This window comes from Pseudomonas fluorescens (assembly GCF_902497745.1).
Taxonomy (GTDB): Bacteria; Pseudomonadota; Gammaproteobacteria; order Pseudomonadales; family Pseudomonadaceae; genus Aquipseudomonas; species Aquipseudomonas fluorescens_BM.
This window is the reverse complement of the sequence record NZ_CABVHJ010000014.1, coordinates 67,933-108,350: the sequence shown is the minus strand read 5'-3', so window position 1 is coordinate 108,350 and position 40,418 is coordinate 67,933. Positions and strand designations below refer to the sequence as shown.

The 40,418-nt window shown below is 59.9% G+C and carries 35 protein-coding genes (1 of these 35 running past the window's edge); 15 read left to right on the top strand and 20 right to left on the bottom strand.

Features of this window, described 5'->3' with window-relative positions; genetic code table 11:
• Window positions 1-295: 295 nt before the first annotated feature.
• On the bottom strand, window positions 296-1,120 hold the full coding sequence (locus F8N44_RS21280) for an SDR family oxidoreductase (protein WP_150651693.1): 825 nt from the start codon (window positions 1,118-1,120) through the stop codon (window positions 296-298).
• 234 nt (window positions 1,121-1,354) lie between these two features.
• A complete protein-coding gene (locus tag F8N44_RS21275; protein ID WP_038363178.1) occupies window positions 1,355-2,395 on the bottom strand; it encodes a low specificity L-threonine aldolase in 1,041 nt (346 codons plus the stop codon).
• A gap of 126 nt (window positions 2,396-2,521) precedes the next feature.
• On the opposite strand from F8N44_RS21275, the gene F8N44_RS21270 reads away from it, so the two are divergent.
• The 8 genes from F8N44_RS21270 (at window position 2,522) to fdhA (ending at window position 12,597) form a co-directional block, all read left to right on the top strand.
• Window positions 2,522-3,232, top strand: coding sequence for a TraX family protein (locus tag F8N44_RS21270; RefSeq protein ID WP_150651692.1), 711 nt, complete (start codon window positions 2,522-2,524; stop codon window positions 3,230-3,232).
• Window positions 3,233-3,506: 274 nt separating this feature from the next.
• Window positions 3,507-4,760, top strand: a complete 1,254-nt coding sequence (locus F8N44_RS21260) for a serine hydroxymethyltransferase (RefSeq protein ID WP_007913117.1) — start codon at window positions 3,507-3,509, stop codon at window positions 4,758-4,760.
• Between the two features lie 20 nt (window positions 4,761-4,780).
• Window positions 4,781-6,031: a sarcosine oxidase subunit beta gene (locus F8N44_RS21255; protein WP_003206307.1), complete on the top strand. Its 1,251-nt coding sequence runs from the start codon at window positions 4,781-4,783 to the stop codon at window positions 6,029-6,031.
• A 14-nt stretch (window positions 6,032-6,045) separates the two neighbouring features.
• On the top strand, window positions 6,046-6,375 hold the full coding sequence (locus F8N44_RS21250; protein WP_090286971.1) for a sarcosine oxidase subunit delta: 330 nt from the start codon (window positions 6,046-6,048) through the stop codon (window positions 6,373-6,375).
• Window positions 6,372-9,389 carry a sarcosine oxidase subunit alpha gene (locus F8N44_RS21245; protein WP_150651690.1) on the top strand — a complete coding sequence of 1,006 codons (3,018 nt, stop codon included), beginning with the start codon at window positions 6,372-6,374 and terminating at the stop codon, window positions 9,387-9,389. The genes F8N44_RS21250 and F8N44_RS21245 overlap by 4 nt, the downstream gene beginning before the upstream one ends.
• A gap of 143 nt (window positions 9,390-9,532) precedes the next feature.
• A complete protein-coding gene (locus tag F8N44_RS21240; RefSeq protein ID WP_034155013.1) occupies window positions 9,533-10,165 on the top strand; it encodes a sarcosine oxidase subunit gamma in 633 nt (210 codons plus the stop codon).
• A 221-nt stretch (window positions 10,166-10,386) separates the two neighbouring features.
• Window positions 10,387-11,244: a formyltetrahydrofolate deformylase gene (purU, locus tag F8N44_RS21235; protein ID WP_008086918.1), complete on the top strand. Its 858-nt coding sequence runs from the start codon at window positions 10,387-10,389 to the stop codon at window positions 11,242-11,244.
• A 153-nt stretch (window positions 11,245-11,397) separates the two neighbouring features.
• Window positions 11,398-12,597 carry a formaldehyde dehydrogenase, glutathione-independent gene (gene fdhA / locus F8N44_RS21230; RefSeq protein WP_034155015.1) on the top strand — a complete coding sequence of 400 codons (1,200 nt, stop codon included), beginning with the start codon at window positions 11,398-11,400 and terminating at the stop codon, window positions 12,595-12,597.
• 91 nt (window positions 12,598-12,688) lie between these two features.
• On the opposite strand, the gene F8N44_RS21225 is transcribed toward fdhA, so the two are convergent.
• From F8N44_RS21225 to F8N44_RS21210, 4 genes are all read right to left on the bottom strand, one after another.
• Window positions 12,689-13,072, bottom strand: a complete 384-nt coding sequence (locus F8N44_RS21225) for a DUF3757 domain-containing protein (protein WP_150651689.1) — start codon at window positions 13,070-13,072, stop codon at window positions 12,689-12,691.
• A gap of 445 nt (window positions 13,073-13,517) precedes the next feature.
• On the bottom strand, window positions 13,518-13,838 hold the full coding sequence (locus tag F8N44_RS21220) for a hypothetical protein (protein WP_150651688.1): 321 nt from the start codon (window positions 13,836-13,838) through the stop codon (window positions 13,518-13,520).
• A gap of 399 nt (window positions 13,839-14,237) precedes the next feature.
• Window positions 14,238-14,912: an anti-sigma factor domain-containing protein gene (locus F8N44_RS21215; RefSeq protein ID WP_150651687.1), complete on the bottom strand. Its 675-nt coding sequence runs from the start codon at window positions 14,910-14,912 to the stop codon at window positions 14,238-14,240.
• A complete protein-coding gene (locus F8N44_RS21210; RefSeq protein WP_150651686.1) occupies window positions 14,909-15,544 on the bottom strand; it encodes an RNA polymerase sigma factor in 636 nt (211 codons plus the stop codon). The genes F8N44_RS21215 and F8N44_RS21210 overlap by 4 nt, the downstream gene beginning before the upstream one ends.
• A gap of 150 nt (window positions 15,545-15,694) precedes the next feature.
• On the opposite strand from F8N44_RS21210, the gene F8N44_RS21205 reads away from it, so the two are divergent.
• Window positions 15,695-16,252 (top strand): DUF2780 domain-containing protein, encoded by a 558-nt coding sequence (locus tag F8N44_RS21205; protein ID WP_095112740.1) that lies wholly within the window; start codon window positions 15,695-15,697, stop codon window positions 16,250-16,252.
• Window position 16,253: 1 nt separating this feature from the next.
• On the opposite strand, the gene F8N44_RS21200 is transcribed toward F8N44_RS21205, so the two are convergent.
• Window positions 16,254-17,141 carry an acyltransferase gene (locus tag F8N44_RS21200; RefSeq protein ID WP_150651685.1) on the bottom strand — a complete coding sequence of 296 codons (888 nt, stop codon included), beginning with the start codon at window positions 17,139-17,141 and terminating at the stop codon, window positions 16,254-16,256.
• A gap of 306 nt (window positions 17,142-17,447) precedes the next feature.
• Between F8N44_RS21200 and F8N44_RS21195 the strand changes: the two genes are divergently transcribed.
• From F8N44_RS21195 to creD, 4 genes are all read left to right on the top strand, one after another.
• A complete protein-coding gene (locus F8N44_RS21195; protein ID WP_007909997.1) occupies window positions 17,448-17,951 on the top strand; it encodes an ATP-dependent zinc protease in 504 nt (167 codons plus the stop codon).
• A gap of 73 nt (window positions 17,952-18,024) precedes the next feature.
• A complete protein-coding gene (gene creB / locus F8N44_RS21190) occupies window positions 18,025-18,705 on the top strand; it encodes a two-component system response regulator CreB (protein WP_150651684.1) in 681 nt (226 codons plus the stop codon).
• Entirely contained in the window at window positions 18,705-20,123 is a 1,419-nt protein-coding gene (gene creC / locus F8N44_RS21185) for a two-component system sensor histidine kinase CreC (protein WP_150651683.1), read from the top strand. Before creB ends, creC begins: the two co-directional genes overlap by 1 nt.
• A gap of 200 nt (window positions 20,124-20,323) precedes the next feature.
• Window positions 20,324-21,694, top strand: coding sequence for a cell envelope integrity protein CreD (gene creD, locus F8N44_RS21180; RefSeq protein WP_150651682.1), 1,371 nt, complete (start codon window positions 20,324-20,326; stop codon window positions 21,692-21,694).
• Window positions 21,695-21,902: 208 nt separating this feature from the next.
• On the opposite strand, the gene F8N44_RS21170 is transcribed toward creD, so the two are convergent.
• The 8 genes from F8N44_RS21170 to F8N44_RS21135 all read right to left on the bottom strand — a co-directional run bounded on the left by F8N44_RS21170 (window position 21,903) and on the right by F8N44_RS21135 (window position 31,243).
• Complete coding sequence (locus F8N44_RS21170; RefSeq protein WP_150651680.1) at window positions 21,903-22,532, bottom strand: glutathione S-transferase; 630 nt, start codon at window positions 22,530-22,532, stop codon at window positions 21,903-21,905.
• Between the two features lie 210 nt (window positions 22,533-22,742).
• Window positions 22,743-22,922, bottom strand: coding sequence for a DUF4175 domain-containing protein (locus tag F8N44_RS21165; protein WP_150651679.1), 180 nt, complete (start codon window positions 22,920-22,922; stop codon window positions 22,743-22,745).
• Complete coding sequence (locus F8N44_RS21160; RefSeq protein ID WP_150651678.1) at window positions 22,919-24,049, bottom strand: PepSY-associated TM helix domain-containing protein; 1,131 nt, start codon at window positions 24,047-24,049, stop codon at window positions 22,919-22,921. Before F8N44_RS21160 ends, F8N44_RS21165 begins: the two co-directional genes overlap by 4 nt.
• Window positions 24,050-24,123: 74 nt before the next feature.
• Window positions 24,124-26,559, bottom strand: a complete 2,436-nt coding sequence (locus tag F8N44_RS21155; protein ID WP_150651677.1) for a TonB-dependent siderophore receptor — start codon at window positions 26,557-26,559, stop codon at window positions 24,124-24,126.
• 242 nt (window positions 26,560-26,801) lie between these two features.
• Complete coding sequence (locus F8N44_RS21150; protein ID WP_150651676.1) at window positions 26,802-27,776, bottom strand: FecR domain-containing protein; 975 nt, start codon at window positions 27,774-27,776, stop codon at window positions 26,802-26,804.
• Window positions 27,773-28,249, bottom strand: a complete 477-nt coding sequence (locus F8N44_RS21145; protein ID WP_263597111.1) for an RNA polymerase sigma factor — start codon at window positions 28,247-28,249, stop codon at window positions 27,773-27,775. Before F8N44_RS21145 ends, F8N44_RS21150 begins: the two co-directional genes overlap by 4 nt.
• Window positions 28,250-28,604: 355 nt before the next feature.
• On the bottom strand, window positions 28,605-29,312 hold the full coding sequence (locus F8N44_RS21140; RefSeq protein WP_150651674.1) for a PolC-type DNA polymerase III: 708 nt from the start codon (window positions 29,310-29,312) through the stop codon (window positions 28,605-28,607).
• Entirely contained in the window at window positions 29,309-31,243 is a 1,935-nt protein-coding gene (locus F8N44_RS21135) for a DUF294 nucleotidyltransferase-like domain-containing protein (protein ID WP_318182837.1), read from the bottom strand. Before F8N44_RS21135 ends, F8N44_RS21140 begins: the two co-directional genes overlap by 4 nt.
• A 258-nt stretch (window positions 31,244-31,501) precedes the next feature.
• Between F8N44_RS21135 and F8N44_RS21130 the strand changes: the two genes are divergently transcribed.
• The gene (locus F8N44_RS21130; protein WP_077574803.1) at window positions 31,502-31,948 is read left to right on the top strand and encodes a response regulator; all 447 of its coding nucleotides are present in this window, start codon (window positions 31,502-31,504) and stop codon (window positions 31,946-31,948) included.
• Between the two features lie 392 nt (window positions 31,949-32,340).
• Here the strand turns inward: F8N44_RS21130 and F8N44_RS21125 are convergent, their stop codons facing one another.
• Window positions 32,341-34,518: a malate synthase G gene (locus F8N44_RS21125; RefSeq protein ID WP_150651672.1), complete on the bottom strand. Its 2,178-nt coding sequence runs from the start codon at window positions 34,516-34,518 to the stop codon at window positions 32,341-32,343.
• Window positions 34,519-34,971: 453 nt separating this feature from the next.
• Here F8N44_RS21125 and F8N44_RS21120 point away from each other — a divergent pair, with 453 nt between their 5' ends.
• On the top strand, window positions 34,972-35,490 hold the full coding sequence (locus F8N44_RS21120; protein ID WP_007910018.1) for a glycine cleavage system protein R: 519 nt from the start codon (window positions 34,972-34,974) through the stop codon (window positions 35,488-35,490).
• 223 nt (window positions 35,491-35,713) lie between these two features.
• On the opposite strand, the gene rarD is transcribed toward F8N44_RS21120, so the two are convergent.
• The 4 genes from rarD to F8N44_RS21100 form a co-directional block, all read right to left on the bottom strand.
• Window positions 35,714-36,601: an EamA family transporter RarD gene (gene rarD / locus F8N44_RS21115; protein WP_150651671.1), complete on the bottom strand. Its 888-nt coding sequence runs from the start codon at window positions 36,599-36,601 to the stop codon at window positions 35,714-35,716.
• 205 nt (window positions 36,602-36,806) lie between these two features.
• Window positions 36,807-37,781: a serine/threonine protein kinase gene (locus tag F8N44_RS21110; protein WP_016983182.1), complete on the bottom strand. Its 975-nt coding sequence runs from the start codon at window positions 37,779-37,781 to the stop codon at window positions 36,807-36,809.
• 166 nt (window positions 37,782-37,947) lie between these two features.
• On the bottom strand, window positions 37,948-39,849 hold the full coding sequence (locus F8N44_RS21105; protein WP_093429938.1) for a PhoX family protein: 1,902 nt from the start codon (window positions 39,847-39,849) through the stop codon (window positions 37,948-37,950).
• A gap of 70 nt (window positions 39,850-39,919) precedes the next feature.
• A protein-coding gene (locus F8N44_RS21100) for a TOBE domain-containing protein (RefSeq protein ID WP_150651670.1) crosses the window boundary here: on the bottom strand, window positions 39,920-40,418 show its 3' portion. Its footprint extends 266 nt past the window's final position; only the last 499 of its 765 coding nucleotides appear in the window; its start codon lies off the right edge, out of view; it ends in the stop codon at window positions 39,920-39,922.

The following is a 40,418-nucleotide window of genomic DNA, read 5'->3' as shown; positions in this document are numbered from 1 at the left end:
CCCAGAGGGAGAGGGGGCCGACCGAGTTGTCTAGGGTTGTACATCGACCTGAACGACCTTATCGATTATGGATTCGGCAAAGCAGTTTCAGGTCGGCGTACTCCTTGAGCATCCCCCAATCAGTCCCTTCTCCCTGTTGGAGAGGGGACTGACCGAGTTGTTCTCACGCGGTGCACCGACTTGAGATATCGAGTCGACTATGGATTCGGTACAGCAGTTTCACGTCGGCGTAATTCTCAAATATCCCCCAATCAGTCCCCTCTCCCTCCGGGAGAGGGCTAGGGTGAGGGGCTTTTCAGTCAACGAACAAATCCGGCATTAGTGCCGCGTCGCTTTCTCGATCAAAGCGATATTGATCGAACTCAGTCACGCCGCTCTCCCGCAGAATCTCCTCATCAATCAACAGCCGCCCGGTAATCTGCCGTCCGCGGCTATCCAGAATCACATGCGCCGCATCCGCCATGATCGAAGGCAGACGCGCCTGCTTGAACGACTCCCGATTACCCAGCTGAAATTCAATCGCCGCCGTGGCAATCATCGTTTGCGGCCACAGTGAGTTGACGCTGATCCCGTAACCGGCAAATTCCTCACTCATCCCCAGCGTCAGCATGCTCATGCCGTACTTGGTCACCGTGTACGGGCTGAATTGCGCAAACCACTTGCTCGCCAGATTCAGCGGCGGTGACAGATTGAGAATGTGCCCGGCGGACTTCTTCAAATACGGCAGGGCAGCCTGACTGCACAGCAGCACCGCACGGGTATTGATCTGGTGCATCAGGTCGAAACGCTTGAGTTCGATGTGTTGCACACCCGTGAGCTTGATCGCCCCGGCGTTGTTCACCAGTGCATCGATCGCGCCGAAATGTTCATTGGCCTGCGCGAGCGCTTTGCGCACAGCCTCTTCATCACGCACATCCACTTGCAGGGCCAGAGCCTTTCCGCCCGCCGCCTCGACTTCCGCCGCGACGCTGTGGATGGTGCCGGGCAATTTGGCGTGGGGTTCGGCGCTCTTGGCTGCGATGACGATGTTGGCCCCATCCCTCGCGGCACGCAGCGCAATCTCACGACCAATGCCACGGCTGGCGCCGGTGATGAACAGGGTTTTGCCTTGTAACGACATGCCGATGCTCCTGCTTATTGTTATGTGAGCGGAGGGCTCGACAGACAATGTAGACCAAGCAGATCAGCAACACTGTCTCCACCATTGATCGTTCCCACGCTCTGCATGGGAATGCAGCCGTCGACGCTCCGCGTCATAGCGGTGTTAAGCATGTCGACAGTGGTGAGGCTGGAACGCGGAGCGTCCCGGGAGGCATTCCCACGCGGAGCGTGGGAACGATCAGTGCAGGGGGGGTCAGGCTGACATGACTTCGCGGATGTCGCGGGCCAGTTCGCGGACGCGTTCTTCTTCGGTGTCCCAGGAGCACATGAAGCGTGCGCCGCCCTTGCCGATGAAGGTGTAGAAGCGCCAGTTCTTCGCGGTCAGCGCGGCGATGGCCGGTTCCGACAGTTGCAGGAACACGCCGTTGGCCTGGACCGGGAACATCAGTTCGACGCCGGGAATGTCGCTGACCAGTTCGGCCAGCAGTTGCGCGCAGTGGTTGGCGTGGCGGGCGTATTTGAGCCAGGCGTCGTTTTCGAGGATGCCGACCCACGGCGCCGACAGGAAACGCATTTTCGACGCCAGTTGCCCGGCCTGTTTGCAGCGGTAATCGAAGTCTTCGGCCAGTTTGTGGTTGAAGAACAGGATCGCTTCACCCACGGCCATGCCGTTCTTGGTGCCGCCAAAGCACAGCACATCAACACCGGCCTTCCAGGTCAGATCGGCTGGTGAGCAGCCGAGGAATGCGCAGGCGTTGGAGAAGCGCGCGCCGTCCATGTGCAGGTGCAGGCCCAGCTCTTTGCAAGTGGCGCTGATGGCGCGGACTTCTTCCGGGGTGTAGACGCTGCCGACTTCTGTGGCTTGGGTCAGAGTTACGACGCGCGGTTTCGGGTAGTGGATGTCCTGGCGCTTGAGCGCGACTTCGCGGATCGACTGCGGGGTGATCTTGCCGTTTTCAGTGCCGGCGATCAGCAGTTTCGAGCCGTTGGAGAAGAATTCCGGGGCGCCGCATTCGTCGGTTTCGACGTGGGCGGTTTCCGAGCAGATCACGCTGTGGTAACTCTGGCACAGCGACGACAGGGCCAACGAGTTGGCGGCGGTGCCGTTGAAGGCGAAGAACACTTCGCAGTCGGTTTCGAACAACTGGCGGAAATGGTCGGACGCGCGCGCGGTCCATTCATCGTCGCCATACGCGCGTTGGTGGCCGTGGTTGGCCTGTTCCATTGCAGCCCAGGCTTCAGGGCAGATACCGGAATAGTTGTCGCTGGCGAATTGTTGGCTCTTGTCGGTCATGGCCGGCTTCCGTGGTCGAGACTCTTGTGAAGGCTCGTGGTCAATGATGGTGCGCACTTTACCGAAGATCTTCCGGGGAGCACACGGGATGTCACATTCAGGAAATTACCAGTTTGTAGGACGATTATGCACCTGAGCAAACGCGACGGCGCGCTGGATCTGCTCAAGTGGCTGGCGCTGCTGAGCATGTTGCTCGATCACCTGCGATATGTCGGTTTCTCCGCCGATTGGCTGTACGTGCCGGGGCGGTTGGCGTTTCCGTGGTTTTGTCTGGCGATGGCGGCGAATCTGGCGCGTGATGGTTCGCGGAGGATGGAATGGCGGTATCTGGGCTGGTTGTTGCTGTTCAGTGCTGTCAGTGAGATTCCGTATCGGTTGTACATTCCAGAGCCCGACACGTTGAATGTGATGCCGACACTGGCGCTGGGCTTGTTGGTGGCGCGGGGGTGGCAGGATCCAACGATCATGTCGCGATTGCTGGGCGTTGCTGCGCTGGTGCTGGCCGCCATGTTTCCGGAACGACTGATGTTTGGTTTCTTCGGGGTGTTGCTGCCGTTGGCGATGCTGCTGGTGTTTCGCCGTCCGTGGTATTTCAGCTTGCTGCCGGGTTTGATATGCCTCGCAGCGAATCAGTGGCAAGTGCTTTACGACTCGGCAAGGTTCGGTAGCAGCGTCGCCATTCTTGGTATTGCCACCTGTCTGTTTGCGCCAGCGCTGGGAATGTTCCTGTTGCGACATTCACGATATATCCAGCCACCGCCGATGCGGCGCTGGGCCTACGCCCTCTATCCCGCACATTTCCTCCTGCTGCTCGCCATCCGCATGGCATACACCTGACCCCTGTGGGACCGAGCCTGCTCGCGAAGAGGCCGGCACCTCCAACATAGAAGTTGGCTGACAGAGCGCTTTCGCGAGCAGGCTCGCTCCCACAGGGGATCTGCGGCGTTTCGAAGAGAGCATTTCCAGCCATGTCGTAAACGCACCTTTGCGTGGCGCGCGCAGGCATTTGAGCTGTCTGCGCCGGTCATACCATCGGCATCAAAGGGCACTGCCTTCAATGCCAGTGCCTTACCGAGACGAATGGCGCACAGATGCCGCTGGGAGAGACGCGATGTTCAGCAAGCAAGACCAGATCCAGGGTTACGACGATGCACTGCTGGCGGCGATGAATGCCGAGGAGCAACGTCAGGAAGATCACATCGAGCTGATCGCGTCGGAGAACTACACCAGCAAACGCGTGATGCAAGCGCAAGGCAGCGGCCTGACCAACAAATACGCCGAAGGCTATCCGGGCAAGCGCTACTACGGTGGCTGCGAGCACGTCGATAAAGTCGAAGCGCTAGCCATCGAACGCGCCAAGCAACTGTTCGGCGCCGATTACGCCAACGTTCAGCCACACTCCGGTTCTTCGGCCAACAGCGCCGTGTACCTGGCGCTGATCCAGCCGGGCGACACCATCCTCGGCATGAGCCTGGCCCACGGCGGTCACCTGACCCACGGCGCGAAAGTGTCGTCCTCGGGCAAGCTCTACAACGCCGTGCAGTACGGCATCAACACCGACACCGGGCTGATCGATTACGACGAAGTCGAGCGTCTCGCCGTCGAGTCCAAGCCAAAAATGATCGTCGCCGGTTTCTCCGCATACTCGAAGACTCTGGACTTCCCGCGCTTCCGTCAGATCGCTGACAAGGTCGGCGCGCTGCTGTTTGTCGACATGGCCCACGTTGCCGGGCTGGTTGCCGCCGGTCTGTACCCGAACCCGCTGCCGTACGCCGACGTGGTCACCACCACAACGCACAAAACCCTGCGCGGTCCACGTGGCGGGCTGATCCTGGCCAAGTCCAACGAAGAGATCGAGAAGAAGCTCAACGCTGCCGTGTTCCCCGGCGCCCAGGGCGGCCCGCTGATGCACGTCATCGCCGGTAAAGCCGTGTGCTTCAAGGAAGCGCTGGAGCCCGGCTTCAAGGCGTATCAGCAACAAGTGATCGATAACGCTCAGGCGATGGCCAGCGTGTTTATCAAACGTGGCTACGATGTAGTGTCCGGCGGCACCGACAACCATTTGTTCCTGGTCAGCCTGATCCGTCAGGGCCTGACCGGCAAAGACGCCGACGCCGCCCTTGGCCGCGCGCACATCACCGTCAACAAGAACGCCGTGCCGAACGACCCGCAATCGCCGTTCGTGACCTCGGGCCTGCGCATCGGCACCCCGGCGGTCACCACCCGTGGCTTCAAGGTGACCCAGTGCGAAGTGTTGGCTGGCTGGATTTGCGACATCCTCGACAACCTCGGCGATGCCGATGTCGAGGCCAATGTTGCCCAGCAAGTGTCGGCCCTGTGCGCAGACTTCCCGGTTTATCGCTGAGTGTTCTGGAGTAACTGACTATGCAACGCTATTCGGGCTTCGGCCTCTTCAAACACTCCCTCAGCCACCACGAAAACTGGCAGCGCATGTGGCGCACGCCGACGCCGAAGAAGGTCTACGACGTGGTCATCGTCGGCGGCGGCGGGCACGGCCTGGCGACTGCTTATTACTTGGCGAAAGAACACGGCATCACCAATGTTGCCGTGGTCGAGAAGGGCTGGCTGGGCGGCGGTAACACCGCGCGCAACACCACCATCGTGCGCTCCAACTACCTGTGGGACGAGTCGGCGCACCTCTACGAACACGCGATGAAATTGTGGGAAGGCCTGTCGCAGGACTTGAACTACAACGTGATGTTCTCCCAGCGTGGCGTCTACAACCTGTGCCACACCCTGCAGGACATCCGTGATTCCGAGCGTCGGGTCAGCGCCAATCGCCTCAACGGCGTCGATGGTGAACTGCTCAACGCCAAGCAAGTCGCTGACGAGATTCCGTACCTCGACTGCTCGAAAAACACTCGCTACCCGGTGATGGGCGCGACCGTTCAGCGTCGCGGCGGCGTCGCCCGTCACGATGCCGTGGCCTGGGGCTTTGCCCGTGCCGCCGATGCCTTGGGCGTGGACTTGATCCAGCAGACCGAAGTGATCGGTTTCCGCAAGGAAAACGGCGTGTGCATCGGTGTTGAAACCAACAAGGGTTTCATCGGCGCCAAACGCGTTGGTGTGGTCACGGCCGGTAACTCCGGGCACATGGCCAAACTCGCCGGTTTCCGTCTGCCGATCGAATCCCACCCGCTGCAAGCGCTGGTGTCCGAGCCGATCAAGCCGATTATCGACAGCGTGATCATGTCCAACGCCGTGCACGGTTACATCAGCCAGTCCGACAAGGGTGACCTGGTGATCGGCGCCGGTATCGACGGCTACAACGGCTACGGCCAGCGCGGTTCGTACCCGGTGATCGAGCACACCATTCAGGCCATCGTCGAGATGTTTCCGGTGTTGTCCCGCGTGCGCATGAACCGTCAGTGGGGCGGCATCGTCGACACCACCCCGGACGCTTGCCCGATCATTTCGAAAACTCCGGTACCGAACATGTTCTTCAACTGCGGTTGGGGCACCGGTGGCTTCAAGGCAACTCCTGGCTCGGGCAACGTGTTTGCCGCGAGTCTGGCCAAGGGTGAAATGCACCCGTTGGCCGCACCTTTCTCCATCGACCGTTTCCACAACGGTGCGTTGATCGATGAACACGGCGCTGCTGCGGTTGCCCACTAACAGGAGAAATCCCCATGTTGCATATCTTCTGTCCTCACTGCGGCGAACTGCGCTCCGAAGAGGAATTCCACGCATCCGGTCAGGCGCACATTCCGCGTCCGCTCGATCCAGGCGCCTGCACCGACGAGGAGTGGGGCGACTACATGTTCTTCCGCGATAACCCGCGCGGTCTGCACCACGAGCTGTGGGATCACGTCGCCGGTTGCCGTCAGTACTTCAACGTCACCCGCGACACCGTGACCTACGAGATTCTCGAGAGCTACAAGATCGGCGAGAAGCCACAATTCACCGACAAGGCTGGCACTGCGAAAACAGCCACGACGGCGCTGGGAGAGAAGGTATGAGCCAGACCAATCGCCTGTCCAACGGTGGACGGATCGACCGCAACAAAGTGCTGAGCTTCACCTTCAACGGCCAGAGCTACAAAGGCTTCGAGGGTGACTCGCTGGCCGCCGCGCTGATCGCCAACGGCGTCGACATCATCGGCCGCAGCTTCAAGTATTCGCGTCCTCGCGGCATCTTTGCTGCCGGTGCCGAAGAGCCGAACGCGGTGCTGCAGATCGGTGCCACCGAAGCCACCCAGATTCCCAACGTGCGCGCCACGCAACAAGCGCTGTATCAAGGTCTGGTCGCGACCAGTACCAACGGCTGGCCAAGCGTCAACAACGACATGATGGGCATTCTCGGCAAGGTCGGCGGCAAGCTGATGCCGCCGGGTTTCTACTACAAAACTTTCATGTACCCGCAATCGTTCTGGATGACTTACGAGAAGTACATTCGCAAGGCTGCCGGTCTCGGCCGTTCGCCGACCGAGGTCGATCCGGACACCTACGACTACATGAACCAGCACTGCGACGTGCTGATCGTCGGCGCCGGCCCTGCCGGTCTCGCCGCTGCCTTGGCCGCTGCGCGCAGCGGTGCCCGAGTGATTCTTGCCGATGAGCAGGAAGAGTTCGGCGGTAGCCTGCTCGATTCCCGCGAAAGCCTCGACGGCAAACCGGCGATGGACTGGGTCGCCAGCGTCATCACCGAACTGAAGAACACCCCGGACGTGCTGCTGTTGCCGCGCGCCACGGTCAACGGTTACCACGACCACAACTTCCTGACCATTCACGAACGCCTCACCGATCACCTCGGCGACCGTGCGCCAATCGGTCAGGTGCGTCAGCGCATTCACCGTGTTCGCGCCAAGCGTGTCGTGCTGGCGACCGGTGCTTGCGAGCGTCCGCTGGTTTACGGCAACAACGACGTGCCGGGCAACATGCTCGCTGGTGCGGTGTCGACTTACGTGCGTCGCTACGGCGTAGCGCCGGGCAAGAAGCTTGTCCTCAGCACCAACAATGATCACGCCTACCGCGTGGCACTGGATTGGCTCGATGCCAGTCTGCAAGTGGTGGCCATCGCCGATGCGCGCAGCAATCCGCGTGGTGCGCTGGTGGAAGAAGCCCGCGCCAAAGGCATCCGCATTCTCACCGGCAGCGCCGTAATCGAAGCCCGTGGCAGCAAGCGCGTCACCGCTGCCCGCGTTGCCGCGATTGATGTCAAAGCCCATTCGGTGACCAGCCCGGGCGAATGGCTCGACTGCGATTTGATCGCCAGTTCCGGCGGTTACAGCCCGGTGGTTCACCTGGCCTCGCACCTCGGTGGCAAACCGACCTGGCGTGAAGACATCCTCGGTTTTGTACCGGGCGAAGCACCGCAGAAACGCGTGTGCGTCGGCGGCATCAATGGCGTCTACGGTCTCGGCGATTCGCTGGCTGACGGTTTTGAAGGTGGCGTGCGCGCTGCCGCTGAAGCCGGTTTCCAGACCGTCGAAGGCGTGTTGCCGAAAGCCCTGAGCCGTCACGAAGAACCGACGCTGGCGCTGTTCCAGGTGCCGCATGAAAAGAACACCGCACGGGCGCCGAAGCAATTCGTCGACCTGCAAAACGACGTGACCGCTGCCGCCATTGAACTGGCGACCCGCGAAGGTTTCGAGTCGGTCGAGCACGTCAAACGCTACACCGCGCTGGGCTTCGGCACCGATCAGGGCAAGCTCGGCAACGTCAACGGTCTGGCCATTGCCGCCCGCTCGCTGAACGTGACAATTCCGCAGATGGGCACCACGATGTTCCGCCCGAACTACACGCCGGTGACTTTCGGCGCGGTGGCCGGTCGTCACTGTGGGCACATCTTCGAACCGGTTCGCCACACCGCGCTACACGCCTGGCATGTGAAGAATGGCGCTGAGTTTGAAGACGTCGGTCAGTGGAAGCGTCCTTGGTACTTCCCGAAAAACGGCGAAGATCTGCATGCCGCGGTGAAGCGTGAATGCAAAGCCGTGCGCGACAGCGTCGGCCTGCTCGACGCCTCGACCCTCGGCAAGATCGACATTCAAGGCCCGGATGCCCGCGAGTTCCTCAACCGCGTGTACACCAACGCCTGGACCAAACTCGACGTGGGCAAGGCCCGCTACGGTTTGATGTGCAAAGAAGACGGCATGGTCTTCGACGACGGTGTGACGGCGTGCCTGGCCGACAACCATTTCGTCATGACCACCACCACCGGCGGCGCCGCACGCGTGCTGCAGTGGCTGGAGCTGTACCACCAGACCGAATGGCCGGACATGAAGGTTTACTTCACCTCCGTCACCGACCACTGGGCGACCATGACCCTGTCCGGGCCGAACAGCCGCAAGCTGCTCAGCGCCGTGACCGACATTGATCTGAGCAACGAAGCGTTCCCGTTCATGACCTGGAAAGAAGGTCTGGTCGGCGGCGTGCCAGCGCGGGTGTTCCGCATCTCGTTTACCGGTGAGCTGTCGTACGAAGTCAACGTCCAGGCCGACTACGCGATGGGCGTGCTGGAGAAAATCGTCGAGGCCGGCAAGCAGTACAACCTGACCCCGTACGGCACCGAAACCATGCACGTCCTGCGTGCCGAAAAGGGTTTCATCATCGTCGGTCAGGATACGGACGGCTCGATGACTCCGGACGACTTGAACATGGGCTGGTGCGTCGGTCGCACCAAACCGTTCTCGTGGATCGGCCAGCGTGGGATGAACCGTGAAGACTGCGTGAAGGATCAGCGTAAACAACTGGTCGGTCTGAAGCCGATCGATCCGAACGTGTGGCTGCCGGAGGGCGCGCAACTGGTGTTCAACACCAAGCAGACGATTCCGATGACCATGGTCGGTCACGTGACCTCCAGCTATGCGCACAACTCCCTCGGTTATTCGTTTGCCATGGGTGTGGTCAAAGGCGGTCTGAAGCGTCTCGGTGAGCGGGTGTTTGCACCGCTGGCCGATGGCAGCGTGATCGAGGCGGAAATCGTTTCTTCAGTGTTCTTCGATCCGAAGGGGGATCGCCAGAACATCTGACGGCCTCAAGAACTGTGGGCGGGCGGCTATTCGCGAGCAGGCTCGCTCCCACATTCGACCGCGTTCCCCTGTGGGAGCGAGCCTGCTCGCGAAAGCGGCAGATCAGCCACCGCAGGAACCAACAGAATTCAGGAAGGTGCTTTATGACCACAGCCAATGTTTACCAACAACGCCCGACCACCGGCGCCCGTGCCGAGTCGTCGCTGCACCATGCCGACCTCGCCAGCCTGGTCGGCAAGGGCCGCAAGAACGCCGGCGTGATCGTGCGTGAGAAAAAACTCCTCGGCCACCTGACCATCCGTGGCGATGGCCACGATGCCGCGTTCGCTGCCGGTGTGCACAAAGCCCTGGGCATTGAATTGCCCGGCGCTCTGAGCGTCATCGTCAAAGGCGAAACCAGCCTGCAATGGATGGGCCCGGACGAGTGGTTGCTGATCGTGCCGAGCGGCGAAGAGTTCGCCGCCGAACAGAAACTGCGTGAAGCGCTGGGCGATCTGCACATCGCGATCGTCAACGTCAGCGGCGGTCAGCAAGTGCTCGAACTGAGCGGGCCGAACGTGCGTCAGGTGCTGATGAAGTCGACCAGCTATGACGTGCACCCGAATAATTTTCCGGTGGGTAAAGCGGTCGGCACGGTGTTCGCCAAATCGCAGTTGATGATTCGCCATACGGCTGAAGACACTTGGGAACTGCTGATTCGTCGTAGCTTTTCGGATTACTGGTGGTTGTGGTTGCAGGATGCTTCGGCTGAGTACGGGTTGAGCGTTCAGGCCTGACAGATCAAGAGCTACCCCCTCACCCCAGCCCTCTCCCCCAGGGGGAGAGGGGGAAAGGGAGCAGATTTGTGGAGTTTTCGAGCCTGAGTTCGCCGCGATATTTCAGGTCGGCGTAGCTCGAAAGAACACCTCGGTCAGTCCCCTCTACCTCCGGGAGAGGGCTAGGGTGAGGGGAAAAATTCCCCCAGACACCCCGCACAAAGAACAGGAGTCACCGCACCATGAGCCGCGCCCCAGACACATGGATTCTGACCGCCGATTGCCCCAGCGTCCTCGGCACCGTGGACGCGGTCACGCGTTTCCTGTTCGAGCAGGGCTGCTACGTCACCGAGCACCATTCGTTCGATGACCGCCTCTCCGGGCGTTTCTTCATTCGCGTGGAATTCCGTCAGCCCGACGGTTTCGACGAACAGTCCTTCCGCGCCGGGCTCGCCGAACGCGGTCAGGCCTTCGGCATGATCTTCGAACTGACCGCGCCGAACTACCGGCCAAAAGTGGTGATCATGGTCTCCAAGGCCGATCACTGCCTCAACGACTTGCTCTACCGCCAGCGCATCGGCCAGTTGTCGATGGATGTGGCGGCGGTGGTCTCCAACCACCCGGATCTGAAACCGCTGGCCGACTGGCACCAGATTCCCTACTACCATTTCCCCCTCGACCCCAACGACAAACCGTCGCAGGAGCGTCAGGTGTGGCAGGTGATCGAAGAGTCCGGCGCCGAACTGGTGATCCTCGCCCGCTACATGCAGGTGCTGTCGCCGGAGCTGTGCCGCAAGCTCGATGGCAAGGCGATCAACATTCATCACTCGCTGCTGCCGGGCTTCAAGGGCGCCAAGCCGTATCACCAGGCGTACAACAAGGGTGTGAAACTGGTTGGCGCGACGGCGCATTACATCAATAACGATCTGGATGAAGGGCCGATCATTGCTCAAGGCGTCGAGGCGGTGGATCACAGTCATTACCCCGAGGATCTGATTGCCAAGGGGCGCGATATCGAAGGCCTGACGCTGGCGCGGGCCGTTGGGTATCACATTGAGAGACGGGTGTTTTTGAACGCCAATCGTACGGTCGTACTTTAGATCGCTAAAAGATCGCAGCCTTCGGCAGCTCCTACAGGGGGATGCGATTCATGTAGGAGCTGCCGAAGGCTGCGATCTTTTGATTTACCGAGCACTCAACGCGCTGCCTGCCTGGGCAACGCGGTTCCATAAAAACAACAGCGAGGTGAAAGCATGTCTGGCAATCGTGGTGTGGTGTATCTCGGCGCTGGCAAGGTCGAAGTACAGAAAATCGACTATCCGAAAATGCAGGACCCGCGCGGTCGCAAGATCGAGCACGGGGTCATTCTCAAAGTGGTTTCCACCAATATCTGCGGCTCCGACCAGCACATGGTGCGCGGCCGTACCACGGCGCAGACCGGTCTGGTGCTGGGCCACGAGATCACCGGCGAGGTGATCGAAAAAGGCTCCGACGTCGAAAACCTGAAAATCGGCGACCTGGTTTCCGTGCCGTTCAACGTGGCGTGCGGGCGCTGCCGTTCCTGCAAAGAGCAACACACCGGCGTCTGCCTGACCGTCAACCCGGCCCGAGCCGGCGGTGCTTACGGTTACGTCGACATGGGCGATTGGACTGGCGGTCAGGCCGAGTACGTGCTGGTGCCGTACGCCGATTTCAACCTGCTGAAACTGCCGGACCGCGACAAGGCCATGGAGAAAATCCGCGACCTGACCTGCCTCTCCGATATCCTCCCGACCGGTTACCACGGCGCCGTCACTGCCGGCGTTGGCCCGGGCAGCACCGTTTACATTGCCGGCGCCGGCCCGGTCGGTCTGGCCGCTGCCGCTTCCGCGCGCCTGCTCGGTGCTGCGGTGGTGATCGTCGGCGACGTCAACACCATCCGCTTGGCTCACGCCAAATCCCAGGGTTTTGAAATCGTCGACCTGTCCAAGGACACCCCGCTGCACGAACAGATCGCCGCACTGCTGGGCGAGCCGGAAGTGGATTGCGCAGTGGACTGCGTCGGCTTCGAAGCACGCGGCCACGGCCACGACGGCGTGAAAGCCGAGGCTCCGGCCACCGTGCTCAACTCACTGATGGGTGTGGTCCGCGTTGCCGGCAAAATCGGTATCCCCGGCCTGTACGTCACCGAAGATCCGGGTGCCGTGGACGCTGCTGCGAAAATGGGCAGCCTGAGCATTCGCTTCGGTCTGGGCTGGGCCAAGTCGCACAGCTTCCACACCGGCCAGACCCCAGTGATGAAGTACAACCGCCAACTGATGCAGGCGATCATGTGGGATCGCATCAACATCGCCGAAGTGGTGGGCGTGCAAGTGATCAGCCTCGATCAGGCGCCGGAAGGCTATGGCGAGTTCGATGCGGGCGTGCCGAAGAAGTTTGTGATTGATCCGCATAAGTTGTTTAGTGCGGCGTAGGGTTTAAAATGAATGAAAGAAGCGGCACTTCTGAGAAGTGCCGTTTTTGTTGGTGGGATAAATAACAGTTTTTTCTGAACAGTGGGCGAGATTAATTAAACGCACATTTTAGTTCGTCGTCAGCTACGCAGTCGTTGCCGCTCCAGTTGGCCCCAGCACCTGTAACCGGTTTTCCTGTGGGCAACTCCACGCCTAACGATCCGCCTGCCGTAGAATTTTCGTATCTACAAATAACCTTGGCAGAACTGTTTTCTTTATTCAGTAAGCGAGCGGAAGTGAACTTTAGACTTTTCAATGTGGGCTGGTCTACGTCTGGCATGACATTGACTTTTACTGGATTTCCATCAAGTCCCGTGACTGTATATATTCCTTCTTCAAGTTTGTGAAAAGAGGATCCTGGAGGGCAAGATTCCGCATGGGCCGTACTTGCAAGGAATGCTGATATCAACAAGCAGGGAGTTAATTTCTTAAGCATGGTGTTGTACTCATTTATTTACGTTGGGTGCTTATGGTCTTCCAGTTTTTAGACGATGAGTACTGATACTTATGACAGTTTTTTAGAATTCTTAGCTACTGATATTTTTTTCTTAATCGCGAACGACAATAACAATTTTCAGCATTGGTTCTACGCCTTCCAATGCGAGGCGAAGCTCAACTCGGCATGAAACTATGCCGTAGCCCTTACCCAGACTGGAACTTCTGACACGTAGGGTTCAAACAAGCGGTTACATCCTCCATTCCATAGTGGGCTTTTCATGCTTTAAATAAAGCCGAAGACTTTTTCGTCGTTAAATCACTTAACTGTACCGGTTTGCCTGTTTGACATGTCTGTGCTTCCTGCATTGTAAGGTTGGTATCACACGGTGCGACCCAAGACGTACGCTAATGAAAAGACAACCCGTACGGTTGTCTTTGTATCGCTACTTTTTCTTGCCCTGGAATGCGCATTTATTGACGTCACCGTCAGCCGCTGTGCATTCATTACCCGTCCAACCGCTTCCAGTGGTGCTAATCGGAGTACCGTTTCGGTATCCGGCCGATACACCTAGGTCGTCCTTGCCTTCATATCTGCAGATGACAACCGATTTGGAAGTGTTTTTATCCTTGACGAGTGCAGAGGTGAAGCTGAGATCTTCAGCGTCTTGTGATCGGGACACCGAAATTGTTGGGCAGGTCGCTGCGTAGGTGGAACTCATCATGTTCAAACTGATCACCAGGCTGGTGACAACTTTAAGCTTCATTACTTTTGCTCCGTTACTTAAATGGGAGCCGCAATTTTCGCGCGGATGATGAATAGCGCCTACTGTCAGGTCTGACAGGTTTATAGTTCATTTTGAAATATCTATTCGAACGGTTCGCAACTAAAGAGTCTAAAAGACCGCAGCGTTCAGTTGTTTCGGGCGTTGAGGTCTTGCGGGGAGTCAGCCTCGATCAGGGTGACCTCAGGGTCGCCGTTGTAAGGCAAGGTCATAAGCTACCCTCACCCCAGCCCTCTCCCTAAGGGAGAGGGGGAAAGGGAGCAGATTTTCGTAGTTTTCGGGTTCGAGTTCGGCTCGGTATTTCAGGTCGATAAAACTCGAGAGAACACCACGGTCAGTCCCCTCTCCCTCTGGGAGAGGGCTAGGGTGAGGGGCTTTGCTTTACAGCGCCGCCAGCGTCCCTTGATACAGAACCGGTCCGGTCGGTTGCCCAGTCGGCGAACCACCTTTAGGTTCAAGACTTACCGCCAGCGCAATCGGTTTGCCGATCAAGGCTTTCTGCGCCTCACTCAACTCAACCTTGCCTTTGCCCCCCGCCGGAATCACACCCAGCGAAATCGGCTTGCCATCCGCCGGAATCACCCACAACTCCAGGCTATGATCCGCATCAACGGCCGCCAACGTCAGCGGCTCAACTTGCAGATAATCCGCATGTGCCTCGACCTTCAGCGCCGGTTGCGCATCGGCTGTCAGCAGCGTGGCGTGGTAGCGGGCGTCGTCGCGGTTGTACAGCGAGCCGAGGAACACCAGCACCACGATCGAACACAGCGCAGCGGTAACCCGTAGCCAGTTCCAGAACGGCCGCTTCTCGGGCACATGCAGCACTTGCGGTTCGATCCGCGCGGTAATGCCTTGCCATACTCGGTCGGGCACCGGATGCTCCGGCAGCGCTTCGGTGAGAGAGGCGAGGCTTTCCTGCCATTGCGCCACTTCAGCTCGTAACACAGCGTCGTCCAGCAGCAATTGTTCAAACCGCCGCCGCGCAGGCGCAGACATCAAGCCAATCGCATAATCGGCAGCCAGAGCGCGACGCAGGGCAGGGATCTGGTAGTTCATGATTCAAGGCACCGGCGCAGACGTTCCATGCCACGACGGATCCACGATTTCACCGTCCCCAGTGGCGTTGCCAAGTGTTCGGAGAGTTCCGTGCACGACAATCCCTGAAAGTACGCCACAGTGATCGACTGGCGCTGCATGCTGTCGAGGGTTTCGAGGCAACGGTTCAACGCATGGGCCTCACGGGCGCTGTTCAGTTGGTCGTGAGCGGAGGGGCTTTCGTCCGGCAGCGCATCCTGTTCGAGATCCGTCAGCGGTCGGTCGCGGTGTTTGCGCAATTGATCAATGGCCTGATTGCGCGTGATGTTGATCATCCACGTCAGCGGTGCCGACAGGTGCGCTTCGTAGCGTGAGGCGTTGTTCCAGATGCGCACGAAGGCTTCCTGCAGCACTTCTTCGGCCAGATCGGCACGGCCCATGAAGCGCAGGGCGACGCCATGCAGACGCGGGCCGACGCTGCGATAGAGCGTTTCGAAGGCGCGACGATCACCCAGTGAACACTGGGCCAACAACTGTCGCAGCTGATCGGTGTCGGCGATGGAAATGACGACTCTCCAGGCAAAGGTCGGGCGACGAGGGCTGGGCTCGGACTGTTCACAGGCTAGTTCAGCGACAGCGGTTGTGCCATTCATCACGAGGGTGTCCGGGATTTCACGTTTTATATACGCAGGCCGGACGAAAATGGATGCGCCGCGCCGGAACATGCCCGCGGATACCCGGTCAAACCGGCAGTTTCACTGCCCGTTCAGCGGGTGGTTTTCACAGCGCAAGAGGATGTCTGAATGAAGATTTCACGCGGTTTTGCCTTGGCATCGCTCCTGACCCTGGCCGCCGGGCCGGTGTTTGCCGGTTTCAGTCTCAACGACGTCGCTGGTGCGGTTTCGGGGATGCAGGGCGGTGACAAGGCGGCCGCTGCGGCGCCGACCTCGGAAACCGCCGGTTTGCTCAGTGCCCTCAGTGCGCTGGATGTCACGCCGGAGCAAGCCGTTGGCGGCACCAGTGCGATGCTCGGGCTGGCGAAGAATCAGTTGAGCAGCACCGATTACTCACAACTGGCCAAAGAAGTGCCGGGCATCGACAAACTGTCGGGTGGCAGCGGCAATCTGGCGGCGCTGGGCGCCTTGCTCGGTTCATCCGGCAAGTCTGCCGGGCTGGAAAATGCGCTGGGCAATGTCAAGGACACCAACGACCTGAACAATGCCTTCAGCGCACTGGGCATGGACAGCGGCATGATCGGCCAGTTTGCCCCGGTGCTCCTGCAATATCTTGGTCAGCAGGGCGTCGGCGGTTCGCTGCTGAGCAGCCTGGGCAGCATCTGGGGCGCCGGCACCGGTAGCTGATTCAGCCGCGCTCGCTGCGCAGCTCGGCGATGCGCTGATCCTTCTCGTTCCAGAGCTGGTTGACCCAGCTCTGGACCTTCTGGCGAAACGCCGGATCATTCTCGTAATCGCCTTGCCAGAGCGCCGGGTCGAGTTCGCGGGTCTTGATGTCGATGATCACGCGCGGCACGTTGCCGCTGATCAAATCCCAGAAACCCGGAATTCGCTCCTTTGGATAAACCACGGTGACGTCGAGAATCGCATCCAGCTGTTCACCCATCGCGGCCAAGACAAACGCCACACCGCCGGCCTTGGGCTTGAGCAAGTGGCTGAACGGTGATTGTTGCTGCGCGCTTTTCGCCGCGGTATAGCGCGTGCCTTCCAGATAATTGACCACGGTCACCGGCTGCCGCTTGAACAGCTCGCACGCCTGTTTGGTGATTTCCAGATCCTTGCCGGCCAGTTCCGGGTTTTTCGCCAGAAAGGCTTTGGTGTAGCGCTTCATGAACGGGTAATCCAGCGCCCACCACGCCAGCCCCAGAAACGGTACCCAGATCAGCTCTTTCTTGAGGAAGAATTTGAAGAACGGCGTGCGCCGGTTGAGCGTCTGGATCAGCGCCGGAATGTCGACCCACGACTGGTGGTTGCTGACCACCAGATACGAGGTATCGCCGCGCAAGTCTTCACCGCCGCGAATGTCCCACTGGGTGGGGATGCACAGGCGGAAAATCAGCTTGTCGATCTCGGCCCAGGTCTCGGCGATCCACATCACCGCCCCCGACGCGTAATCGCGCCAGCGGCCCGGGGCGACCAGTTTGAGCAGGGCAAATACCAGCAACGGCCCGATCAGGATCAGGGTGTTGAGCAACAGCAGCAGGGTGACGAAACAGCCGGTGAGCAGGCGGCGCATAAGCAACTCTTTGCAAACGGATGGGCGCGCCATGATAAGCAGCTTCGCGCGGCAGGCCAAATCGGTGGTGACGAATGTTTCACTTTTGGGCCGGTATGCTTTGCTCAAGCGTTGTGTTGAATGTGCTGGCCTCTTCGCGAGCAGGCTCGCTCCCACACTGGATTCAGGTGTATTAAAAATGTGCGCTCAACACAAAAACCTGTGGGAGCGAGCCTGCTCGCGAAAGCGATTTCAAGGCGAACGAATGCCTCAATGGGTGTCTAAAACTCCAGTCTGCCGCCCTCATTTTCCAAGGAAGCCCCTTACGTGAAATCCCTCCTTGCACTGTTTGCCCTCGTCGCCCTGCCGGTCATGGCCGCCGAGCCGACCCTGTACGGGCGCTACGAATACATTGCGCTGCCGGAAATCGGCGGTGAGGTGCTCAAGGCCAAGATGGACACCGGTGCGCTGACCGCCTCGCTGTCGGCCAAAGACATCGAAACCTTCACCCGTGATGGCGACGAATGGGTGCGTTTCCGCCTCGGCACCAAAGACGCCAGCAACAAGGTCTACGAACACAAGGTCGCGCGGATCAGCAAGATCAAGAGCCGCTCGGATGAAGAGGACGAGGGCGAAAGCACCGAAGTCGCCAAACGCCCGGTGGTCGATCTGGAGCTGTGCCTGGGTAACGTCAAGCGTACCGTTGAGGTCAACCTGACCGACCGCAGCAACTTCAACTATCCGCTGCTGATCGGTGCCAAGGCCTTGCGCGAGTTTGGCGCTGCGGTAAACCCGGCGCGGCGCTTCACCGCCGACAAACCGGACTGCTGAGCCAAGTGGTCTCATTGACGTAACGTCAGGCTTGGGGCACCGTTCGCGCACTTAACCCACGGGCTCGGACGCCATGCCTCATATCCTGATTGTCGAAGACGAAGCGGCGATTGCCGACACGCTGATTTTTGCCTTGCAGGGCGAGGGCTTCACCACCACGTGGCTGAGCCTCGGCGCGGCGGCGCTGGAGCATCAGCGGCAGACCCCGGCCGATCTGATCATCCTCGACATTGGCCTGCCGGATATCAGTGGTTTCGAAACCTGCAAACAGCTGCGACGTTTCAGCGAAGTGCCGGTGCTGTTTCTCAGCGCCCGTGATGCCGAGATTGATCGAGTGGTGGGGCTGGAAATTGGCGCCGACGACTACGTGGTCAAGCCCTTCAGCCCGCGCGAGGTCGCGGCGCGGGTCAAGGCTATTCTCAAACGCATGGCGCCGCGCCCGGCGATTGAAGCCGATTCCGCGCTGTTCCGTGTCGATCCAGAACGGATTCAAATCATCTATCGCGGCCAGACGTTGAGCCTGACCCGCCACGAATTCCGCCTGCTGCAATGCCTGCTCGAACAACCCGAGCGGGTGTTCAGTCGCGAGCAGTTGCTCGACGCGCTGGGCGTTGCGGCCGACGCCGGTTACGAGCGCAGCATCGACAGCCACATCAAAAGCGTGCGCGCCAAACTGCGTCTGGTGCGCGCCGACGCCGAGCCGATCCAGACCCATCGTGGCCTCGGTTACAGCTACAGCCCGGGGCACAGCTGATGTCACTGGGGCTGCGGATCTTTCTGGTGTATGTGCTGTTTGTCGGCCTGACCGGTTATTTTGTGCTCAACACGGTAATGGAAGAAATCCGCCCCGGCGTGCGTCAGTCCACCGAAGAAACCCTGGTCGACACCGCCAACCTGATGGCGGAAATCCTGCGGGACGATTTCAAGGCCGGCACCCTCAGCGCGAACCGCTGGCCCGAGTTGCTGCGCGCCTATGGCGAGCGCCAGCCGCAAGCGAGCATTTGGGGCTTACCGAAAAATCAGGTCAACCACCGCATCTACGTGACTGATGCCAAGGGCATCGTCGTGCTCGATTCCAGTGGTGTCGCGGTCGGTGAGGATTACTCGCGCTGGAACGACGTCTACCTGACCCTGCGCGGTGAATATGGCGCGCGTTCGAGCCGCAGCGATCCGGATGACGCCAGTTCGTCGGTGATGCACGTTGGCGCACCGATCCGCGACAACGGCCAGATCATCGGCGTGGTCACCGTGGCCAAGCCCAATAGCTCATTGCAGCCTTATGTTGATCGCACCGAGCGGCGCTTGCTGTTTTACGGCGCCGGGTTGATCGGCCTCGGTCTGTTGTTCGGTGCCTTGCTGTCGTGGTGGCTGAGTCGCGCACTGCACCGTTTGACCGGTTATGCCCAAGCGGTGAGCGAAGGGCGGCGGGTGGAAGTGCCGCACTATCGCGGCGGTGAGCTGGAGCAACTGGCCACAGCGGTTGAGCAGATGCGCACACAGCTGGAGGGTAAGGCGTACGTTGAGCGCTACGTGCATACGTTGACCCATGAATTGAAAAGTCCGCTGGCGGCGATTCGTGGCGCGGCGGAGTTGCTGCAAGGTGAAATGCCGCCGGTTCAACGTCTGCGCTTTGTCGGCAACATCGACAGCGAAAGTGCGCGGATGCAGCAGTTGATCGAACGTTTGCTGAATCTCGCGCAGGTCGAGCAACGTCAGGGACTGGAAGAGCGGGTCGCTGTGCCGTTGGCGGCGCTGGTTGATCAATTGCTGCAGGGGCAGGCGGCGCGGATTGAAGGCAAGCAGTTGCGCATCGAACAGGCGATTGCGGCTGATCTGCTGTTAATTGGCGAGCCGTTTCTGTTGCGTCAGGCGCTGGGCAATCTGTTGGAGAATGCGCTGGATTTCACCCCGGTTGAGGGGTTGCTGTGCTTCAGTGCTGAGCGGGTTGGCGAGCAGATTGAGTTGCGGTTGTTCAATGAAACCGCTCCGATTCCCGATTACGCCTTGCCGCGTTTGACTGAGCGCTTCTACTCGTTGCCGCGTCCGGACAGTGGGCGCAAAAGCACGGGGTTGGGGCTTAACTTCGTTGAAGAGGTGGTCAAGTTGCATGGTGGTTCGATGCAGATCCGCAATGTCGAAAACGGTGTTGAAGTGACATTGCGCTTGCCTTGAAATCGAGTCGTTGCCTTCGTCGGAACGCCGCCCGGAGACAAGCTCGCTCCCACAGGGGATTTGTGAACGACACAGATCCAATGTGGGAGCGAGCTTGCTCGCGAAGGGGCCTGAACAGTCTCCACACAATCTCCATAATCCCCCCATATTCCCCTCATACGGCAACACCAGACTCCCCCCATCCAAACAGGGAGAGTCCCATGAACAAGAATCTGACCATCAAGCTCGGCGCCATCGCCGTGCTGATCCTGCTGTTGCTGATACCTTTATTGATGATCGATGGCGTCATCGATGACCGCCAACAGCTGCGCGACGGCGTGCTCGAAGACATCGCCCGTAGTTCCAGCTACAGCCAGCAATTGAGCGGGCCGGTGATGGTGGTGCCGTATCGCAAAGTGATTCACAACTGGAAGACCAACGACAAAACCAATCAGCGCTACGACGAACCGAGCGAAGAACGCGGTCGTTTGTACTTCCTGCCGGAGCGTTTCGAACTCGACGGCCAGGTGCAAACCGAACTGCGTGCGCGCGGCATTTATGAGGCACGGCTGTTCCACGCCGACAACCGCATCAACGGCCACTTCTCACTGCCGGCGCAATTGGGCATCAAGGAAGACTTCAGCGATTACCAGTTCGATGCACCGTTTCTCGCGGTCGGCATCAGCGATATTCGCGGTATCGAAAATGCGCTGAAGCTGGAACTTGACGGTCAGCGTCTGGACTTCGTTCCGGGCACCCAGGTCGGCTGGCTCGGCGAGGGTGTGCGAGTGACGCTGCCGTTGCTCGATACCAGCAAAACCACGGAACTGAGCTTCGGCTTCGACCTGCGTCTGCAGGGCACCGGTTCGTTGCAGGTGCTGCCAGTGGGCAAGAGCAGCAGCGTCAGCCTCACTGCGAATTGGCCGCATCCAAGTTTCATCGGCAATTTCCTGCCGGCCAAGCGTGAGATCAACGAGCAGGGTTTCAGCGCCGATTGGCAGACCACGTTTTTCTCCACCAATCTGCAAGACGCCATGAGCCGTTGCGTGAGCGGCAATGATTGCGAGGCGTTCAACGGTCGCAGCTTCGGCGTGAGTTTCATCGACCCGGTGGATCAGTACCTGAAGAGTGACCGGGCGATCAAATATGCGTTGCTGTTCATCGTCCTGACGTTCGCCGGTTTCTTCCTGTTCGAAGTGCTCAAGAGCCTGGCCGTGCACCCGGTGCAATACGCGCTGGTCGGTGTGGCGCTGGCGTTCTTTTATCTGTTGTTGCTGTCGCTGTCGGAGCACATCGGTTTTGCCCTGGCGTATCTGTTGTCGGCCAGCGGTTGTGTGTTGTTGATCGGGTTTTATGTCTGCCATGTGTTGCGCAGTGTGCGCCATGGTTTGAGTTTTTCGGCGGGGCTGGCGGCGTTGTATGGCCTGCTCTATGGCTTGCTGAGCGCCGAGGATTACGCGCTGTTGATGGGCTCGTTGTTGCTGTTTGGTTTGCTCGGTGTGTTCATGGTGCTGACGCGCAAACTGGATTGGTACGGGATCGGGCAGAAACCGGCCAAGCCGTTGGAGTTTGATGTGGGGGCGATGCAATGAGCCGGTCGCTGGGATTGCGTGAGGATCAGTGCTGGAAGGATGAGTTGGTGACGCGGATTATCGGTTTTTTGCCTGTGGAACCGAGGTGGTGCATTCGCGAGCAGGCTCGCTCCCACAGGATGGGTGTTGGCACAGAGATGTCTGCCATACCCAAAAACAATGTGGGAGCGAGCCTGCTCGCGAAGAGGCCGGAACAGGCGTCGCCGATTTAAGGCTTGGGCATCGTGGCGATCATGGACGGTCGCTGACTCACCTCAAAGAACCAGTTGGCCAGTTGTGGGTTGGCCTCACGCCAACCCAAGTCCGGAAAGCGCAAATCGAGATAACCCAACGCACAGGCCACGCTGATCGCCGCCACGTCAAAGTGGCTGGTCAGCTCGGCAATCGCCTCCTTTTCCAACACTGCGAGGGCGCGGCGGATCTTGTCGCGCTGAGCCTCGAGCCATTCGTCCCAATGTTTTTCCGGAGCACGCAGGACCATTTCATAACGCACCATCACCGACGCATCCATGATCCCGTCGGCCATCGAGGCCAGGGTCAGACGGCGCCAGCGCGCCGAACCTTCGCGCGGGATCAACGGATTGCCGACGTGCTGCTGGTCGAGGTATTCGAGGATCACGCGGCTGTCATGGATGACGTTGCCATCGGCCAGACGCAGGGCGGGGATCTTGCCCAGCGGGTTGTCGAGATTGAGCTCGGCGCTCGGACTGACCGGGCTGAGCACGCAGTCTTGCAAGGCGACGCGATCCTGCTGGCCGGTTTCGTGCAGCAACACCATCACTTTGCGCACGAACGGGGAGAGCGTGTTGTGGTACAGGGTCATGCTGGGGGCGGACATTGGCAAACCTCGGTGATCGTCGAAGAGCAGGAGGTTAGCCTAGCCAGATGCGGCGAGGCTGGCGAGCAATTGATGGTGTATCAGCTACCGCTTTCGCGAGCAAGCTCGCTCCCACAGGGATCTTCTGTGTGCATACCATTTTTGGTGGCACCAGAAACTCCCTGTGGGAGCGAGCTTGCTCGCGAAAGGGCCATCTCAGGCAATGCAAGATTACCTGCGCGGCAGGAAGCCTTTTATGGCCAGAAATGCCGGGACACCCAGCCCGATCCAGCTCAACGCATCCCAAATCCCATCCCCCAGCAACGCCGCAAACAACCCCGCCGCACTCAGCAGCGCAATCACGATCGGCGTGCTGAACACCTTCCAGAAATTCGACTGACGCGGTTTCATGCAGAGGTCTCCGCCGTTTCCAGCACAGGCTTCGCCGCTTTGCGCCGCACCACCCACAGGTACACGCCACTGACGAGGACGATGATGGTCAACACATCAAGGGTGGCCCAGAGAATTTTCATCGGCATGCCGCCGTAATCACCGAAGTGCAGCGGCTGCGACATGCCCATGGCGTCCATGTACCACGGTCGTTCGGCCACGGCGGTCACCTGCAGCGTGGTCGCATCGATCAGCACCGGGGTCAGCAGGTGCGAAGTGAGGTGCGTGCCGCCCTTCATGAACACCGAGTAATGGTGCTCACTGGAAAAGCGTGTGCCGGGGAAGGCAATGAAATCCGGTTTCATCTCCGGCGCAACTTCCGCAGCGATGTCGAGCAAACGCGTGGCCGGCGCCAGGTGCGTCAGCGGTGGCGCATCGCGGTACGGTTCGATCAGCGCAGTCAGTGCGTCATTGCGCCACGCCGCGATCAACAGGTCGGCGCAAGCGCTGATCACGCCGGTCACGCCGACCACCAACGCCCAGGTCAGGGTGACCACGCCAATCAGGTTATGCAGGTCGAGCCAGCGCAAACGGGTGGACTTGTCCTGACGCACGGTGCCGAATTTCAAGCGGCGCATGAACGGCAGGTACAGCACCGTCCCCGAGACAATCGCCACGACAAACAGCAGCCCCATGAACGCCAGCAGCAACTTGCCCGGCAGCCCGGCGAACATGTCGACGTGCAGGCGCAGGATAAACAGCATCAAGCCACCGTTGGCCGACGGTGTTTCCAGCGCTTCACCGGTGCGCGCGTCGAGCATGAAGGTGTGCGAGGAGTTCGGCTCGGTGCCGGCGGTTTTCGCCATGATCGTCAGCACGGCATTCGGCTCATCGTCATCGAAACCGAAGTACTGCACGACTTCATCGGGACGATGTTTCTCGGCGGCCTCGACCAGTTGCGCCAGATTCAGCCGCGGGGTATCGGCCGGCATCTCGCGTACTTCGGGTGCATCGCCGAGCAGATGTTCGATCTCGTGATGGAAAATCAGCGGCAGACCGGTCAAGGCCAGCATCAGCAAAAACACGGTACAGACCAGGCTGGTCCAGGTGTGCACAAACGACCAGCGACGGATTGTTTTACTTTTCATTTCATGACCTTAAAAAACACCGAAGCCGTCCACGAGGGACGGCTTGGTCACAGGGCCTGTTTCAGCTCAATCGCTTACCACTTGTAAGTGGCGCTGGCGACGACACTGCGCGTGTCGCCGTAGTAGCAGTAGAAGCTGTCGCAGGTGGAAATGTATTCCTTGTCGAACAGGTTGGTTGCGTTGACGGCCAGCGACGCGCCTTTGAGGCTGTTGTCCAGGCGGCCGAGGTCGTAATGCACGCTCGCGTCGAACACGGTGTAGGCGTCCGCCTTGCCCAGCCAGGTGTTGGCCTTGTCGCCGTAGGTGTTGCCGGTGTAGCGCACGCCACCGCCAATGCCGAAGCCGTCGAGGACGCCGGCGTGCCAGGTGTAGTCGGTCCACAGCGACGCTTGCTGGTTCGGCATCAGTTGCAGGCGATTGCCCTTGTCGACGCCATTCTGCACTTCGGATTTCGCCAGGGTGTAGGCCGCGATGACTTTGAGGTTGTCGGTGACGTCGGAAACCGCTTCCAGCTCCAGGCCTTTGACTTTCACTTCGCCGGTCTGGCTGGTGATCGACACGTTGTTGACGAAGGTGTTGACCGAAACGTTCTTCTGGGTGAGGTCATACACGGCGGCGGTCAGCAGGGTTTTGCTGCCCGGTGGCTGGTACTTGATGCCCAGTTCCCACTGCTTGCCTTCGGTCGGCTTGAGCGAGCCGGTCGAGGTGGCGTCGGCACCGGTGGTTGGCTGGAAGGATTCGGCGTACGACAGGTACGGCACGAAACCGTTGTCGAAGACGTAGCTGAGCGCGGCGTTGCCGCTGAAGGCCTTGTCGCGCTGGGTGTTGGTGGCATCGCCCTTGTTGATGAACTTTGTGCTGGTGTGCACCCAGTCTTCACGGCCGCCGAGGGTCAGGCGCCACTGGTCGAGGGCCATCTGGTCCTGGATGTACAGGCCGGTCTGGTAGGTCTTCTGGTTGTAATCGTAAAACGCGGTGGAACGCGCTGGACGAATGATCGGCTGGCCGTAGATCGGGGTGATGACGTTGGTGCCCGGAGTGGTATCCGAAAAGCCGAAGATCGAGGTGTAGTTGGTGTTGCTGCGCTGGTGATCAAGGCCCAGCAGCAGGGTGTGGCGGATGTCGCCGGTAGCGAAATCGGCCTGGAAGTTGTTGTCCACGGCGAACTGGCTGATGTCTTCTTCGACGCTGGTGCTGGTGCGTCCGACATTGCCTTGATCATCCACTTCGGTGAATGGGTACGACCCCGGCGTCAGCGACTGGAACGACAGATCCGACTTGGTATAACGCAGGTTCTGCTTGAACTGCCAGACATCGTTCAGACGATGTTCGAAGGCATAGCCCAGCGCGTAGTAAGTGCGATCGTAATATTCCCAGTCCGGATCACCCAGATTCTTGTGGTGAGAGATATCGCCGAACGGTGACTTGATCTTGGTGCCCTGAATTGGCAGAAACTGGCTGGTGATGCCGGTATCGTCGCGGGTGAACTGGCTCAGCAGGGTGAGCTTGGTGTCGTCGTCGATGTTCCAGGTCAGGCTCGGCGCGATGTTGTAGCGCTTGTTGTCGACGTGATCGACCTGGGTGCCGCTGTCGCGCACCACACCGCTGAGGCCATAGAGAAACTGGCCGGCGTCGTCGATCTTGCCAGTGCTGGCGAAGTTGATCTGGCGGTGGTTGTCGCTACCGTACTGCAACTGGATTTCGTTGCTGGCTTCAGCGCTTGGGCGACGGCTGACCATGTCCAGCAGGCCGCCCGGTGGCGTCTGGCCGTAAACCGAGGAGGCCGGGCCGCGCAGCAGGGCGAGGCGGTCGAGGTTCCAGGTTTCCTGTTTCGGGTTGGCGTACACGCCTTTGGGCAGCGGCAGGCCATCGAGGAACTGGGTCGGCTCGAAACCGCGTACGCGCAGCCAGTCGGCGCGGGTGTCGCTGCCGTAGCTGCTGGCGGTGATGCCCGGCATGTAGCGCACGGCATCGTCGAGGCTGTGCACGCTGCGGTCGTCCATTTGCTGACGGGTCGCCACCGAGATCGAACGCGGTGCTTCGACCAGTGCGGTGTCGGTCTTGGTGCCGGCGGCGGTGCGGGTGGCGGTGTAGCCTTCGACCGGGCCCCAGGCGCTTTCGAAGTTTTCCACGCCGATGACCGAAGTTTCCGGCAATGCCATCACGCCTTCAGGCACGGCAACCAGGGTGTAAGTGCCGGTGCTGCTTTGTTCCAGTTGTAGACCGGTGCCACGCAGGGCCGCGCGCAGAGCGCCAGCCGCATCGTATTGGCCGTTCACCGGCGCCGAGGTCTTGCCCGCCGCCAACGACGGATTGAGCGACAGCGCAATCCCGCCCTGGCTGGCGATCTGGTTCAGGGTGGTCGACAGTGGCGCCGCCGGCAAGTTGTACGCGCGCACGCTGGACGCTTGTTCAGCGGCAAGCAACGGACTGCTGATCAGCGGCGCGCTGAGCGCAATAGCGACAGCCAGCAGACTGGGGCGCAACAAGGTGTCTAGCGAACGGGACATACGGCGGCTCCTGAATGGAAACATTTCTCAATTGCCTGTGTGCCGGATGAAATTCGAAAAGTGATAGGGCTGGATGAAAATAATTTCTATTAGCCGGAAATGGGGCCGCTGAGATCTGAGGCAGTCCGGTTGTTTTTGGTGTGGCAGGCGGCCCATTCGCGAGCAGGCTCGCTCCCACAGGGGGAACGCATTTCCAATGTGGGAGCGAGCCTGCTCGCGAAAGCGGTGGTTCTGCCGGCCTGTTACTCAGGCTTTATATCGGCCTTTGCGACAGTGACCCAATACGGCGTATGCCGCTCGATCTGCACCGGCAGGGTCGGCAACAGCGCGCTCAAGGCCTTGTCAGTGTCATGCAGCGGGAAGCTGCCAGTGATGCGCAGGTCCGCCACTTCCGGCGCCACACCCAGGTGCCCGCGACGATAACGCCCGAGCTCGTGCACCAGATCACCCAACCGCGCGTTATCCACCACCAGCATCCCGCGCGTCCAGGCATCTGCGCCGGGATTGAGCGCGACAATCGAGCCCAGCCCGTCACTGCGCAGCAGCACTTGCTGGCCTTCATGGAGGATTTGCTCTTCTGGATTTGCTTGCCCGTGTGCGGCCACGGCCGACTGCAACACGCTCAGGCGCGTGCCTGCTTCTTCACGCTTGACCAGAAACCGCGTACCCAGGGCGCGCATGCTGCCTTCGCGGGTTTCAACGATGAACGGACGCGCATCGCCATGACCGGTTTCGACGAGAATTTCGCCTTCCTGCAGGACGATCAATCGGCGCCTCTCATCGAACCGCACATCCACCGCACTGTGGGTATTGAGATTCAGCACAGTGCCGTCAGCCAGACGCACGGTGCGCTGTTCGCCTGTAGCAGTGCGTTGATCGGCGAGCCAGTAATCCAGCGGCAGAAACCGTTCGCTGACAAACAGACCTAAACCGATGATCAGCGACACGCTGGCCAAACCGCTGCCAAGCTTGCGTACCCGTCGCCGAATGCCTTCGCGCGATTGCAGCAATGCACTGCGGGCTGGGCCTTTGGCGACGCTGAAACGTTGATCGAGCATGCCCAGCTGCTGCCAGGCGCGGGCGTGTTCTTCATGGGCTGCGTGCCATTTGGCAAACTCCTCGCGTTCCAGCGGACTGCTCGAATCGAGGGTCAGTTGCCAGGCAATCGCCGCGTCCAGCACATGCGCCGGCACTGGTCTGGAACTGGCCGGGCTCATGTCGGTTCCCCGTACAGGGCGATGTAGCACTGACGAATGCCTTGCGTCAGATACTGGCGCACGCGCGGCACCGAGACGCCGAGTTTCCCGGCGATCTCGGCATGGCTGAGCCCGTCGAGGCGGTTATAAAGGAAGGCAGCACGGGCCTTGGTCGACAGTTTGCCGAGCAAGCGGTCGATGGCTTTGAGGTCTTCGAGGATCATTTGCTGTTCTTCCACAGACGGTTGTTCGCCTTCGGGGATCAGCATCAGTTCGGTGAGGTAGGCCTGTTCCAGCGCCGCGCGACGGAAGTAGTCGAACAGCAGACCTTTGGCGATTGCCACCAGAAAGGCCCGTGGCTCGCGCGGTGTCAGCATGGCATCGCGACCGAGCAGACGGACGAAGGTGTCCTGGCTCAGGTCCTCGGCGCGTTGCGGACACGCCACATTGCGCCGCAGCCAGGCCAGCAGCCAGCCGCGATGGTCACGATACATCGCACCGACGAGCTCACTGTTAGGGCTTGGGACTGACGACACCGGACATCACCGATTGGGAAATGTTAACTAACGCGAATTGTTCGCGATTGTGGCAGAGGTGGGAATGGTTAGCAATTGGCCACTGGTCAGGTGGGCATGTAAAGGCAGACCCCCTCACCCTAGCCCTCTCCCGGGGGGAGAGGGGACCGATTGGGGGATATTCAGGAGATACACCGACCTGAACGATTTTCAGTGAATCCACAATCAACTCGGTCTTTCAGGTCGATGAAAAGCCCGAGACACCTCGGTCGGCGCCCTCTCCCTCTGGGAGAGGGCTGGGGTGAGGGGGATGGATCTTGGACTTGACTCAACTTCAGAACGAAGGCGCCTGCTGCCGCCGCTTCCACTGACTCAACCGCTGCTGCAAATTCAACGGACTATGAATCTGCTGCCCCCGCGCCCGGCTGAACAGGATCAGCGCCAGTTCCGCCGTCGCCAACGCATCGGCACTCGCGTTATGCCGCTCGAACACCTCAAGCTTGAACCAGTCGATCCACTCATCCAGCCCTGCCTCACGAATGTGCGCCTGCGGACACACCAGCGGTGCAATGTCGGCGACATCGAGAAACACCTGCTGCAACTTGTGCCCCAGATGCTCCTTCAACGCACGCCCCAGCATGTGTTGGTCGAACGGCGCATGAAACGCCAGCACCGGGCTGTCACCGACAAACTCCATGAACTCGAGAAGCGCCTCGGCCGGCTCGCTGCCCGCTGCAATCGCATTCGGCCCCAAGCCATGAATCAACACGCTGGGGCTGAGCTTCAGCTCGCGACATTGCAGGGTGCGTTCGAACTGCTGGCTGAAATCGATCGCGCCATCCTCGATCACCACCGCGCCAATCGACAGCACACGATCCTTGTTCAGATTCAGCCCGGTGGTCTCCAGATCCAGCACCACCCAACGTTGTTCGCGCAGTGTGCATTCGCGCAGTTCGGTGATCGCCGGCAGCTTCGCCAGACGCTGCTGGAAATCCACCGGCACCACCGCACTCGCCGGGCGCAGCCACGAGAACAGGCTCATAGCTGATACCGCAAGGTCAGGCTGCTTTGCAGGCGCTGGGCCTGGCGCAGGGATTCACGCAGGATGCGCCGGTCGAGATGATTGAGGCTGTCCGGGTCGACGCGGTTGGAATAGGGCAGGTTCTCCCGCGTCTGCAGTTGATGCTGCTGCATGCGCGTTTGCTGAATGAAGTGATACGCCTCTTCATACGCCGCGCCATCCAGTCGCTCAATGACTTCTTTCTCGACCAACTGCCGGAAGCGCTCGAGGGTGTTGTTGGCGTCGATGCCGTTGGCTAATGCCAGCAATCGAGCGCCATCCACAAACGGCGTCAGCCCCTGAACCTTCAAGTCCAGCGTGGCTTTCTCGCCGTTCTTGCGCGCCAATACGAACTCACGGAAACGCCCCACCGGCGGACGATTGCGCAGGGCGTTCTCGGCCATCATGCGCTGGAACAAACGATTGTCGCCGACCTGATCAAGAATGCCCCGGCGCAGTTGTTCGCAGCTTGTTTCATCGCCCCAGACCACGCGCAGATCGAAATAAATACTCGACCCCAACAGGTTCTCCGGCGTCGCCTCCCGAATAAACGCCGCAAAACGCCGCGCCCATTCCGCCCGCGACAGGCACAGCTCGGGATTGCCGGCCATGATGTTGCCCTTGCACAGGGTGAAGCCGCACTGCGCCAGACTCTGGTTGATCTGCTGGGCAATCGGCAGCAACTTGCCGCGAATCTCCGCCGCATGCGCGGCATCGCGGGCATCGAACAGAATGCCGTTGTCCTGATCGGTGTGCAGCGTCTGCTCGCGGCGGCCTTCGCTGCCGAAACACAACCAGCTGAACGGCACGCCGGGATCGCCTTTTTCTGCGAGGGTCAGTTCGATCACCCGGCACACGGTGTGGTCGTTGAGCAGGGTGATGATGTGGGTGATCTGCGTCGAAGAAGCACCGTGAGCGAGCATGCGTTCGACCAGTTGGCCGATCTCGCCACGCAGGCTCACCAGTTGCTCGACACGCTGGGCGCTGCGGATGGTGCGGGCCAGGTGAACGAGGTCGACCCGTTGCAGGGAAAACAGATCGCGTTCGGAGACCACGCCGCACAAACGCTGATCCTTGACCAGACAGACGTGCGCGATGTGCCGTTCGGTCATGGCAATCGCTGCATCGAACGCGCTGTGATCCGGCGACAGATAGAAGGGCGCGCGAGTCATGTGACGCTCGATGGCCTCACTGAAATCGCCGATGCCTTCAGCCACTACATGGCGCAAATCGCGCAGGGTGAAAATCCCCAGCGGCGCCTTGTGTTCGTCCACTGCAACGATGCTGCCGACTTGTTGCTCGTGCATCAGCTTCACCGCTTCACGCAGTGGTGTGTCCGGGCTACAGGTGACCGGGTGGCGCATGGCCAATTCGCCAAGTCGGGTGTTCAGCGAATATTGCGTACCGAGGGTTTCCACGGCTTTCTGCTGCACTTGCTGATTGACCTGATCGAGCAGGCTGCTGACCCCGCGCAAGGCGAAGTCGCGGAAGGTGCTGGAGAGGGCGAACAGTTTGATGAACGCCAGTTTGTTCAGTTGCAGGCAGAACGTATCTTCGCCAGCCAAGTGCTCGGTGCGGGTTGCGCGTTCACCGAGCAGCGCGGCCAGCGGAAAGCATTCGCCGGTGGTGATTTCAAACGTGGTCTCGGTGCCGGGCTTGGTGATGTGCTGACGTTCGCCGACCACCCGACCTTGTTTGACGATATAGAAATGTTCGACCGGGCCGTCGGCGGGTTTGATGATGCTCTCGCCCTGGCCGTAGAAACGCAGCTGACATTGCTCCACCAGATAAGCCAGGTGGGCGTGTTCCATCTGATTGAAGGGCGGGAAGCGCTGAAGGAATTGCAGGGTGCCCTGAATGTTCTGCAATACCGCGGTTTTCCCTGCCTGGGTGAAGGCGTCCGCTTTACTCATAACCATTACCGCAGTCTTTTTCGAATTGTTGTTGTCGGATCGTTGCAGCCATGGTCGACCCCTACGGACAGGGTGCCCATTGGACGTAAGTCTAGGTTTTGCCACCATTGGCGCAGTTTCGGAGATGCCCTACGCAAACAGTCGGAAATTCCCTTGCTTGCCCCCTTGGAAAAAAATCCGACGAAGTGCACATTGAAGCTCTGCCCCGCGATGTCTGACCACTTGCCAAGGGACTGTTTTGAATACTTAGAGAACGCCATGTCCGACCACGATATTTTGAGCGATGCCGAGCGAGAAGCGCTCAGTGCAGTGATGCTCGAACCTGACCTGCCACCTCAGCGTGTATTGATCGTTGATGACGACAAGGACGCCCGGGAGCTGTTGTCGGAGATTCTCGCGTTGGACGGCATTCGCTGCATGACCGCAGCCAGTGGTGAAACGGCGCTGAAGATGCTTGAAGAAAAGCCTTCGATCGGGCTGGTCATCACCGATCTGCGCATGGGCCATGTCGGTGGGCTTGAGCTGATTCGGCAGGTGCGCGAATCGGTGCGGGCAGCGATGCCGATCATCATTGTTTCGGGTGATGCTGATGTGAAAGACGCGATTGCGGCGATGCATTTGAGCGTGGTGGATTTTCTGCTCAAGCCGATTGATACGGGCAAGTTGTTGGCGTTGGTGAAACATGAATTGGGTATCGAACCCTAAGAGCCCCTCACCCTAACCCTCTCCCAAGGGGAGAGGGGACTGACCGAGGTGGATGTGCAAGGTCCACCGACTTGAAATTCCTAAGTCGAACTCCGGTTTTGAAAAGCAAAAAGATCGGCTCCCTTCCCCCTCACCCTTTGGCAATTCCTGATCCGAGCTCAGATTTTGAAAAGCACACAGATCGGCTCCCTTTCCCCTCTACCCTTGGCAATTCCTGAGCCGAGCTCAGATTTTGAAAAGCATACAGATCTGCTCCCTTTCCCCCTCTACCCCTTGGGGGAGAGGGCTGGGGTGAGGGGGATGGATCTCAAACCGGCTACAAAACCCAATCCCAGCGCACAAACAAAAAAGCCCTGATCTCTTGACCAGGGCTTTTTCACATCAGCGCAAATTTACAGGCCGTTGGCAGCCTTGAACTCGCGACGACGACGGTGCAGCACCGGCTCGGTGTAGCCATTCGGCTGCTTGGTGCCCTCGATCACCAGTTCTACCGCCGCCTGGAAGGCGATGTTGCTGTCGAAATCCGGGGCCAGCGGACGGTACAGCGGGTCGTTGGCGTTTTGACGGTCCACCACCGGCGCCATGCGCTTGAGGCTTTCCATCACTTGCGCTTCGGTGACCACGCCGTGGCGCAGCCAGTTGGCGATGTGCTGGCTGGAGATACGCAGCGTGGCACGGTCTTCCATCAGGCCGACATCATTGATGTCCGGTACTTTCGAGCAACCCACGCCCTGGTCGATCCAACGCACCACGTAACCGAGAATGCCCTGGGAATTGTTGTCCAGTTCGTTCTTGATCTGCTCTGGCGTCCAGTTCGGGTTGACCGCCAGCGGGATGGTCAGGATGTCGTCCACCGAAGCGCGGGCACGTTTGGCCAGTTCGGCCTGACGGGCGAACACGTCGACCTTGTGGTAGTGCAGCGCGTGCAGTGCAGCGGCGGTCGGCGATGGAACCCAAGCGGTGTTGGCACCGGCCAATGGGTGAGCGATTTTCTGCTCAAGCATCGCCGCCATCAGATCCGGCATCGCCCACATGCCTTTACCGATTTGCGCACGACCTTGCAGGCCGGTGCTCAGACCGATATCGACGTTCCAGTTTTCGTAAGCGCCGATCCACTTCTCAGCCTTCATGTCGGCCTTGCGTACCACCGGGCCGGCTTCCATGGAGGTGTGGATTTCGTCGCCGGTGCGGTCGAGGAAACCGGTGTTGATGAACACCACGCGCTCGCTGGCTGCCTTGATGCAGGCCTTGAGGTTGACCGTGGTGCGGCGCTCCTCGTCCATGATCCCGACTTTCAAAGTGTTGCGCGTAAGGCCCAGCACGTCTTCGATGCGACCGAACAGCTCGTTGGTGAACGCCGCTTCTTCCGGGCCGTGCATCTTCGGTTTTACGATGTAGACCGAACCGGTGCGAGTGTTGCGGCGCGAGGTGTTGCCGTTGAGGTTGTGCATCGCCGCGAGGCAAGTGACCAGACCGTCGAGGATGCCTTCCGGAACTTCGTTGCCGTCTTTGTCGAGGATCGCGTCGATGGTCATCAGGTGGCCAACGTTGCGCACAAACAACAGCGAACGACCGTGCAACGTCACTTCACCGCCATTTGGCGCGGTGTAGGTGCGATCCGGGTTCATGGTGCGGGTGAAGGTCTGGCCACCCTTGGACACGGATTCCGCCAGGTCGCCCTTCATCAGGCCGAGCCAGTTGCGGTAGATCACCACTTTGTCGTCGGCATCAACAGCCGCCACGGAGTCTTCGCAGTCCATGATGGTGGTCAGCGCCGCTTCCATCAGGATGTCTTTGACGCCGGCAGCGTCGGTCTGGCCAACCGGAGTGGTGGCATCGACCTGGATTTCGAAGTGCAGACCATTGTGTTTCAGCAGGATGGCGATTGGCGCGTTGGCGTCGCCCTGGAAACCGATCAGCTGAGCGTCATCACGCAGGCCAGTGTTGCTGCCGCCCTTGAGGGTGACCAGCAGTTTGCCGTCAGCGATTTTGTAGCCGGTCGAGTCAACGTGAGAGCCAGCCGCCAATGGCGCAGCTTCATCGAGGAACGCACGAGCGAAGGCGATGACTTTGTCGCCACGCACCTTGTTGTAGCCTTTGCCTTTTTCCGCGCCACCTTCTTCGCTGATCGCGTCGGTGCCGTAGAGGGCGTCATACAGCGAACCCCAGCGGGCGTTCGAGGCATTGAGAGCGAAGCGGGCGTTCATCACCGGCACAACAAGTTGCGGGCCGGCGGTACGGGCGATTTCATCATCGACGTTTTGCGTCGTTGCCTGGAAATCAGCCGCTTCTGGCAGCAGATAACCGATTTCTTGCAGGAAGGCTTTATAGGCCACGGCGTCGTGCGCCTGACCGTTGCGTTGCTGGTGCCAGGCATCGATACGAGCCTGGAAGTCATCGCGTTTGGCGAGTAGGGCTTTGTTCTTCGGCGCCAGGTCATGAATGACCTTGTCGGCACCTTCCCAGAATTTGTCGGCGGTGAGGCCGGTACCGGGAATGGCTTCGTTGTTCACGAAGTCGAACAGGACTTTGGCGACCTGCAGGCCACCGACTTGAACGTGTTCAGTCATTGCTTGCCTCACTCTGCTCAGCTATTTCGCTTTTCAGCTCTTCAATTTGACAATGAAGCCTCTGGCCATTTAAACCACAAACCTGCCGACCAGTACATGCCATTGCGGGCGGCTGGGCTGGGACCAATCAACGGCTTGGGGCCTTGCTGACGGGGCTTTCAGGGTTGCGAACAGGCCTTGGGCAGACATCGATCCGGCGTTATGTAGTGCGCGCTGCGGCATACTACATGATGAGTTGCGCTTGTGAAAATCAGACTAATTACGTCGTTCTGCGACCTCATGTCGCATTGCGGTCACATCGCGGAACGGGATGTTCTCAAAAAACTATTGGATTGTTCCAGTTAAATATAAAAAGTTGTACACGATTTGTCGTTTCGGGCGTCTGAGGCGGCTGACCATCCCTTGCCTATACTTGCCCTTCTACAACAAAAGTCATGACAAGAGGGCTGCGCCATGGACCATCTCGTACTCACCGTTTTCGCCCCGGACAAGCCCGGGCAGGTCGAGCGCATCGCCCAATGCATTGCCGAACACGGCGGTAACTGGCTGGAAAGCCGCATGTCGCGGATGGCCGGGCAGTTCGCCGGGATTCTTCGGGTGGGCGTGCCGGCGGAGGCTTACGACGAATTAGTCGATTCCCTACAAGCATTGTCGACGCACGGCATTCGCGTGCTGATTGCCGAAAGCGGAATCGAGCAGTCCTGCACGTGGAAACCGATCGCCATGGAGTTGGTGGGCAATGATCGGCCCGGCATCGTCCGCGACATCACCCGGCTGTTGAGCGAGCAGGGCGTCAACCTTGAGCGGCTGGTGACGGAAGTGCGTCCGGCACCGATGAGCAGTGAGCCGTTGTTTCACGCCGAGGCGATTCTCGCGGTGCCGCTGACCTTGTCGCTCGACGTCTTGCAGTCGCGTCTTGAAACCCTGGCCGATGATCTGATGGTGGAACTGGTGTTACGCACAGACGTTTAAGCGCCGATCAGGTTATCCAGTTTAAACGTGCACCTGCCTGTGGATAACCTGTAGAGACTGTCGTCAACGCCGCGCCCGCTGTGGCTTAGCTGGAGTTGATCAAAAAACCGCCAACATTCAGTGACTTGCGCACAAACGGCGGGGATCACGCTGTGGATAACCTTTGGAAGGAACGGTGCAGGCCACGAGAACCGTGGCCTGTGAGGGTTTGTTCGTTTTTTGATCAGCTACGCCGACGCAAACTGATCACCGCATCGACGCTGTAAACGGCCAGACCGGCCCAGATGAAGATAAACGCGACCAGCGTGCTCGACGACAAGTGCTCGCCGAACAGCAGTACGGCTTGCAACAGCACCAGAGTCGGCGCCAGGTATTGCAGGAAACCGATCGTGGTGTAGGGCAAGTGGCGCGTGGCGGCGTTGAAGCACACCAGTGGGATCAACGTCACCGGCCCGGCCGCTACCAGCCACCAGGCTTGGGACGTGGTCCAGAACTCCGGTTGCGCGCTGGTCGCGGTCTGATTGAACAGCAGCCAGGCAATCGCGATCGGCACCAGCATCCAGGTTTCCACTACCAGACCCGGCAACGCCTTGACTGGCGCCTGCTTGCGGATCAGACCGTAGAAACCGAACGTCAGCGCCAGCACCAGCGAAACCCACGGCAGACTGCCGACCTGCCACACCTGTTGCGCGACACCGACCGCCGCCAGACCGACCGCGAGCCACTGCATCCGGCGCAAGCGTTCGCCGAGAATCAACATGCCCAACAGCACGTTTACCAAGGGGTTGATGTAGTAACCGAGGCTTGCTTCGAGCATGCGCCCGTTGTTCACCGACCATACGTAGGTCAGCCAATTGGCCGCGATCAACGTGCCGCTCAGGGCCAGAATCGCCAGGCGTTTGGGGTTGTCGAGCAGTTCGCGCCACCAGCCCGGGTGTTTCCACACCATCAGCAGCAGTGCACCGAACAGTGCCGACCACAGCACCCGATGGATGATGATCTCGACCGCCGGAACCTCGGCGATGGCTTTGAAGTAGATCGGGAACAGGCCCCAGATGATGTAGGCACTCAGGCCCAGAATGTACCCGCGACGCGGGTTGGCGGCTTGCATTCAGAATCCTTGCTTAGGCAGCTAACAAAGGAGGGATTGTAAGGAGATTTGTCGGCGAGTGCCGTAGCTGATTGGTCAGAAATGTGTGAACACACAACCCCTGTGGGAGCGAGCTTGCTCGCGAATACGGACTGACATTCAACATTATGCTGACTGACATGACGCCTTCGCGAGCAAGCTCGCTCCCACAGGGTTCAGGTTTAGGTCAGAAGAGTTTCAGTGGTTCTTCGTTAAGCGCTGATAGCTGCTCACGCAACGCCAACACCTGATCGCCCCAATAACGCTCGGTACCGAACCACGGAAAACTGTGCGGGAACGCCGGGTCGTCCCAGCGCCGCGCCAGCCAGGCGCTGTAATGCATCAGGCGCAGCGCGCGGAGCGGTTCGATCAGCGCCAGCTCACGCGGGTCGAAATCGTGGAACTCGTTGTAGCCATCCATCAATTCCGACAACTGCCCCAGGCATTCCTGACGATCACCGGCGAGCATCATCCAGATGTCCTGCACCGCAGGGCCCATGCGGCAGTCGTCGAGGTCGACGATATGGAACATCTCGTCACGGCACATCATGTTGCCCGGGTGGCAATCGCCGTGCATGCGGATGTTCTGGTGCGGTGTGTTGGCGTAGGCATCTTCCACGCGTTTAAGCAGGTCGCGGGCGACGGACTCGTAGGCCGGCAGCAGGCTTTTCGGAATGAAATTGCCTTCGAGCAAGGTGTTCAGCGAGGCGTGGCCGAAGTTCTGTACGGCGAGGGCTTCACGGTGTTCAAACGGCTTGGTCGCGCCGACCGCGTGAATCCGCCCGAGCAACTGGCCGAGGCGATACAGCTGGTCAAGATTGCCCGGTTCCGGTGCCCGCCCGCCGCGACGCGGAAACAACGTGAAGCGGAAACCGGCATGTTCGTGCAGGGTTTCGCCGTTGTGGATCAGCGGCGCCACCACCGGGATTTCGACGTCGGCCAGTTCGAAGGTGAACTTGTGTTCTTCGAGGATGGCTTCGTTGGTCCAGCGCTGTGGGCGGTAGAACTTGGCAATCAGCGGTTCGGAGTCTTCGATGCCGACCTGATAGACGCGGTTTTCATAGCTGTTGAGCGCCAGAATGCGCGCATCACTGAGAAAGCCGATGCTTTCAACGGCATCGAGGACGAGGTCGGGTGTGAGGGTTTCAAACGGGTGGGCCATGCTGACTCCTGCGCGCAGCAGGCTGCCGCGTCCGGCCCAGCATGGTAGCGCAGATGGCAGCGAGGGAGTTGGTTGGTGTCTGTGCTGACACCATCGCGAGCAGGCGAAGGCCTACAGGGGATCGCATTCCCAATGTGGGAGCGAGCCTGCTCGCGAAGGCGGTGTGTCAGGCGCCGACGATTCCACCATCCTCACGGGTAATCGCCATCACCGAAGACCGCGGCTTGCCATTCGGCAGATGCTCAGGGAAGGTCGACCCACCGTTTTCCCCCGGATGCTGAATCCCGACAAACAGGGTTTTCTGATCCGGCGAGAAGCTGATCCCAGTGACTTCACAGCCAATCGGCCCGACCATGAACCGGCGAATCTCACCGGTCTTCGGATCGGCACAGAGCATCTGGTTGTTGCCCATCCCGGCAAAGTCCCCGGCATTGCTCGAATCACCATCGGTGAGAATCCACAAACGCCCAGCCTTGTCGAAACCCAAGCCATCCGGGCTGTTGAACATGTTCTGCGGGGTGATGTTCTTCGAGCCACCCTTCGGCGTCCCGGCATGCACGCCCGGGTTGCCAGCGACCACAAACAGGTCCCAGGCAAACGTCTTCGACGCGTGATCGTCACGGTCGGTGCGCCAGCGCAGAATCTGCCCGTAAACGTTCTTCTCACGCGGGTTCGGCCCGCCCACCGGCTGGCCGTCTTCGCCGCGCTTGGCGTTGTTGGTCAGGGTGCAATAGACCTGGCCGTCCTTGGGGCTGACGACGATCCATTCCGGGCGATCCATGCGTGTTGCGCCGACTACGCTGGCGGCGAGGCGCGCGTGGATCAGCACTTCAGCCTGATCGGCGAAACCGCTGCTGGCGTCGATGCCGTTTTTGCCGTGAGTCAGCTCGATCCACTGGCCCTGGCCTTTCGGGTGATCGGGGTTGCTGTCGCCGTTGTCGAATTTCGCCACGTACAAAGTGCCGTGGTCGAGGATGTCGCGGTTGGCCTTGGCGTTGCGGTGGTTGATGCGGTCGCGGCTGACGAATTTGTAGATGAATTCGCCACGCTCGTCATCGCCCATGTACACCACGGCGCGGCCGTCGTCGGTCTCGGCCAGTGCGGCGTTTTCATGCTTGAAGCGGCCCAGCGCGGTGCGTTTGACCGGGGTTGATTGCGGATCGAACGGATCGATCTCGACCACCCAGCCGTGACGGTTGAGTTCGTTGGGGTTTTTCGCCATGTCGAAGCGCGGATCGTACGGGTGCCAGTTGATTTCGCGGCTGGCGACCGAGACGCCATAGCGCTTTTGCGCCGGGTCGAACTGCTGTTGGGCGTTGCTGCTACCGAAGCAGTCGGTGAAGTTTTCTTCACAGGTCAGATAGGTACCCCACGGCGTTTTACCGTTGGCGCAGTTCTGGAACGTGCCGAGGACTTTTTTGCCGTGTTTGTCGGCAGCGGTTTTCATCAGATCGTGACCGGCCGCCGGGCCGCTGATGCGCAGTGGCGAGTTGCCGTGAATGCGGCGGTTGTAGCGCGAACCCTGAACGAACTGCCATTGACCGTTTTTGCGTTGCACTTCAATCACCGACACGCCTTCGCAGGCCAGCGCCTTGCGCACGTCTTCGGCCGATTGCGGCATGCCGCCGTGCGGGTAGAGGTAGCGGTAGTTGGTGTATTCGTTGTTGATCGCCATCAGCGCGCGGTTGCGGTCGTCGGGGAAGGCGAACAGGCTCATGCCGTCGTTGTTGTCGCCGAACTGCACTTCCTGTGCGGCGGCGGTGCCGTTGCCGCTCGGGTCGAACGCCGGGCCGTTTTTCTGCAGCGGCTGACCCCAACTGATCAGGACTGACGACTTGTAGCCTTTGGGCAGCGTGATGACATCGGTGGTCGCAGCGGGAATGCTCTCGAAACCGAGCAGGCGGCTGTTGCCGGCGCTTACGCCGGTGGCCAGCGCGCTGCGGCTCAACAGACTGCCACCGAGGAACATCGCCGCGCCGCACAGCGCACCGGCGCCGATGAAACCGCGACGGCTGAGGCCGACCATTTTTTCCAGATCAGTGGATTGGTTTTCTTCTAATAGGCTCACATCAGGCTCCCTGCTTGGTTTTGGCAGCTACCTTAATGAGCGTCGATGACGCTTTCGTTGCAGCGCCTGATTACAGCGGCGTGCCGATCAGCACGTTGGACGGGGAAAACTGCACCTGCACCGGTTGTGCGACCGTCAGCCCGCGAGTGCGCAAGTCGAGCGGCTCAGCCAAGGCGCAGAGGGTATGGCCGTTGGGCAGGGTAATTCGTACTTCGCTCGGGCCGTCCGCGGCGTCGAGAATCGCTTCGATGGTGCCCTTCAGAAGATTGTGACCAGACGTTGCAGGTTGCTCTTGTCCGAGCAATTCCAGCCAGCCGGCCTTGATCAGCGCTACTACGTCGGTGCCGGCATGCAGCTCCAGATGCACGGTGCTGTCGTGGGTGATCTGCGCGTTTAGGCACAGCCCTTCGGCCAGTTCGAGGCGGATCAGGTCATTACGGCCCTGCGCTTGGATCGCCACGACTTTGCCGTGCAACTGATTGCGCGCGCTGGTTCTGAGCATCAAGCGGCCGAGCAGATCCAGATCGCTGGCATCTTCCGCTGCTTCCAGCACCTGCGCCTGCAGGGCC

Excerpts from the sequence above, each read along its gene's own strand:
- F8N44_RS21280 (WP_150651693.1), bottom strand. The coding sequence starts at position 1,120 with ATGTCGTTACAAGGCAAAACCCTGTTCATCACCGGCGCCAGCCGTGGC.
- F8N44_RS21275 (WP_038363178.1), bottom strand. The coding sequence starts at position 2,395 with ATGACCGACAAGAGCCAACAATTCGCCAGCGACAACTATTCCGGTATC.
- F8N44_RS21270 (WP_150651692.1), top strand. The coding sequence starts at position 2,522 with ATGCACCTGAGCAAACGCGACGGCGCGCTGGATCTGCTCAAGTGGCTG.
- F8N44_RS21260 (WP_007913117.1), top strand. The coding sequence starts at position 3,507 with ATGTTCAGCAAGCAAGACCAGATCCAGGGTTACGACGATGCACTGCTG.
- F8N44_RS21255 (WP_003206307.1), top strand. The coding sequence starts at position 4,781 with ATGCAACGCTATTCGGGCTTCGGCCTCTTCAAACACTCCCTCAGCCAC.
- F8N44_RS21250 (WP_090286971.1), top strand. The coding sequence starts at position 6,046 with ATGTTGCATATCTTCTGTCCTCACTGCGGCGAACTGCGCTCCGAAGAG.
- F8N44_RS21245 (WP_150651690.1), top strand. The coding sequence starts at position 6,372 with ATGAGCCAGACCAATCGCCTGTCCAACGGTGGACGGATCGACCGCAAC.
- F8N44_RS21240 (WP_034155013.1), top strand. The coding sequence starts at position 9,533 with ATGACCACAGCCAATGTTTACCAACAACGCCCGACCACCGGCGCCCGT.
- purU (WP_008086918.1), top strand. The coding sequence starts at position 10,387 with ATGAGCCGCGCCCCAGACACATGGATTCTGACCGCCGATTGCCCCAGC.
- fdhA (WP_034155015.1), top strand. The coding sequence starts at position 11,398 with ATGTCTGGCAATCGTGGTGTGGTGTATCTCGGCGCTGGCAAGGTCGAA.
- F8N44_RS21225 (WP_150651689.1), bottom strand. The coding sequence starts at position 13,072 with ATGCTTAAGAAATTAACTCCCTGCTTGTTGATATCAGCATTCCTTGCA.
- F8N44_RS21220 (WP_150651688.1), bottom strand. The coding sequence starts at position 13,838 with ATGAAGCTTAAAGTTGTCACCAGCCTGGTGATCAGTTTGAACATGATG.
- F8N44_RS21215 (WP_150651687.1), bottom strand. The coding sequence starts at position 14,912 with ATGAACTACCAGATCCCTGCCCTGCGTCGCGCTCTGGCTGCCGATTAT.
- F8N44_RS21210 (WP_150651686.1), bottom strand. The coding sequence starts at position 15,544 with ATGAATGGCACAACCGCTGTCGCTGAACTAGCCTGTGAACAGTCCGAG.
- F8N44_RS21205 (WP_095112740.1), top strand. The coding sequence starts at position 15,695 with ATGAAGATTTCACGCGGTTTTGCCTTGGCATCGCTCCTGACCCTGGCC.
- F8N44_RS21200 (WP_150651685.1), bottom strand. The coding sequence starts at position 17,141 with ATGCGCCGCCTGCTCACCGGCTGTTTCGTCACCCTGCTGCTGTTGCTC.
- creB (WP_150651684.1), top strand. The coding sequence starts at position 18,025 with ATGCCTCATATCCTGATTGTCGAAGACGAAGCGGCGATTGCCGACACG.
- creC (WP_150651683.1), top strand. The coding sequence starts at position 18,705 with ATGTCACTGGGGCTGCGGATCTTTCTGGTGTATGTGCTGTTTGTCGGC.
- creD (WP_150651682.1), top strand. The coding sequence starts at position 20,324 with ATGAACAAGAATCTGACCATCAAGCTCGGCGCCATCGCCGTGCTGATC.
- F8N44_RS21170 (WP_150651680.1), bottom strand. The coding sequence starts at position 22,532 with ATGTCCGCCCCCAGCATGACCCTGTACCACAACACGCTCTCCCCGTTC.
- F8N44_RS21165 (WP_150651679.1), bottom strand. The coding sequence starts at position 22,922 with ATGAAACCGCGTCAGTCGAATTTCTGGAAGGTGTTCAGCACGCCGATC.
- F8N44_RS21160 (WP_150651678.1), bottom strand. The coding sequence starts at position 24,049 with ATGAAAAGTAAAACAATCCGTCGCTGGTCGTTTGTGCACACCTGGACC.
- F8N44_RS21155 (WP_150651677.1), bottom strand. The coding sequence starts at position 26,559 with ATGTCCCGTTCGCTAGACACCTTGTTGCGCCCCAGTCTGCTGGCTGTC.
- F8N44_RS21150 (WP_150651676.1), bottom strand. The coding sequence starts at position 27,776 with ATGAGCCCGGCCAGTTCCAGACCAGTGCCGGCGCATGTGCTGGACGCG.
- F8N44_RS21145 (WP_263597111.1), bottom strand. The coding sequence starts at position 28,249 with ATGTATCGTGACCATCGCGGCTGGCTGCTGGCCTGGCTGCGGCGCAAT.
- F8N44_RS21140 (WP_150651674.1), bottom strand. The coding sequence starts at position 29,312 with ATGAGCCTGTTCTCGTGGCTGCGCCCGGCGAGTGCGGTGGTGCCGGTG.
- F8N44_RS21135 (WP_318182837.1), bottom strand. The coding sequence starts at position 31,243 with ATGAGTAAAGCGGACGCCTTCACCCAGGCAGGGAAAACCGCGGTATTG.
- F8N44_RS21130 (WP_077574803.1), top strand. The coding sequence starts at position 31,502 with ATGTCCGACCACGATATTTTGAGCGATGCCGAGCGAGAAGCGCTCAGT.
- F8N44_RS21125 (WP_150651672.1), bottom strand. The coding sequence starts at position 34,518 with ATGACTGAACACGTTCAAGTCGGTGGCCTGCAGGTCGCCAAAGTCCTG.
- F8N44_RS21120 (WP_007910018.1), top strand. The coding sequence starts at position 34,972 with ATGGACCATCTCGTACTCACCGTTTTCGCCCCGGACAAGCCCGGGCAG.
- rarD (WP_150651671.1), bottom strand. The coding sequence starts at position 36,601 with ATGCAAGCCGCCAACCCGCGTCGCGGGTACATTCTGGGCCTGAGTGCC.
- F8N44_RS21110 (WP_016983182.1), bottom strand. The coding sequence starts at position 37,781 with ATGGCCCACCCGTTTGAAACCCTCACACCCGACCTCGTCCTCGATGCC.